The organism is Kitasatospora sp. NPDC051705 (genome assembly GCF_044453265.1).
In the GTDB taxonomy this organism is placed as follows: domain Bacteria; phylum Actinomycetota; class Actinomycetes; order Streptomycetales; family Streptomycetaceae; genus Kitasatospora.
On the sequence record NZ_JBITCO010000004.1, the window covers coordinates 170410 to 226873 of the forward strand.

Sequence of the window (56464 nt, forward strand, 5' to 3'; positions counted from 1 at the left end):
GGTGGGCTGAGGCGCCCCGTAGACGACCGCGCCCACCGGGGTCTGGCCGGTGGGCGCGGTCCTTTTCCACTTCCCTGCGGCCGTCTCCGGCCGCCGTGCGCTGCGATCGACGGGCGGACTCCACACCGGGGCCCACGCCGGGGCCCACGCCGGGATTCCACGCCGAGGTCGACGCCGGGGTCCACGTGGCGGTCCGCCCGGGACACGCCGGAGCCCACGTCGCAGTCCACGTAGCGGTCCGCCCGGGATCACGCCGGGCCCCGCCCGGGAGTCAGCCGTGGGCCGGCGCCGTGGAGGAGCGCAGCACCAGCGAGGTGGCCAGCGGCGCGACCGGCGCCACCCGCTCCCCGCGCAGCAGGCCGGCCAGCGCCGCCACCCCCACCCGGCCCAGCTCTTCGCCGGGCAGGTCCACGGTGGTCAGCGGCGGGGCGAGCAGCGCCGCCACCGGAACGTTGTCCATGCCCACCACCGACAGGTCCCCGGGCACCCGCAGCCCACGCTCGGCGGCGGCCTGGTAGACCCCGGAGGCGACCACGTCGTCGTCGCAGACCACCGCGCGCGGGTGGTCCGCGCGCTCCAGCAGGCGGTGCGCCACGCTCCGCGCGGCCGGCTGCCCCTCGTTCAGACTGACCCCCAACTCGACCACGTCCAGGTCGAGTTCGCGGACGGCCTGCTCGAAGGCGGCCTGCCGCACCCGGAAGGTGTACGCGGAGTGGGTCGAGCGCAGCCGCCCGATCCGGCGGTGGCCGAGCGCGGCCAGGTGCTCGACGGCGGCGCGCATGCCGCCCGCGACGTCGAGCTCGACGGTCGGCCGGGCGCGGTCGGTGCCCGGGTCGGCGTCCAGGAATACGGCGGGAGTGTCGGCGGGGAGCTCACCGAGCTGGCTGTCGTCCGGGGAGCAGATCAGCAGGCCGTCGAAGCGGCTGGTGGTGGCGGCCTCTGCGAGGGTGGCGCTCCCCCAGCCGGAGCTGACCACCACCGCCAGGCCGTGCCGGCCGGCCTCCTCGTGGACGCCCTCTAGCACCCGGCCGAAGAACGGGCCGAGGATGTTCGGCACCGCCAGCAGGATCATCCCGCTGCGGCCCAGGCGCAGCTGACGGCCGGCCGCCTGCGGGCGGTAGCCGAGGCTGCGGGCGGCCTCCCGGACCCGCTCCCGGGTGGCGTCGGAGACCCGGCGACCGGCCTCGGCACCGGAGAACACCAGCGAGACGGTGGCCTGCGAGACACCCGCGAGCCTGGCCACGTCGCGGCCGGTGGGCCGCCGGACCGGGGCCGGCCAGGTCCCGGTGGCGCCGCTGCCCGGCGGCTCGGCCGACGACCCGGCGGCCGGAACGGCACGGGAGTCGGCGGACGGCCCGGCGGACGGCACGGCGGACGGCACGGCCGGAACGGCGGAGGTGTCGGTGGACGGCCCGGCAGGGGTGTCGCCGGACGCGGCGGAGGACGGCTCGGGCGGAACGGCCCCGGAACCGGAACCGGAGCCGGAGCCGGAACCCGAACCGGAGGTGGAACCCGAACCGGAGGTGGCGGAGGCGGGCACGAGGGCTGCGGTCGCTGGTCCGGCCGGGGTCAGCTCTGCCCGGCGGCGGCCGCGCGGGCGGCGTCGTCGGCGGCGTCCTCCTCGGCGTTCTGCGCGGCGATCCGCTCGGCGGTACGGCTGCGCAGGCCCTCGACCTTGCCGCTGATCTGGCTGGACATCTCGTCGCGCTGGCGGCTCAGCAGCACGTAGCTCAGCGGCGCGGAGGCGACCGCGGCCAGCAGGAACAGGAAGACCACGCCGGCCTGGCCGCTGACCGGGATGATCCCGAAGTGTCCGAGCAGCAGCGAGACCAGCAGGCAGCCGAGGAAGATGCTGACCCGCAGGGAGGTGTAGCGGAGCGTGGCGTGCGACTTCTCCTGGCCGGTGCTGCTCACGGGAACACGTCCTTTTCACTGGTCTGGGCGGGGGCCGGTCTCCCAGTGAAGCATGCCTGACGGGCGGCGCGGGGCCGGGGGCGTCCGCGCCCCGCCCGCCGCCGCCCGCCGTCGGCCCGGATCACCGCAGGTCGAGCCAGAGGGTGATGTCGTCGCGGTCGTCCCCGGGGGCGACCCTGATCGCGGCCGGCACCCGGCCGACCTCCCGGTAGCCGCTGCGGGCGTAGAAGCCCTCCAGGCCCTGGCCGCCGCGCGCGGTGAGCCGCAGCGACTGCAGGCCCCACCGGCGGGCCACCCGCTCGGCCTCGGCCAGCAGCTCGGCGCCGTAACCGCGGCCCTGGAAGTCGGGGTGCACCATGACCCGCTTGAGCATCCGCCAGTGCTCCATGAGCTCGAAGCGCATCGACTCGAAGAACAGCACGCCCACCAGTCGGCCGGTACCGCTCTCGTGGGCGACCAGCATCCGGTCCGGGCCGTCCGGCCGCACCCCGGCGAACTGCTGCTCGGCGGTGTCCCAGACCTCCTCCTCGGTGACCGGCGCCACGAAGCCGACCGCTCCGCCGGCATTGGTGACGTCCGTCCACAGCCGGACGACGGCGGTGCGCAGGTCGGGGTCGAGCTTCGGGTCCACGGTGAAGATGAGCGCCATGGTTGCGGAGCCTAGCGGTCCGCTCCGGAGTGGCGGTGGACGGCCTCGGGACAGCGCCGGGGCGGCGGTGGACGGCCTCAGGACAGCGCCGGAGCCGGCCGCGCGGCCGTCCGCCCTCCCCGCAGGGCCAGGCAGAGCCCGACCGCGATCGCGCACAGCGCACCGGCGCCGTACCAGGTCAGGTCGTAGTTCCCGAGCGCGTCGCGGGCCAGGCCCGCCAGGCCGGCCACCACGGCGGCGCCGATCTGGTGGCTGGCCAGCACCCAGCCGAAGACGATCGGGGCGTCCTCGCCGAAGTGCCGGCGGCACAGCGCGACGGTCGGCGGGACGGTGGCGACCCAGTCCAGGCCGTAGAAGACGACGAAGGCGAGGATCGGCGGCTCCAGCGAGCCCGCGAACAGCTGCGGCAGCAGGAGCAGCGAGAGCCCGCGCAGCCCGTAGTAGACGACCAGCAGCAGCCGGGAGTCGACCCGGTCGGTGAGCCAGCCGCTGAACACGGTGCCGGCCACGTCGAAGACGCCGATCAGGGCGAGCAGGCTCGCCGCGGTGGTGACCGGCATGCCGTGGTCGTGGGCGGCCGGGATGAAGTGGGTGCCGACCAGGCCGGCGGTGGTGGCACCGCAGATCGCGAAGGAGCCGGCCAGCAGCCAGAACGCCCGGCCGCGCGCGGCCTCCCGCAGCACCCGCAGCGTGCGGGCGAGGGCGCGGCCGTCGGCAGCGGTCGCCGTCGCGGTCCCCTCCGAGCCGCCGGCGGCCGGGGAGGGGAGTTCCCCGGTCTCGCCGTACGGCAGCAGGCCGAGGTCGGCCGGGCGTTCGCGCATCAGCAGCAGCACCGGGACGGCGACCGCGCTGGCCGAGAGCGAGACCACGATCACCGCCGAGCGCCAGCCGTGCTGCTCGACCAGCCAGGCGCCGACCGGCAGAAAGACCAGGTTGCCGGCCGCCCCGGCGGCGGTCAGCACGCCGGTGACCAGGCCCTGCCGGGCGCGGAACCAGCGGCCGGTGATCGTGGTGGCGAAGGCGCCGGCCATCGAGCCGCTGCCCAGGCCCACCAGGACGCCCCAGCAGAGCACGAGTTGCCAGGGCTCGCGCATCAGCATGGTGAGCCCGGACCCGACCGAGATGGTCAGCAGTGCGCAGACCACCACCAGGCGGACGCCGAAACGGTCCATCAGGGCGGCGGCGAACGGGGCGGTGAGGCCGTAGAGGGTCAGGTTGACGGAGGTGGCGCTGGATATCGTCGCGACCGACCAGCCGAACTCGTTGTGCAGGGCGTCCATCATCAGGCTGGGCGTGGACCGGAAGCCGGCCGAGCCGAGCAGGACCAGCAGCGAGACGCCGGCCACCACCCAGGCGTAGTGCACCCGGAAGCGGGTGGGGCGGGCGGGGTCGGACGGGCCCCCGGAGGCGGGGGCGGGGGCGGAGGCGGGGGCGGGCGTGGGGGCGAGGACGTTGCGTTCGGTCACGCGGACGAGTGTCCCGAAGCCGCGGGGCCCCGACGAGTGGCCTGAATGACAGGTTTCGCAAGAATCGGGCCACGGCCCGGCGTACGCTGGCCCGACCACCACGGCACCGGAGGGAACGGCATGGCGCACCTGGTCGCGGTACTCGCCCTGGACGGCGTGATCGCCTTCGAACTCGGCATCCCCGCCCGCATCTTCGGCGGCGCCAGGGACCCGCTCGGGCAGTCGCTCTACCAGGTCGCCACCTGCACCCTGGACGGCGGTCCGATCGCCACCAGCGCGGACTTCCGGATCGCCGTCGACCACGGCCCGGAGCTGCTGGAACGGGCCGACACCGTGGTGGTCCCGGCCTCCGCCGACTCCAGCCCGGCCACCGTCGACGCCGCCTTCACCCCCGCACTCGCCGCCGCGCTGGCCCGGATCCGGCCCGGCACCCGGCTGATGTCGATCTGCACCGGCTCCTTCCTGCTGGCCGCCGCCGGGCTGCTGGACGGCCGGCCGGCCACCACCCACTGGCGCTACACCCGGCGCTTCGCCGAGCTGTTCCCGCAGGTGCTGCTCGACCCCGACGTCCTCTACACGGACGACGGCGACGTCCTCACCTCCGGCGGGGTGGCCGCCGGGGTCGACCTGTGCCTGCACGTGGTCCGCCGCGACCACGGCAGCGCGGTGGCCAACGCGGTGGCCCGCAACTGCCTGGTGCCGCCGTGGCGCGAGGGCGGCCAGAAGCAGTACGTGGAGGCGCCGAGTCCGCTGGAGTCGACCGGCCAGGGCACCGCCGCGGTGCGCGCCTGGGCGCTGGAGCGGCTGGACCAGCCGCTGGCCCTGAGCCGGCTCGCCGACCGGGCCGGCATGAGCGTGCGGACCTTCACCCGGCGCTTCCGCGAGGAGACCGGTTCCAGCCCCGGCCAGTGGCTCACCGTGCAGCGCACCGAGCGGGCCCGGCAGTTGCTGGAGCGCACCGACCTGACCGTCGACCAGATCGCCAGGGAGTCCGGATTCGGCACCGCCGCCTCCCTCCGGCTCCAGTTGCGCGGGCGCCTGGACGTCGCGCCGAGCGCGTACCGGCGGACCTTCCGCGCCGTTCCGGAGTGACGCGCCGTTCCGGAGCGCCGCGCCGTTCCGGGGTGACGCACGGTACCCCTGCGGTCGGTGGGCCGGGTGTGGTCCGGGTGGCCGGAAAGCGCCCTAGTACCACGGCGGATCGGATGGCGGCCGACCGTGCTCACCCCGAGCGCGGCACGGCAGACCGCCATCCGATCGCGACGCACGGGCCCTGAACCCGCGTCGTGCTCCCCGCACTCGCCAAGGACAGCCCGCGGCCGACGTTCCACGGCCCCCCTGCTGGCGCGGTCCCCCTGGACAACAGCACCGTGGCGGCGTTCGGGCTTCCCTCGACGTCCCCTCGCAACGAAGAGCTGCACCCAAGCGTGATCAGTCGGATACGTCACGTCAATGGGTAGTCCGAAATTCGGAATGGTTGCGTCAACTTTCAGCCGGTGATCTCCGGCGGCGCATCAACGGCGCACACCGGCGCCCCGGTTCACCACCACCACCACCGCCGCCACCGCCACCGCCACCGCCACCGCCACCGCCACCGCCACCGCCCACGGCTACTGCGCCAGCGCCGCCCAGTCCACGCCGGCCATCGGGTCCACCGGCCGGGCGTCCGCGCCGATCTCGCACCACACCCGCTTGCCCGAGCCGTCCGGGTACCAGCCCCAGCGCTCGCAGAGCAGCTCCACCAGCTCCAGGCCGCGCCCGTTGGTAGCGTCCTCGTCCGCGCCCGCGTGCCGCGGCGCCGGGGCCGTCCGACTCGCGTCGGCCACCTCCACCCGGAGCGGACAGAGCGGGGCCTCGGGGGTGCCGGCCGGGCCGTCCTCCACCGGCAGGCAGAGCCGCAGCACGGCCGGACTCCCGGTGTGCACCACGGCGTTGGTCACCAGCTCGGAGACCACCAGCACCACCGTCTCGGCGATCGGCGCGTCCGGGTCGACGCCGTGGTTCAGCAGCCGCGAGCGCACCCACCGGCGCGCCCGGCCGACCTCTGCGGGGTCCGCCTGCACGGCCAGCTGTACCTGAAGAACCTGCACCGCTCCACCACCTGCACTCGCAGTTCGGCCATCGTCCCGATCGGGCCGGATCATCCAGCCGGCGGGCCTCGCACGTCGCCCGGAGCCGGCCGGGCCCACCCGGGCTCCCGCCCGGCGCTCACCCGATCCGTCCGCCCGCGCCACCTCGTCCGTCGCGCACTGGCCGCGACTCGAATACGCCTCAGGATGGGTGGGCGGACGGGCCGCAGCAAGCGCTTCGGGCATATTCCAGCGATCGGGGGACAGCGCGGTGCATACTGTCCCGTTCACTCTCGCGAGCCTCGTACCGGCACTCGGCCGACCCGGGCCGACCCGCCGGTCCCGCAGTGGCGAACCTACCGCCGCACGCCCCGCGCGCCCGGCCCGCCACTCGCGAACCACCCGTGCGACATATGTCCACCGGTGCTCGAACAGCGGCTCCGGCGGAACGTCCGACGGACCGTCCCACCAGCCGACCGTCCCACCATGTGACGATCCGCGAGCCCCGGTTCCGTTCTTCGGGGAATCCTCCCACCGCCGAGCGGCCGCAAGATACCGTTGGGTAAGCCAGCGGACCCGGCAGGAGGGTGGTTCCCGATGGCCGCCCCCGACCGCGCACCGCGCTGGGACGAACAGCTCCAGCACCGCCTCGCCCGCGGCGAGGAGACCGCGCTCGGCGAACTCTACGACCAGCTCGCGCCGATGGTGCACGGCCTGGCCGGGCGGATACTCGCCGACGAGACCGCCGCCGCCCAGCTCACCCGGGAGATATTCGCCCACGTCTGGGAGCACCCGGAGGACTTCGACCCGGCCCGGGGCTCACTGCGCTCCTGGCTCGGCACGCTCACCCACCGCCGGGCGGTCGACCGGCTTCGGCTGCGCCGGGCGGCCGAGTACGGCCACGCCGGCGAACCCGACCGCGGCGCGGCCGAGGCCGAGATCCGCGCCGTGTCCACCGCCGCGCGGGTGCGCTACGTGGTGGACGCCCTGCCCCAACCCCTGCGTGAGACCATCACGGTGACGTACTACGACGGCCGCACCTACCAGGAGACGGCCCGCCTGCTCGGCATCACCGAGCAGGCCGCCAAGCAGCGGATGCGGCTCGGACTGTCGCTGCTGGCCACCGAGCTGGCCGACGAACGCGCCCGCCAGGACGAGGACCACGGCCACCGGGACGGGCGGCCCGCCGGGCCGGACGAGGCGGACGAGGCGGACGAGGCGGACGGCCACCGGGACGGCCCCGGCGACGAGCACGGGAACGGGGGCGCATGAGCACCGGGGACCGGCACGACGACCTGCGCTCGCTGCTCGGGGCCTGGGCCCTCGGTGCCTGCCAGGGCCACGAGTCCGCCGAGCTGGAGCAGCACCTGCCCGGCTGCGCGGACTGCGCCGACGAGGCCGCCCGGCTGAGCGAGGCGGCCGGCTGGCTCGCCCTCGACGAGCCGCTGGACCAGCCCGGACCGCTGCGCCAGCAGGTGCTCGACTGGTGCCTGGCCCGCCGCCCGGCCGAACTGCCCGTTCCCGTCTGGGGCATGCCCTACGGCGCGGAGACCGCCAAGCTCGACGCGCTGCTGCGCGACCTCGGCCCGGAGGAGTGGCAGGAGGTGGCCGAACTGCCCTGGCACGGCGGCGTCGAGCGGCTGCGCCCGGCCGAGGTCCTCGGCCACCTCGCCGCCGTGGACGGCTGGCTGGCGCTGGCCCTCGGCCTGCCCGACCCGGTGCCCGCCGCCCCGGGCACCGCGACGCCCCCGGCCGAACGGCGGGTGCCGCCGCAGGAGGCGGTCGCACCGCCGCCCAGGGTCCCGCCGCAGGGCGGCCGGTTCGCCGGGGTGACCGGGCGCACCGCCCGGCTGATCGCCGAGCAGGCCGACCTCCCGCCGCAGTCGGTGCGCGCCCGGTGGCGGCGGCAGACCCACGAGCTGGTGCGCACCGCCGCGCTCGCCCCGCAGGGCAACACCCCCGTCGACTACGGCTTCGCCGTCCTCCCGCTGCGCGACGCCTTCCTCGACCGTGCCTTCGAGTGCTACGTGCACGGCGAGGACGTGGCCCGCGCGGTCGCCTACCCGTACGAGCCGCCCGCACCCCAGCACCTGCGGCAGCTGGTGGACCTGGCGGTGCGGATGCTCCCGCAGGCCCTGGCCGGTCTGCGCGCCGCCCGACCCGCCGCGGCGACCGCCGGGGCACCGGCCGGCACGAGCGGCCCGGAGCGGGGCGGCCGCCGGCTGCGCCTGGTGGTCGACGGCCCGGCGGCCGGCGAGTGGCTGATACCCCTGGACGGTCCGGAGGCGGGGCCGCCCGGCGGCGAGCCGGTGGCCTCGATGGTGCTGGACGGCCTGGAGCTCTGCCAGCTCGCCGCCGCGCACCGCGACCCGGACCGGCTTCCGGTCGGCGAGCACGGCGACCGGGCCGCGATCCGCGAGGTGCTGCACGCCCTCCCGCTGCTCTCCCGGCCGTAGCGCCGGGCCGCGGCCGGCTCGAGCGGCCGCGGCGGCAGGCCCGTGGGCCGGCCGCCGGCCTGGACCCTGGGCCCCTGGCCCCTCGCCGCAGTGCCTAGGCGAAGACCACCGTGCGGGTGCCGTTGAGCAGCACCCGGTGCTCGCTGTGCCACTTCACCGCGCGGGCCAGCGCCTGGCACTCGACGTCCCGGCCGAGCGCGACCAGCTGGTCCGGGGTGGTGTCGTGGGTCACCCGGGCCACCTCCTGCTCGATGATCGGGCCCTCGTCGAGGTCGGCGGTGACGTAGTGGGCGGTGGCGCCGATCAGCTTCACGCCGCGAGCGTGCGCCTGGTGGTAGGGCTTGGCGCCCTTGAAGCTCGGCAGGAAGGAGTGGTGGATGTTGATCACCCGGCCGGACAGCGCGGTGCACAGCTGGTCCGAGAGCACCTGCATGTAGCGGGCGAGCACGACCAGCTCGACGTCCTCCTTGGCGACCAGGTCCAGCAGCTGCTGCTCGGCCTCGGCCTTGGTGTCCCGGGTGACCGGGATGTGGTGGAACGGGACGCCGTAGCTCTCGGTCAGGTCGCGCAGGTCGGTGTGGTTGGAGACGACCGCCGCGATCTCCACCGGCAGGGCGCCGATCCGGGTGCGGTACAGCAGGTCGTTCAGGCAGTGGCCGAACTTGCTGACCATGAGGACGATCCGCATCCGCTGCTCGGTCGGGTGGATCTGCCAGTCCATCCCGAACGAGGCGCCGATCGCGGCGAAGCTGGCCCGCAGCTTGTCCGCGGTGACCGGCTCGACGGCGGAGAAGTGCACCCGCATGAAGAACAGCCCGCTGTCGCCGTCCCCGAACTGCTGGCTGTCGATGATGTTGCAGCCGGTCATGAAGAGGTAGCTGGAGACGGCGTGGACGATGCCCTGCTTGTCGGGGCAGGACAGCGTGAGGACGTACTGGGCGCTGGCCGGCTGCTGGTCCACTGGGGGTATCCCGTCCTGAGGTCGTGGCGTGCGTGGGTGGTCCAGCGTGTCACATCCTGGACACTCGCCGCCCCGCTGCCCGTACTGCGGGACGGCCCTGCTCAGGAGCCCGGTCGCGGCGCCGCGACGGCGCGGCCCGCCCACGGCGCCGCCACGGCCCGACCCCGCCCCGGGCTGCGCCCCGGGGCTCAGACCTGGGTGAGGATGCGCAGCACGTCCAGCGACTTGGGCGCCGCGTCCGGGTCGTCCCCGTCGTTGGACGCCAGCACGACGTGCGCCTCGCGGGCAGCCCGGACCGCCTCCGGCCAGCCGGGGTGCCCGAGGTAGGCGGAGGCCGGGGCGTCCGCGCCGACCTCGTGCAGCAGGTGGACCACCCTCAGCACCGCGACGTCGACCAGGGCCGCCTCGGTGGCGTCGCGGAAGATCGTCCCCACGTACTTCCCGGCCGACCAGCGGTCCAGCCAGGTGTCCTCGACCAGCCGGTAGACGGCGTCGGTCACGTCCCCGTAGCCGGCCCGGCCGGTCAGCCAGGTCTCGTGCTGGAACCCGGGGTCGGACAGCATGTGCAGCGCCGAGCGGAGTCGGGCTCGCCAGCGCCACCAGGGCAGGTCGTTGAGCGGCATGCCGCCCATGGTGCTGGAGCGGTGGCCCGGACGAGAAGGGTTTCGGGCGGACCGGTGCGAAGAATCTGTGCTGGCGGACATGGAGAACGATCGTACGTTCCCGGTCCGTTCGTGCTCCACTCGCGATCTACACGCGTACCCGTCCGGATTTCAGCCCCCGTTTGCCGACTGTTCGCACTTCGGCCCTCTCGACGTGTGGCACCGGCGTTTGGCTGGATCCGGTGCGCCGGATGGCGCCCAGAGAGGGAAGACCGATGACCAGCCGAAGGGACGCGTTCCAGGCCCGGCACCACGCCTCGAGACGACGCCGCCCGATCGCCGCGGCAGCCGCCGCGGCCGCCCTGATCCCCACCCTCTTCTCGGCCTCCGCGTGCGGCGGACCGGCCGACGCCTCCACCAACGGCGGCGACCTCACCGTGATGACCTGGGCCCCGTCCGGCACCGGGTCCGCCGACCGCCCGGGCATGACCGCGCTCGCCGAGGCGGTCGGCCAGGACGTCAACCTCAAGGGCGGGTTAAACGGCCGCCGCCTGAAGGTGATCACCTGCAACGAGCACAACACCGCGGACGGTGCCCGGGCCTGCGCCCAGCAGGCGGTGGACGCCAAGGCCGTCGCCGTGCTCGGCTCCTACAGCCAGTGGGGCGACGCCTTCATGCCGACGCTGGAGCGCGCCGGCATCCCGCTGATCGGCGGCTACGGCCTCTCCCAGCCGGAGTTCAGCAGCCCGCTGTCGTACCCGGTGGACGGCGGCATGCCCGCCCTGATCGGCGGCAGCGGCCGCCAGCTGGTCGAGGCCGGCTGCAAGGCCGTCTCGCTGGTGCGCCCCGACACCCCGGCCGGCGACAACCTGCTCGGCTACCTGGCCAACGCGCTCAAGCCGGCCGGGATCAAGCTGCTCGACGTCAAGGCGCCCGAGCAGTCCACCGACTACACCGCGGTGGCCCGCAAGGCGATCGGCCGCGACGAGTCCGGGAACTGCATCACCAGTGCCCTCGCCGCCGAGCCCACCGGCAACCTGCTGGACTCCTACCGCCGGCTGAACCCGAAGAACACCAGGATCGCCTCGGTGATCGGCAGCGTGCAGCAGTCGGTGGTCGACTCCACCGGCGGCGACTCCGGCCCGCTGGCCGGCGCGTACGTCACCAGCTGGTACCCGCCGGAGTCGGCCAAGACCTGGGACGGGCTGCGCGCGGTGGTGCGCGCCGACACCACCGGCGGCCGCACCATCGACGTCTCCGACCCCGGGGTGGAGACCACCTGGGTCGCGTACGAGGTGTTCCGCATGGTCGTCGAGAAGCTCACGGCCGCCGGCAAGCAGGTCACCGAGAAGACCATCACCGCGCTGCTGGACAGCGGCGAGGGGATCGACGTCGGTCTGACCCCGCCGCTGAACTGGGGCACCACCAACATGCTGCCCAGCACCGAGTCCCCGCGGCTGGTGAACACCTGGGTCACCTATCAGGTGGTCAAGGGCGGCCGGATGACCCTGCAGCAACCGGGCTTCGTGGACGTCCGCTGGGTGCTCACCGGGGGCAGGCCCCCGGCCTGACCGGCACACGGGGGCGGGCTCCGGCCCGCCCCTGCGCCGTCCGACCCCGTGCTGTCCGACCCTGCGCCGTCCGACCCCGCGCAGTCCCGCCCGGCCCGCCCGGCCCGTCCGTCCGGGTCCTCAGAGGTCGCCGTCGCCGCGGCTGGGCAGCCCGGTCTGGACGGCGATCGCGTTCCACAGCGCCGAGGCCTGCTTCTTCGCGGTGGTCGCCGTGCCGCTGGCCTGCACGGCGTTCTTGTAGTGCTGGTTGTCCTGCTTCTTCGGGTCGCAGGCGCCCGGAGCCTGGGAGTCGCCCGCCCAGGCCGCGTACTCGTCGTCGGCCTGCGCCGAGGCCGTCCAGGCCGCGTTGAGCTGGTCGACCAGCTGCTGGCCGCCGGGCAGCTTGTCCGTCTTCAGCTGGCCGAGCTTCGTCTGCAGCTCGCGCCGCTTGCCGGCCGCGCCGCTGAGCGCCTGCTGCGACTCGGGCAGCTTGTCGCACTTCTGCACCGAGGAGACCGCGCCGACCACCGCCGAGCGGCTGTCGCTCGCCGTGCCCAGCAGGTCCGACAGCGGCTGCGCCTGGGCCTTGACGTCCGGGTCGACGGCCGCGCCCGAGCCGCTGGCGCTCGCCGTGCCGGGTGCGGTGCTGCCGGTGGCGGCAACCGTGCCGGTCTTCTTGTCGCCGCCGGAGGCGGTGTCGTCCCCGTTCATCAGGACCGCGACCAGCACGCCGGCCGCCGCGAGGCCCGCCAGCACACCGCCGATGACCAGCTTGTTGGAGGGGCGGCCGCCGCGGGCCCGCGCCGCCGGGGCCGCCGACGGCACCGCCTGGGTGGCCTCGAAGCCCTGCCCGTAGCCCTGGTCCTGGTAGCCCGGTGCGGCCTGCTGCGGCACGACCTGCTGGCCCGCCGGCGGGTAGCCGTACCCGCCCGGGGCGGGCTGGTGCTGCTGCGGGTAGCCGGGCTGGGCCTGCTGAGCCGGGTAGCCGCCGCCCCGCGGGTCCGCGACCGGGTACGGCGGGAGGTGCTGCGTCTCCGGCGCGTGGTCCTGCTGCGGGACGCCGTAGCCGGGCTGCGGCGCACCGGCCCACGGGGGCTGCTGGGCCGGCATGGCCTGGGTCGGCAGCGCGTGCGCGCCGTCGCCGAGGTACTCCGGCTGCCCGGAGGGCTGGCCCACCGGCGGCACCGGCGCCTGGTTCTGCGGGTGGCCCGGCTGGCCCGGCTGCCCCTGGGGCTGCTGGCCGGGCTCGGGGCGGAACAGGTCGTCCAGGTTGAAGTCACCCGAGTTGGGGTACGAGCGGCGCTGGCTCAACGCGATTCCTCACCTGTGCACGACCGCGCGCTGACGGCGGACCACATCTCGTCGGTTCTTGGGAGCATCACAGTTCCTTGGACGTCACGCCCACGCTACCGGTTCGCCGAACCGGGTGGCCACGCGGGCGGGACATCCCTCACACACTCCCCTCACAGCCCCCGGACCGGGGCTCAGAGCCTCGCCGGACGGCCCCTGGGCCCCGCCTCCGCGTCCACCGGCTGCTCCGCCCCTAGGGCGTGTCTTTCGGATCACGTCGGATCAGCGGGCGTCGTTGGGGTGCGTGCATCGGCGGCGCCGAGGAGGGAGTCCATGCGGAGCATCGGCGACTGACGAGAAGCCGGCGTGGGGGTACCCCCGGCCGAAGGCTGGGGGAGTGCGTGCCCCGGCGGCGCCCGCCTGGCGTGATCCGAAAGACACGCCCCTAGGCGGCCTCCGCGTCCGCCCGGGCGTGGAACTCGCGGACCACCCGCTGCTCCCGGTACGGCTCCAGGCGGCGCCGGAACTCGTCCAGGTACTCCACGCCGCGGTTGGACCGCAGCCCGCTCAGCAGCCGGACCGCCTGCGCCCCCGTCTCGCAGGCCCGCTCGAGGTCCCGCTGCTGCAGCTGCGCGGTGGCGAGCAGCACGAGGTCGACCGCGCGGCGGCGGACCCGGGTGGGCGGGTGCAGGTCGAGCGCCCGGCGGGCGTAGTGCTCGGCCTGCCCCGCCTGTTCCAGGTCGCGGTGGCAGTGGGCCAGTTCGTCCGCCAGGTAGGCGTCGTCGAAGTGGACGATCCAGTCCGGGTCGTCCTCCGGGCGGCGCTTCTCCATCATCTCCAGCGCCTTGGCCGCGACCGCCTCGCAGGAGCGGGCGTCCCCGAGCAGGGCGTGGCCGCGGGCCTCGGCGGCGTAGAACATGGCCATCGCCGTCGGGGTGGCCACCGTGCGGGCGCCCTCCTGGGCGGCGCGGGCGAGCTGGGCGATCTCCCGCGGGTTGCCGAGGGTGGCCGCCAGGTGGCTCATCGAGGCCGCCAGCACGTAGCCGCCGTAGCCGCGGTCGTCGGCCGCCTGGGCGAGGCGCAGCGCCTGGATGTAGTACCGCTGGGCCAGCCCGGGCTGCCCGGTGTCCACCGCCATGTAGCCGGCCAGTTCCGTCAACCTGGCCACGGCGGCGAAGAGTTGGCGCCCGGTCTCCTCCCGGTAGGCGCCGCCGAGCAGGCTGGAGACCACCGAGTTGAGGTAGTGCACCACGACCGGGCGGACGTGACCGCTGCCGAAGCGGTGGTCCAGGTCGACCAGCATGGTGGTGGTGGCCTTGATCGCGGCCACGTCGGTCGGGCCCACCCGGGGGCCGCCGGTGCGGGCCACCACCGGGTCGGGCGGGGTGATCAGCCAGTCGCGGCTGGGCTCCACCAGGGCGGAGGCCGCGACCGTCGCCCCGGTCAGGAAGTCCCGCCGGCCGACGTCGCTGCGCCACAGCTCGCAGACCTGTTCCAGCGCGGCGTTCAGGGTCGGCGCGAACTGCAGCCCGATGCCGGAGCTGAGGTTCTTGCCGTCCGCCATGCCGATCTCCTCGACCGACACGCTGCGGCCGAGCTTGCGGCCGAGCGCCTCGGCGATCACGGCCGGCGCCTGCCCGCGCGGCTGCTGCCCGCGCAGCCAGCGGGCGACGGAGGTCTTGTCGTAGCGCAGGTCCAGGCCGTGTTCGGCGCCGCAGAGGTTGACCCTGCGGGCGAGGCCCGCGTTGGAGCAGCTGGCCTCCTGGATCAGTTGCTGCAGACGCTCGTTGGGCTGTCGTGCGACGAGTGGTCTCGCGGCCATTGGGCTTCGCCTCCCCACACCCTCCGGTCCCGGCCGGCGGGCGACGCTTCTGCTGATCTGTTGCCGACTGTCCGACCGTCCAAGGAATCTGACACAAGGTTAGCGATCAGCAACGCCAGCGGGATACCCACGGTGACGAACCGCACCCCCCACGCGCCCTGGGAAATGCTCCCGTGCGCCCCCACTGCGCCCACCCCCGCCCGCCCCAACTCGGTCGGGTAACCGGATCGGGTGACATTGCCGGGATGCGCCCAACCGGCTGGCACCGGGCCGTAACCAGCCTCACACACGGTAGTTGAGCAGCGCGTGGAAGACATCCCCGACTCCCCCGACCAGGGCAAGAACGCCGGACTGCCCCCGCTGCTCATCGAAGCCGTCGGCTACGCCGAGACCCGCCACTGGGAGGTGGCCCCGGGTGCCTGGCTGATCGACGGCGACGGGCCCGCCCGCTGCTCCTGCGGCGACCCGCGCTGCCCGCTGCCGGGGGCCCACCCGCTGGACGCGGACTGGGCCCGCAAGGCGAGCGCGGGGCCCGGCGCGGTGCGGCGCTGGTGGACCGAGCGGCCGCAGGCCTCGATCCTGCTGCCCACCGGCCGGTCCTTCGACGTCCTGGACGTCCCGGAGACGGCCGGGTGCCTGGCACTGGCGCGGATGGAGCGGATGGACCTGCAGCTGGGCCCGGTGGCGGTGCTGCCCGCCGCGCCCGGCCGGATCGGTCGGCGGCTGCACTTCCTGGTACTGCCCGGGGTCGCGGCCAAGCTGCCGGAGATGCTCCGCAAGCTCGGCTGGCCGCCCGGGCGGCTGGACCTGGTCGCCCGCGGCGAGGGGGACTGGACGGTCGCCCCGCCGTCCCGGATCGGGGGCACCGGCTACGCGCAGTGGGCCCGCTCGCCCTCGGCGCTCAACCGCTGGCTGCCGGACGCCGCCGAGCTGATCAGCCCGCTCGCCTACGCCTGCGGGCGCGAGGCGCCGGCCGCCGCCAGGCCCCAGCCCGCCCAGCCGGCGGCGGTGCGCTGAGCCGGTTCGGAGCCCCGGTGCACCGGGCCGCCGCGCCGGTCGGGCGCGGCGGCGGTACGCCGGACGGACGCGGCGGTCCACCGCCCGCGGAACGGCGGCCCTACGCCTATCGGGTGAGGGCGCGCGACGCGCGACACCCTGCGCGCGACTGACGGGCCCCGTCTCCCACCGGAGACGGGGCCCGTCACACGCAGGGGCGGATAAGGCCTCGGTCTACCCGCTGGTCAACGGCGAAAGCCCCTCGGACGAGTGACAACGCTCAAGGATTGCCATGATCGGCCGAGGGGAGGATTTGCGGTGCGAGGGGACGCCGGAGGGAGCGCTCGGACGGGGAAGCCGGGCGGGGCGGTGGAGGGGACGGGAGGGAGCGGAGGGGACGGGAGGGACGGGGAGGGCGAGAGGGCCCGCTGCACGGGGAGCAGCGGGCCCTCTCGTTGTGCCCGGCGCCGTTCGGCGCGCTCCGGCCGGCGCTCCGGCCGGGAGACCGGCGGGCGTCCTGGGGGGCGCCTCAGGCCTGGGCGACGAACACGTGCTGGGCGATGTCCTTGCCGATCTCGGCCGCGTGCTCGCCGGTGCCGACGAGCACCCCGCCGACGCCGGCGCTGACCTGCACGGTGGAGCCCGGCCGGACCCCGGCCCGGCGCAGCGTGCGCATCAGCTCGCCGTCCGTCTGGATCGGCTCGCCGATCCGGCGGACCACGACGCTGGCACCCTCGTCGCCCGGGCGGACGGTGTCCAGCGGGACGAGCGCCGCGTCGAAGCCCTCGCCCTCGGCCTTGGCGTCGCCCAGCTCGTCCAGGCCCGGGATCGGGTTGCCGTACGGGGACTGGGTCGGGTGGCCGAGCATGGCGAGCACCTTGCGCTCGACCGTCTCGCTCATCACGTGCTCCCAGCGGCAGGCCTCCTCGTGCACCTGCTCCCACTCCAGGCCGATCACGTCGACGAGCAGGCACTCGGCGATCCGGTGCTTGCGCATCACGCGCACGGCGAGCCGGCGGCCGTCCTCGGTGAGTTCGAGGTGGCGGTCCCCGGCGACCTGGAGCAGCCCGTCCCGCTCCATCCGGCCGACCGTCTGGCTGACCGTCGGGCCGCTCTGCTCCAGTCGCTCGGCGATCCGGGCACGCATCGGGACGATGCCCTCTTCCTCCAGTTCCAGGATGGTGCGAAGGTACATCTCAGTGGTGTCGATCAGCCCAGACATCGCCGCTGGCTCCGTTCTTCGGTGTCCTCACCGCCAATTCTGACCTACCGGACCGACAACCGGGCCCGCACGGGGGCTCCGGTGAGCGGTTTCGTTCCTGTTGACAGCGGTGCCGCCGGGGCGCCACGGTGCTCGCCGTAGCTTTCTCCACTGGCGGTGCGGACCACTCCGGCCGTCCCACCCGGCCGGCTCCCCCACCGGCAGAGAGCGGAGGCAACAGATGAACGACCTGGTCGGCCGGTACTTCGACGCCGCGATCGCCCACCTCCAGCGGGTCCGCGAGGAGGAGGCCGAGGCCATCGAGGCCGCCGCGGAGCTGCTCGCGGAGGCGATCGCCGAGGGCCGCCGGGTGTTCACCTTCGGTGCCGGGCACTCCGCGCTGGCCGCCCAGGACGTGGTGTACCGGGCCGGCGGGCTGGTCCCGGTGAACCTGCTGAACGTCCCGGGGATGGCCGGGGTGACGGTGATGCCCGCGCCGCTGTCCAGCGCGCTGGAGCGGGTCTCCGGCCTGGCCACCACCACGCTGGACCTGACCCCGGCCACCGGCGGCGACCTGCTGTTCGTGATCTCGTTGTCCGGCCGCCAGGTGATGCCGGTCGAGCTGGCCCGGTACGCCCGGGAGCGCGGCCTCAAGGTGGTCGGGGTGACCTCGCTCGCCTACCCGGGCGAGGTGCCCTCGGCGCACCCGTCCGGCAGCTACCTCAAGGACCACTGCGACGTGGTGCTGGACAACAAGATCGCGGTCGGCGACGGCGAGCTGACCCACCCGGCCGCCGAGACCACCTTCGGCCCGGTCTCCACCATCGTGACCAGCGCGCTGATGCAGGCCGTGGTCGCCTCCGCGGTCGGCCGGCTGGCCGACGCGGCGGCCGCCGGCACCGCCGCCGCCCCGCCGCTGTTCCGGTCCGGGAACGTCCCGGGCGGCACCGAGTGGAACGCCAAGCAGATGGCCGACAACGCCGACCGGATCCTCTACACCTACTGACCGCCGGCCGTACACCTGCCGACGCCACCGGCACCCCCCGCGACACGGAGTGTCCGTCCGGCCACCGGACGCACCCGGCCCGGACAACCACCGGGGCTTCCCGGCCATTGCGGGCCGCCCCGGACCGGGCCAGGCGTACCGGGAAGCCGCCCGGGGCAGGACAGCGGTGCGACCGGAGCGACGGGTGGGGGCCGAGCATGGCGTCTGGGGCGGAACGGGCGGGGCGGGTGCGCGAGCGGGAGCTGCTGCCGGAGTTCTTCTGGACCGCCGACGCGGCCTCGCTGCGCGGCCAGCGCCGCTCGGTGCTGCTCTCCGCCTGGGAGCTGCTCCTGCTGGTCGCCGCCGCCGCGACCGGGTCGGCCGACGGCGCCCCGTGGGCTTGGCCGGCGGCCGTCGCCTACCTGGGGGCGATCGTCCTCGCGGTGGTGATCAGCCGGCAGAACCCGCAGGGCCTCTGGTACGAGGGCCGGGCCGCCGCCGAGTCGGTCAAGACGCTGGCCTGGAAGTTCGCCGTCCGGGCGGACGCCTTCCAGCCGCCGCCGCGCAGCCTGCCGGACGCCGAGGGCCTCTACCGCTTCCAGCTCGACCGGGTGCTGGGCGCCTTCCGGGGCGGCCCGGTCGCCGTCGCGACGGCGGAGCGGCCCCCGGACCCCGTCGACCCCCCGGACCCCGCCGACCCCGCCGACCCCGGCGGACCGGCCGGCATCACGGCGGCGATGCGCGGGCTGCGCGAGCAGCCGCTGGCGGTGCGCCGCGAGGTGTACCTGCGGGAGCGGATCCAGGTCCAGCACGACTGGTACCGCGCCAAGGCCCGGTACTGCGCGCGGGCGGGCGACGTGGCCGGGGTGCTGGGCGTGGTGCTCCCGGCGCTCGGGCTGGTGCTCGCGGTGCTGCGGGCGCTCGGCGCGTTCGGCTACGACGCGCTGGGCACGGTCTCGGCGGTGGCCGCCTCGGTGACCGCGTGGGCCCAGCTGCGCCAGTACCGCCCGCTCGCCGCCGCCTACGGGCTGGCCGCCGACGAGCTGGACCTGATCCGGCGCCAACTGGCCGCGCTGGACGTGGCCTCGGACGACGCCGAGGAGCTCTGGGCCAGGCTGGCCCGGGACGCCGAGGACGCGGTGTCCCGCGAGCACACCACCTGGCAAGCCCGCCGGGAGATCCGCACCACCACCGACCGGGACCACTGAGGAGGCCGCAGGTGTCGTTACGGATGGTCAAGGCGGCGGACGGCCGCGCGCTCGCCGTGGAGTCGCTGGGCGACCCCCGCGGGCGTCCGGTCTTCCTGCTGCACGGCATGCCCGGCAGCCGGGTCGGGCCGCACCCGCGCAGCACCGTGCTGTACCGGCTGGGCGTCCGGCTGATCTCCTACGACCGGCCCGGCTACGGCGACTCCACCCGGCTGTTCGGCCGCCGGGTGAGCGCCGCGGCGGCCGACGTGCGGACCATCGCGGACGACCTGGGCCTGGACGGCTTCGCGGTGCTCGGCCGCTCCGGTGGCGGACCCCACGCGCTGGCCTGCGCGGCGCTGCTGCCGGAGCGGGTCAGCCGGGTGGCGGTGCTGGTCGGGCTGGCCCCGCACAACGCGGCCGGCCTGGACTGGTACGCGGGGATGACCCCGTCCAACGTGCACGCCTACCAGGAGGCCGAGCGCGGGCACGGCCGGATCGCCGACGCGATGGAGTTCCGCTCCCGCCAGATCAAGGACGACCCGGTGCGGCTGCTGAACGGCCTGCGGCCCGAACTGTCGCCCGCCGACCGGGAGGTGGTGGCCGACAGCGGGCTGCGGCGGATGCTGGAGAGCAACTACCGGGAGGCGTTCCGGCACGGCGCCGACGGCTGGATCGACGACGTGCTGGCCTTCACCGCCGACTGGGGGTTCAAGGTCGAGGACGTCGCGGTGCCGGCCTGGCTGTGGCACGGCGCCGACGACCAGTTCTCGCCGGTCGAGCACTCCCGCTGGCTGGCCGACCACATCCCGGGCGCCGAGCTCTTCCTGGAGCCCGGCGCCGCGCACTTCGGGGCGTTCCGGGTGCTCACCACCGCCCTGGCCTGGGCGGCCGGCTGATCCCCGACCCGGTCGGGGCCGCGCCCGCCGGGGGCCCGTGCCCGCCAGGGACCGTGCCCGCCGGGCCGGGCACCCGTCAGGCCGGCACCGGGGTGACCGGCGCTCCCCCGCCGAGGACGGCGAGCACGTTGTCCACCGCCAGGCCGCCCATCGCCTGCCGGGTGCGGACCGTGGCGCTGCCCAGGTGGGGTGCGAGCACCGCGCGCTCCTGGGCGAGCAGCGCGGACGGGACGGCCGGCTCGTGCTCGAAGTTGTCCACGGCCGCGGCGAACAGCGCCCCGGACTCCAGCGCGGCGGCGAGCGCCTCCTCGTCCACCACCCCGGCGGTCATGCTGACCACCACGGCGCCGCGCGGCAGCAGGGCGAGCCGGCGGGCGTCCAGGAGGTGTCGGGTGGCGGCGCTGAGCGGGGCGGTGACGACCAGCACGGTGGAGGCGGCGAGCAGCTCCTCGAGCGGCAGCCAGGCGGCGCCGTCGGCCTGCTCGGGCGGGAGTTCGCGGCGGTTGTGGTAGCTGACGGGCATGTCGAAGGCGCGGGCCCGGCGGGCCACCGCCTGCCCGATCCGGCCCATGCCGAGCACGCCGAGCGGGGTGCCGGCCAGTTCCATGCCGAGCAGGAAGTTCGGCGCCCAGGTCCAGGGGCTGCCGGAGCGCAGCAGGCGCTCGCCCTCGCCGAGCCTGCGGGTGGCGGCCAGCAGCAGCGCCCAGGCCATGTCGGCGGTGGCGGTGGTGAGCACCCCGGGGGTGTGGGAGACCAGGACGCCGCGTTCGGCGCAGGCGGCCAGGTCGATGTTGTGGTACCCCACCGCGTGGTTGGCCACGATGGCGAGGGACGGCCCGGCGGCGTCCAGGAACTCGCCGTCCACCCGGTCGTCGAGAGTGGTGAGCACGGCCCGCCGGCCGCGGACGGCGGCCAGCAGCCCGGCCCGGTCCATCGCCTCGTCGGAGTCGTGGCAGGTGACGGCGTGGTGCGCGGTGAGCCGTTCGATCACCCCGGGCGCGAGGCGGCGGGTGACCAGGACCGGGGGCGGGAGCTGCTCCATGGGTCGGCAGCGTACCCGGCCCCCGGTGCCGGGCCGGTCACACCGGCTGCGGTTCCAGGTCGCGGTTGATCCGCTTCCAGCCCCGGGCGGACACCGTGTTGGGGTGTTCCTCGCCGAACTGCCGGATCAGTTCGGCGATCGCGCGGGCCCGCAGTTCGGCCGCCTGGGTGTGCCGGTTGGCCGCGCGCAGGGTGATCGCCAGGTTGGCCTCGCAGGCGACGGCGTCCGGGTGCCGGGGCGTGTAGCGGTCGCAGAGGCCCTGGTAGGCGGCCCGGCCGAGCTCCTCGGCGAGGCCGATCTGGCCGTCGTCGCCGTAGGCGTTCGCCAGGTTGATCATCGCGTTGAGGGTGTACGGGTGCTCCGGCCCGACCGAGTCGGTCAGGCCCCGGACGGTGGCCAGGCCGCGCTCGATGGCGCCCTGGATGTCGCCGCTGCCGCGCAGGTAGATGCCGAGGTTGTTGGCGCAGGCCAGGGTGAACGGGTGCTCGTCGCCGAACAGCCGCCGGTGGCCCTCGAACACGGTGGCGCAGAGGTCCCGGGCGGCCTCCTTGTCGCCGGAGGCGCTGTGGTCGGCGGCCAGGTTGAGCGCGCAGGCGAGCGCGTCCGGCGCGTCGGCCCCGTAGCGCTCCAGGTAGCGCTCGTAGGTCTCCTTGGTGATCCGGCGGGCCTCGGCGAGCTGGCCCATCCGGCGCAGCGAGACGGCCAGCGACTTGGCGTTGCGCAGGCTCTCGGGCAGGCCCGGGTCCAGCCCGTCGCCGAAGTCCGCGGTGACCTCCTGGAGCAGGTCCGCGGAGCCGCGGTAGTCGCCGAGTTCGCGCAGGTCCCGGGCCAGGGCGGACTTGGTGATCAGCGTGTAGGGGTGCTTGGGGCCCAGGACGGCGGTGCGCCGGTCGAGGGTCTCCTGGTCGAGTTCGCGGGCGGCCTCGCTCTCGCCGACCAGCCGGTAGTCGATGGCCAGGTTGTTCGCCATCGACAGGGTGCGCGGGTTGTCGTCGCCGAACAGCTCGCGGAACTGGTCGAGGATCTCCCGGTCGAGGTCGAGCGCGGCCTGGAACCGGCCGAGCGCGCGGCGGTCGGCGCCGAGCGAGCCCGCGGTCATCAGTGTGTAGGGGTGGTGCTCTCCGAGCAGCACCCGCTGGCGTTCCAGGGTGGCCTCGTCCAGGGCCAGCGCCTCCGCGTAACTGCCCTGGGAACGCAGCACGTTGGCGAGCTGGAAGCGCAGCAGCAGGGTCTGCCGGTCGTCCTCGCCGAGCTTGCGGGTCCACTCGTCGTCGAGCGCGTGGCCGAGGTCGCGGGCACGGTCGAGCTCGCCGCGCTTCCAGAGGTAGCGGACGCGGTCGATGAGCAGCTGGCGGGTGTCGGCCTCGTCGCAGTTGTGCGCCTTGGACGGCGACAGGTGCGGCCAGATCTCGTCGAAGGCGGGCCAGTTGGCGGGGTCGTCGGTGTCGCCGAGGACGGGCCGGGCGCCGGTGAGGATGCGGTGCACCTCGTGGACGGCGACCTCCTGCTCCTCGTCGGTCATCTCGGCGCGGATCACCGCCTGGACGAGCCGGTGCACCTGGAAGCTGTTGCTGCCGGCGTCGACCTTGGCCAGCGCGTACCGGCCGATCGCCTGGATCACCTTGCCCAGCATGAACTTGTCGCTGAGGTCGGCGTCGTACTTCACCAGCGCCCGGATCATCTGGTCGCTGTAGAAGAGGTTCATCGAGATCGGCTCGGGCGCGAAGAACGCGCAGAGCTGGAGCAGCCGCACGGCGGCCGGGGACTGCTGGCGCAGCCGTCCGATCGACACGTTCCAGGTGGCGCCGACCGGCGTCGGGTAGTCGGCGGGCCGGGCGACGGCCAGCGCGCGGGCGGCCTCGGCGTGCAGCTGGGCGACGTAGGTCTCCACCGGGGTGCCGGTGGTGTCCAGCCAGGCGGCCGCGACCTCGACGGCGAGCGGCAGGTCGCCGACGGCCTCGGCGACCCGGTCGGCGTCCGGGCGGGACAGTCCGCGGGCCCGCCGGCACAGGTGCTCGACGCTCTCGCCGCGGGTGAAGACGTCCACCTCCAGGGCCTCGGCGTGCCCGCTCCAGGCCTGGTTGCGGGAGGTGACCAGGATGTGGCCGGAGCCGCCGGGGAAGAAGCGGCGGATCTCGGACGGCTCGTCGGCGTTGTCGAAGATCAGCAGCCAGCGCTGGGTCGGGACGCCGCGCCGCAGCGCCTCCCGGGCGGCCTCGGCGGCCTCGGTCACCGAGTCGCCGACCCGCAGGCCCAGCCGGCGGGCCAGGTCGGCCAGCGCGGGGGCGACGAGTTCGGTCTGCTCGGCATCGATCCACCACACCAGGTCGTAGTCGGACATGAAGCGGTGCGCGTACTCCAGCGCGACCTGGGTCTTGCCGACGCCGCCCAGCCCGTACAGGGTCTGCGGGGTGGGCAGCACGGCCGCCATGCCGCCGCGCAGCTGGTTGCGCAGCTGTTCCAGGACGGCGGCGCGGCCGGTGAAGGAGGGGTTGCGCGGCGGCACGTCCCACACCGCGGGCTTGCTCCCGGGGAAGCGCGGACCGCCGCCGTTGGACTCGGTCAGCGCGACGTCGCCGCGGCCGAGCGCGCGCAGCAGGGTCTGCACGGACTGAGCCTCGTCGCGGCCCACCAGGTCGACCGGGTTGCGGTTGCTGAACGGCGCGGTCAGCCGGACGTCGCCGACCCGGACCGGGACGAGCTGGCGGCGGGTGCCGGACGGGTCGGAGCTGACCACGGACTCCCAGAGCGCCCGGGCCTGCGGGGAGCGCTGGTAGGCGGGCGAGAGCACGGCGACCGTGCGGTAGGCGGCGTCGATGCCGCGCTCCGTCTCCTCCCGCGGGTCGGTGCCGGCGCTCAGGTCGCGCGGCAGCACCCGGAAGCCGGCCCGGGTGAGCACGGACTCGATCCAGTCCGCCCACATCCGGTCCTCGGGCACGTAGGAGAGGTAGAGGTCGGCGGGCACGGACGGGCGGCGGCGGGTGAACGCGTCCACGTAGCGCAGCCGCAGCTCCTCATCGAGCGAGGGCAGCGAGTTGACCCGGCCCTCGGTGATCATCGAGGTGAGCCGCTCGCAGGCGGCCAGCATCGAGGTGGGGGTGCCGGTCTGGTCGCCGAAGGTGGCGAGGATCTCCTCGTAGGCGTAGAACGGCCGGTACGGGATCTCCACCGAGCCCCAGTACTGCGCGAGTTCCTCGCCGTTCAGGCCGACCGGCAGGCCGTCGAAGCGGACCCTGGCGAGCGCCCGGCCGGCGTCGGCCTTCTCCTTCTCGCCCTCGTCGATGCGCATCGGGACGGGCAGGATGCGGATGCCGCGCTCGCGGTAGCGGTCGTGGATGTGCTGGGCGATCCGCGAGGCGCCGTCGATGGACTGGTCGCTCAGGGTGAAGCAGACCACCAGGTCGTCGGGCATCTGCACGGTGCAGATCTCGGCGATGTCGGACAGGCCGGTGCGGGAGTCGATCAGCACGTAGTCGTAGCGCTTGCTCATGTCGGCCTTGAGCGCGTCGAAGAACTGCCCGCCGTCGAAGCGGTCGTAGAAGATGTCCCAGTCCAGGTGGGTGACGGCCTCGGAGTAGTCCCGGTTGAACTGGCCCGCGGAGAGGAAGTCCAGGCTGCCGCCGGCCGGGAACAGCGGCCAGGACAGCGACAGCGCGTGCGGGTGCACCCGGGCGAAGTCCAGGTGCCAGCCCTCGGCGTGCTCGACCGGGCGCAGCGCCTCCTCCCGGTACTCGGCGATCAGGTCCATCATCCCGGTGGTGCCCGCGAGCGAGGCCGGGTCGAGGAAGGGGTGGAAGAACTTGGCCAGGCCCGGCGCCTCCAGGTCCCAGTCGACGGTGAGCACCCGGAAGCCGTTCGCCGCCAGGATCCAGGCGGTGTTGGCGAGCGCCATGGTGCGGCCGGTGCCGCCCTTGTACGAGTAGAAGGTGATGATCCGGCCGTTGCGGTCCTGCTCCCCGCCGTGGCGCAGGGCCTCGCGTTGCGCGGACTCGCGCTGCGCGGCCAGTTCGGCGGCGGTGAGGCCGCCGACGCGGAGGTTCCTGGTGCGGTTCTCGCTCATCTGAATCCTCCCACGGGCGCCATCCCGTCATCGGGGTCATCGCCGTCGTCACGGTCAGGGTGGTCGTCGTGGCCGTAGCGGTCCGGGTGGCCGGCGGGCCCCGCGCCCGGACCGCGCCGGAACGCGTCCCGCAGGCTGGGCCGGGGCGGCGCCGGGTCCTCCGGTTCGGCGCGGGTGCGCCCCTCGAAGGCGTACTTGGCCTTCATGGCGGCCCGGGGCAGTGCGTCGTCGAAGTCCTCCAGGGTGTTGAGCCCGGTCGGGCCGGTGACGCCGAGGAAGCTGGGGCGGCTCGCCCGCCGGGTGATGCGCAGCGTCTGGTCGCTCAGGTCGCCGAGTTCGCCGCCGCGTTCCTCGCACTCGGGGTCCTCGGTGTTCCACGGCTCCAGGACGCTCACCCAGGTGGCGTCGGAGCGGTCGAAGCGGCGGACGAGCTCGCGGCGGTCCGGGTCGCACAGCGCCCAGCGGTCCAGCAGCAGGAGGCCGGGTGCGGCGGCGTCGCCGCCGATGATCGACTCGACCTCCTCGTCGAACTCGTGCACGGTCGGCTGGAACCCCAACTGCCGCGCCAGCCGCACCGCGTGCTGCGCGATCGGCGACCCGGCCGGCCGGTACGGGTGCCAGTCGGTGCGCCGGGCGCCGTAGAAGTCGGGGTTGCGGTCGGCCGGCAGCTCGCCCTGGTGGTAGGCGAGCACCGAGATACGCAACTGCTTCGTCGGCGCGGTGACGTTGAACGCGCTGGGCAGCCCGTTGAAGTCGAGGCGCCGCCCGACCGGGATCACCGTCTCCTCGGCCACCTGCACGATCCGCGCGGCCAGCCGGTGCACGGCCAGCTCGTAGGCGGAGCGGAAGTAGCTGAGCTTCATCAGCGCGTACAGGCCCTCGGTGGCGTAGTCCGGCCCGAAACTCGCGTGGTTGAACTGCAGTTCACCGGCCACCCCGGGCAGCCGGTAGCGGCTCATCGGCGCCCAGAGCACCGGCACGATGCCACTGGTGCGCTCCGAGTCCATCGTCGCCGGGTACACCGGGCGGCGGGTGAAGGCGTGCCACTCCTGGCCGCACGGGACGCTGTTGAAGTACCGCGGCGAGTACAGCGGCACGAAGACCCGGCAGGTCGCCAGCTCGTCGGCCAGCCGCTCGGCCCACAACTCGCCCTGGTGCATGGACTCGTCCATGAAGCCGACGGGCACCCCGGCCGGCACCGTGGTCAGCTGCAGGACCGCCTCGCAGAGGTCCCGGTACAGCTGGCGCACCCAGTGGTTCGGGTCGCCGGCCCCGCGGGCGCCGGCCTTCGGGGTGTGCGCGTAGGAGAGGAAGAAGTACGGCCGGGCGTCGTCCTCGTCCCAGCCTCGGTCGTTCACACGCGCCTCCCCCGGGCCCGTCGGCAACCTGGTTCCCGCAGCCCCCGTGCGCGGGGCTTCAGTGTAGGAACGACTGACGCCCCAGGGGAATAGCACAACGACTCGCACGAATTGACATGACCGAAACGATGGCGGTCCGACGTGCGGTCGGCCGCGGTCGCGCTAGGACTTCTTGATCGTCGACAAGTCGATGATCTGGTCGGCGGGCGGCATCGTGACGGTGACGGGCGCGTCGTAGTCGGAGAAGTCCATCGTCACGCCGTCCGTGGCCCCCTCCAGGCGCATCGACTCGACCCGGACCGGTCGCGCCGGGCCCTCCACGGCGACGTACCCCCGGTAGCTTCCGCCGTCCTGCGAGCCCGAGAAGATCGCCACCGTCTTCTGCCCGTTCACCGTCTGGGCGCCGTCCGAGTTGACCAGCTTGTACCAGTCGCCGTCGCCGAACACCGGAGTGCCCTTCAGGTCGCAGAAGGACCCGACGACGGACAGGTCGTCGCCCGCTTTGGCCCGGATCCACCGGCCCTTGCCCAGCTCCGCCGCGGCGGCGCCGGCCAGCTTGGCGAGCAGTGCGGCGTCCTCCTTGACCAGGGTCTGTCCCGCGGTCCGCAGGATCTCGGCCTTGCCGTCCGCCCCGAAGTCGAACGTCCCCGCGCAGTCGCCGTTGGCCGCGGCCGACGCCGTGAAGGTGACCTTCTGGCCCCCTTCCACCGAACTCCCGGTGATCTTCACCGACTTCGCCCGGGCGAACTCCTTGTGCGCCTTCTCCAGGATCGTCCCGCCGGTCGCCGACTCCAGCCGCTCCGCGCTCGCGCTCGCGCTCGGACTGGCGCTCGCCGCACTCCCCGCCGTGTCGCCTCCCCCGCACGCGGCGACCGCACCCAGCGCGACCACGACGACACCCGCAACAGCAACCCGCTTGACGCTCACGCCGAACCCTTCGTGGAGTGACCAACCCCGCGGATCCTACGTCCCGGGCCCGCCGGGCCCGCGGGCGGGGCCCGGTCCGACGACATGGACATGCCCGACGACCGCGGGCGCGCAGGAAGTCGGCCGGACCGACTTCCTGCACACGGGCGGACGGGCGGACGGGGGCAGGCCCGGACGGGCGTGCCGCCTAGCGGTGCCGGCGGAGGAGGTGTTCGGCGAGGTCGACGGCCTCGCGGACCGGGACGAGGCGGCAGTCGGCGCCGCCGATGCGGCCGGTGGTGACCTGCCGGGCCTCCGCGAGGAAACGTTCACCCAGGGAGCCGAAGTGGAGGTCGTCCAGGTCGGGGGCCTTGAAGGTGATCCAGCCGTCCGGGCCCGCGCAGTGGTACTCGCGCAGCGGGACGTCCGGCATCCGCTGGTCGGCGAGGTGGAAGGCGGTGAAGCGGGACATCGGGACGCCGAGCATCAGCACCCGCGCGTCCAGGTCGTAGAGGCGCCCGAGGGGGGACGCGGGGCCCAGGTGGGAGGTGAGGGGGTGGTCGTGGGTGATCTCGCGGGCGTGCCGCCCGAGGGCGGCCCAGGAGGTCTGCGGGTGGCTGCTGCGCAGCGCGCCCGGGCGGGTGCGGACGGTCTCGGAGAGGGCCCCCATGGTCGTCGAGCAGGGCGTGGCGTCGGGGTCGAAGGGCGGCATCCGGGCCTGGTAGGCGGTCACCTCGGCCGGGGAGAGACCGGCGGTGGCGGCCTTGTGGATCCGCGAGGTGGCGGAGTTCTCGGGCGTGGCGGTGTAGGCGACCAGGGTGCCCCGGTCGCCGAGCACGTCGAGCAGGGCGTCCACCACGGTGTCGGCGCCGCCGTCCACCGGGCCGAGGGCCCGCAGGGAGGCCTGGACGTGCAGCACCGTGCCCGGGCGGACGCCGAGCCGGACGAGGTCGTGGACGAGTTTCCGGCGGGAGAGCGCGGCGGCGACGCTGCCGGCGCGGGATTCGGTCAGGATGACGGTTCCCCGGGGTTGGGCCCCGGGTGAGGGTGTCCCGAGGCGGGCTGGTGTGGTCAGGTGGCGGCGCGTTCCCGCCGGGCGCGGTCGGCGGCCCGTTCGGCGGCGGCGGGCAGCGGCACGGCGAGCCACGGGGTGACGGTCTCGCGCATGCCGTCGGCGAACCGCGAGCCGGCCGCGGTCAGCGATCCGGAGCCGGCCAGCCGCTCGACGGCTTCGGCGGTGTACCGCCGCCAGAGCGCGAACTCGCGCCGCGCCCGGTCGGCGGCCTCGCCCGGCAGACCGTCGTACGCGAGTGCGCGGGTTCCCCAGTACTCGGTGACGGCCAGGTGGGCGTAGGTGCCTTGGAAGAGCCCTTCGAGCGGCCGGGGGTCGGGCCGCCAGGGGGCGAGGTAGAGCGTAGCGTCGCCGCGGTCGAACAGGTCCAGCACGTCGAGGACGGCGCCGAGTTTCACGTGCTGGAACTCGTGGGCGAGCAGCAGGGCGAGGGTGGGTGCGGTGGCGGGCCGGGCGATGGCGACGGCACCGAAGGCCTGGCGGGCGGCCGAGCTGACGTCCCGTCCGGCCGGGCCGGGGCGCAGCGGGGTGACGGTGCCGAGGCCGGCCCGGACGCCGTCCGCGTAGCCGGGCAGGTCCCGGCCGAGCAGCTCCCAGGCCTCGCGCAGGGCGCCCGTCCAGTCGAGCAGTTCGGCGTCGGTGAGGCGGCCGGACACGGGGTGGTCGTGGCTGTCCCGCAGCGGGTCGACGTCCTCCAGCCGGACGGTCCACCCCCCGGCGAGCCGGACGGTCCGCAGCGGTTCGTCCAGCACCGTGCGCACCGTGCCGTCGGCCGCCCGCACGGTGAGGCCCTCGGCCGTGCCGGTGACGACCGCCTCCCCGGCGGGCAGCGCGATCCGTCCGAGGGTCGGCAGGTGCAGCCACCCGTCGCGCACCGGTACGGCGACGGAGTCCCCGCGGCCGGCCCGCACGGCGGCGGCCGCGGCGAGGGCGGCGAGCGGTCCGAGGTCGGTGCCGAGGTCCCCGGCGAGCCGGCGGGCGGCCCAGGCGCGGGCGTACGGGTGGGCGAGGACGGCGTCGACGGCGGCCGGGGCGGCCGTGTCGAGGGCGGCGAGCAGGGACCACGCCTCGCCCCGGGACTGCCCGGAGGCGTCCCAGGCGGCGGCCAGCATGGCCCGGGTGAGGGCGAGTTGGGAGCGGGTGAGGGCGCGCACGGTGTCCGCGCCGCCGTACCCCCGGGCGAGTTCGTCGAGTTGCGGCGGGGTGAGCGCGGTCGGCAGCACAGGTTCGCCGCTCTGCGCCGGCACCGCCGCCGGAGCGCCGTGGGCCGAGATGCCGTTGATCAGGGTCATGAGGTCCCCGCAGTAGACGGAGGGATGGTCGAAGCCGCCCCCCTCATCGTCGCTCCGGTAGCGGTGGGCGTACAGACCGCCTCCGCAGGAGCGCACGACGGGGCAGGCGCGGCACTGTGCGGCGAGCCCGGCGAGGCCGGACTGGCGGGCGGCGATGCCGGGGTGCCGGGCGAGGTCGTCGAGGCTGTGCTCGAAGACGTTGAGGCCGGTGGCGGGCGCGCCGTCGTAGGCGGTCTTCAGGCTGTCGGCCTGCTCGAAGGTCCCGTCCGTCTCCAGGACGGCCAGGTCGGAGGGTTCCAGCCCGAGGGACTCGGTGAGGCTGGAGAGGCCGCGCCGGGTGCGGTGGACGGATTCGAAGGTGCGCACGGCGAAGGGCCGGCCGCCGGTTTCCCACAGCCTGTGGACGGCGAGCAGCCAGTCGGCGTACGGGGTCCCCCCGAGGGCGGCGGGACGTTTCGGCGGCTCGTCCCAGGTCGCGTGCGGGAGCAGGAAGTCGACCGCGGGGGGTTCCAGTGCGGCCAGCGCGCCGTACACGGCGACCGGGTCGTTCTCCACGTCGACGGTGCACAGCAGCCCGGCGTAGAGGTGCCGGTAGGCGGGTTCGCGCAGCAGCGCGACGGCCCGCAGGACCTGCGGGTGGCTGCTGCGCCCGTCGGCGAAGCGCCGGTGGCGGTCGTTGGCGGCCTTGTCGCCGTCCAGGGAGATGCCGACCTTGACGCCCGTCTCGGCGAACAGGTCGCAGAAGGCGCGGCTGAGCAGCACGCCGTTGGTGTGGATGCGGGCGTCGAGGACGCATCCGGGCGGGAGCGCCGAGCGGAGCGTCGTGACGGCACGGCGGAGCCGTTCCGGGCCGGCGAGCAGGGGCTCTCCCCCGTGCAGGACGACCCGGACGACGGGCAGCCGGTGGGTGGCCGCGTGCTCGCCGATGCGTTCGGCGGCCTTGGCCAGGATCTCGTCACCGACGACCTTGGGTCGGCTGCGCCAGCTGCTGTCGGCGTGCTCGTAGACGTAGCAGTGGTCGCATGCGAGGTCGCACCGGCTGTGCATCTTGATCACGAATTGCGTGAGGGGCAGCGGAATTCGCGTCGTCATGGATCTGGTTCGGTCGAAGCTCGGTCTGGGATCCCGTTCGGGTCTACGGAGCAGGTCAGATCGACGAGTTGAAGGCCGCGACCGGTACGAGACCGGAGTCCGCGCCGGGGAGCGCGCGGCGCAGCTGGTCGGCAATCTCCTCCGCGCCCAGTGCGGCCAGATCAGCGAGGGAGAGGCGCTCCGGGGCTTCCTGAGGGTCAGTCAGGTTGCCGGCCGGCAGGGTGCTGGTTACCGCTGTCATATTCGTTTCCTTATGCACGGTTAGGCACGGCCGAGGGTGGGAAGAGAAACCACCCAAGATTGAGTGGCACCACGATAAGGCTCCGGCGCACCCGAAGACGGCGCATCGAGGTCTCAACTTCGCTTCCCCTGCCGCTCCGCGCCCTGCGGGAGCCTCCACAACCCCAAAAATTCACCCGTTCAGCGGTCGCGCGCTTCGCCCTGGCGCGCGCCGAAGCGCGTCCGCCAGGCCGGCCCGCCACCCCGCACCGCCGCCGCGGAGCGACCGGCGCACGCCCCGGGCGGGCGACCACCACCCACGGCCACCACCGCGGCCGCGACACCCGCCGCCGGCACCGCGGCCGCCCCGCCCGGGCCCGCCGCCCGCCCGGGCTCAGCCGGCGACCCCCAGGGCACCCGCCGCCCGCGCCAGCTCGGCCGTGAACTCCGTTCCGTCGGGCGTCAGTTCACCACTCCCCAGGAGCGTACCCGCGGCCGCGACGGTGTGCGCCCGCCAGCAGTCGAACTCCCGCCGCGCCCGGGCCCGGTCGCCCTCCCCCGAGCCCGCCTCGGCGCACCAGAAGTCCGCGACCCCCAGGTGGGCGTACGTCCCCTGCAGCAGCGCGCCGACCGGGCGCAGGTCGGGCCGCCAGGGGGCGTGGTAGACGGCCGCGCCGTTGGGCCGGTGCAGCGGCACCAGGTCGAGCAGGGCACCGAGTTGGACGTGCAGGAACTCGTGCACCAGGGCCAGCGCCAGCAGCACCGGATCGCCCGGCAGCGAGGCCGCCACCCCGCCGTAGGCCCGCCGGGCGGCGGCACTGACCGCCGCCCCGCCCGGGGCCGGGCGCAACGGCACGATCACCCCCACGCAGGCCGCGACGGCCCGCGCGTACCCGGGGTGCCGGCGCACCAGGATCCGCCAGGCCCGTTCCAACTGATCCTCCCAGAGAGCGAGTTCCGCCGCTCCGAGCGGACCGGCCGGCGGCCGCCCGTAGTCCACCCGGCGCGGCCCGGCGTGGTCGATCACCGGGCTCCAGCCCAGCCCGTCGCACTCCAGCGCGAGCGCGGGGCCCGACCCGGCCCGGAGGAACGCGGCCAGCCCGTCCAGCGGAACGCGTTCCCCGGCGGCGAGGCCGCGCAGGCAGTCCGCCGCCCAGGCGTCCAACTCGGGCCGCAGCAGCACCTCCTCCCACCGCGCCCGGTCGGCCCGCTGCAGCTCCCGCACCTCGCCGTACGCCGCGCGGTAGCCCTCGTCGTCCGGAGCGGCCCGCCGCAGCGCCAGCAGCAGCAGTGCCCGCTTGCTCAACTGCCCGGCACGCAGCGGTCGGACGGCCTCCGCTCCGCCGCGGGCGGCCGCGATCGCCCGGAACGTCGCCCGGTCCAGCCCGTGGCGGGGCAGCCCGTCCGCCCCGCGCGCGCCCGGCACTCCGGCCGCCACCGCCTCGTCCGTACCCGCCACCGGTCGTCCTTCCGCTAGGTCTGCTGGGTCCGCTGGGCCCGCTGGGCCCGTCGGGCCCTCGCCCCGGCCGCTCCGGCCAGGTCCGCCCGCAGTCTCCCCGCGATGTGGCGGATCAGCCGGTCCAGGTCCGCGCAGTACACGGACGGGTGAGTGAAGCCCCCGCCGGCGCCCCCTGCCGCACCCCCTCCGACGCCCACTGCCGCACCGCCCGCGCCGCCGCCCCCGCCCGCACCGCCGCCGCCCCCGGCCGCGTACCGGTGCGCGTAGAGCCCCCCGCCGCAGACCCGGGCCAGCGGGCAGCCGGCGCAGACCGGGCCGAGCCCGGCGAGCCCCCGCTGACGGGCCCGGAACGCCGGGTGCGCCGCCGCCTCGGTGAAGCCGTGCCGCCGGACGTCCAGGCCCGTCCCGGCGGCCCCGTCGAAGGCCACCTTGAGGCTGTCCGCCTGCTCGATCGTGCCGTCCGCCTCGACCACGACGAGGTCGACCGGCGCCAGGCCGACCGCCTCGCTGGCCGCCCGGCCGCCGAGCAGCAGCACGGCCAGTTCCTCGAACAGCCGCACGCCGGTCTCCCGCCGGGGGGCGCCGTACCAGCGGTCGAAGGCCGCGATCAGCCACTCCCCGTAGGGCGCGGGCTCCGTACCGGAGGGCGGCGCGGAGGGCGGCTCCCGCCGCACCCCGGCCGGCTGGGCGGCCCAGGTCGCGTGCGGCAGCAGCAGGTCGAGCCGGGGCGGCGCGAACTCCAGCAGCGCCTCGTAGGTGGCCACCGGGTCGGCCCGCAGGTCGACGACGCAGAGCAGTCCGGCGAACAGCTCCCGGTGCTCGGCCGAGCCGAGCAGCCGCACCGCCTCGGCCGTGCGGTCCCAGCTGCCCCGGCCGGAGGGCAGCAGCCGGTGCCGGTCGTGGTCGGCCCGGGTGCCGTCGAGCGACACCCCGACCGCGACCCGGTACCGGTGCAGCACGTCGAGCAGCGCGGGCTCGTCCAGCAGCCGCAGCCCGTTGGTCTGCAGGCTGAACCGGATCCGCGGCCCGGCCGCGGCCAACTCCCCCAGCAGGGCGTCCAGGTGGCCCGCGCCGACGAGCAGCGGCTCGCCGCCGTGCAGCACCACGGCGACCTCGTCGAGCCCGTGCTCGGCCGCGTGCTCGGCGATCCGCCGGGCGGTCCGGCGGACCGTCGGCAGCGCCATCCGCCGCGGCCGGTCGCGCCAACCCTGGTCCGCGGCCTCGTACATGTAGCAGTAGTCGCAGGCCAGGTTGCACCGGCTGTGGATCTTCAGCAGGAACTGCCGGAACGGCACCATGCGGGTGAGCCTAGGTCCTCTCCCCCGGATTCGCCGGATCCGGCGGGGATCCGCACGAGGGGGCCCGGCGCCGGGCCCCCGGCACCGGACCGGCCGTCACACGTGCGGGGGTTCGACGTCGGAGTCGAGCCGGTGCCCGGCCTTCACCGCCACCGTCGTCGGGTGCTCCTCCCCGAGGGTCACCCGGGCCCGGCGGATGCAGTCCGCGCGCAGCTCGGCGGCCCGTTCGGTCAGCCCGACCGCGGCCAGGGACAACGAGAGGTTGGAGTTGATCCCGATGGAGTCGTAGTGGTCGGGGCCGAGGGTCGCCGTCATCAGCGGTGCCGCCTCCTGCTCCACGGCGAGGGCCGCCTCGGTCTCCCCGGCCAGGGCGAGGTCGTTGGCGTGGTTCATCATCGCGATCGGGATGTAGAGGTGGTGGTCGCCGAGGACGGTGCGGAACTGCGCCAGGGTCCGCCCGGACAGCTCGCGGGCCTCGGTGGCCCGGCCGGCCAGCCGCAGGTAGACCGAGAGGTTGTTGGCGCCGGCGAGCGTCACCGGGTGGTTCTCGCCCAGGTAGTCGCGGTAGCGGGCGAGGGCCCGTTCGGCGAGCGGGATGGCCCGGTCGGTGTCGCCGAGGGCGTTGAGGTCGCTGGCCAGGTTGGTGGCGGCGGCGAGGGTGTCGGGGTGTTCGGCGCCGTTGATGTCCAGGTAGCGCTGGTAGATGTCCTCGTCGATCTCCAGGGCCTCGTTGTAGCGGCCGGCCCGGCGCAGTGCCACCGCGAGGTTCTTGCGGGCGCGCAGGGTGTCGGTGTGGGCGTCGCCGATGGTCTGCTGGTAGATCCGGACGGTCTCCTCCAGCAGGTCCAGCGCCTCCCGGAGCCGGCCGGTCTCGCGCAGGTCGCGGGCGTAGTTGCTGGCCGAGGAGAGGGCGTAGAGGCTGTGCGCGCCGAGGGCGTCGCGCTGCTGGAGGTAGTTGCTGCGGTGGCGTTCGAGGGCGGCCCGGCGGTCGCCGGCCAGGTAGTCGGAGACGGCCAGGTTGTTGGTGATCATCAGGGTGCGCGGGTGGTCCGGGCCGAGGGTGCGCCGGGCGGCGTCCAGGGTGCGCCGGTCCAGCGCCCGGGCCTCGTCGTAGCGGCCGAGGAAGCGCAGGTCGGCGCCGAGGCTGTTGGCGACGGCGAGGGTGTGCGAGTGCTCGGGGCCGAGGGTGGCGGTGAACCGCTCCAGGATGTCGCGGTCCATCTCGTACGCCTCCTGGAGGGCACCCTGGGAGCGGCGGATGTTGCTCAGCTGGGTCCGCAGCATGAGGGTCTGGGCGTCGTTGTCGGCGTCGAAGCCGGGGCCGCCGTAGCCGTCCCGGCGCCAGTGCTCGAGGGTGCGTTCGGCGAGCTCCCGGCCGGACTCGTGCAGGCTGCGCTTCCACTGGTAGCGGACCGAGTCGATGATCCACTGCCGGACGTCCTCGTCGGCGCTGTCGACGGCGCCGGACGGCCAGAGGTGGGGCAGGAGTTCGGCGTACTCGGACCAGTTGGCGGGGACGTCCGGGTCGCCGGGGTTGGCGGTGGCCAGCGCGGCGTGCACGACGGCGCGCAGTTCGGCCCGGCGCTCCTCCTCGACCTGGTCCCGGAGCACCGCCTGGACCAGCCGGTGCACGGTGATGGTCTCGCTGCCCTGGTCGGTGCGGGCGAGCCCGAACCGGTTGATGGCGCGCAGGAACTCGCCGATCGCGAGCTTGTCGCGGGGCGCGCGCGGGGGCAGCCGCAGGGCCCGGGTGACGGCCCGGCTGTAGAGCAGCCGCATCGGGATGGCGTCGGGCCCGAAGAAGGCGCAGATCTCCAGGATCTGGGCGGCCGGGGCGTTCATCCGGCGCAGTTCCTCGACCGAGATGCGCCAGGTCGCGGCGGCGGAGTGCGGGTAGTCGGCGGTGCGCAGCCGGGTGCGTTCGAGCATCTCGGTGAGCTCTTCGTCGAGCAGTTCCAGGTAGGTGGCGATCGGCATCGACGTCTCCTGGAGCCAGACCGCGGCCTGGCCGACGGCGAGCGGCAGGTCGCCGAGCCGCTGCGCGACCTGGTCGGCGTCCTCCGGGGAGAGGCCGCCGTTGAAGCGGCGCAGCAGCCGGACGCTCTCCTCCCGGAGGAAGACGTCGACCTCGACGAGACCGGCGTGCCGGGCCCAGCCCTGGTTGCGGGAGGTGATCAGCACGTGCCCGCCGGAGGAACCGGCCGGCTGCCAGGGCGCGAGCTCCTCCGGGGTGCCGGCGTTGTCGAAGACGAGCAGCCAGCGCCGGTAGGGGTGGCCGCGGCGCAGCGCGTCGAGCACCGCCGCCGCGGTGTGGGCGACGTCGTCGCTGCTCGGCACGCCGAGCCGGGGGGCGAGTTCGGCGAGCTTCTGCGGGATGTTGGCGGGCTCCTCGGCGGGCACCCACCAGACCACGTCGTAGGCGGCCTTGAAGCGGTGCGCGTACTCCGCGGCGATCTGCGACTTGCCGGCGCCGCCGAAGCCGTAGAGGACCTGGCTGAGCACCGCGGCGGGGCCGCCGGTGAAGCGGTTGCGGAGGAGTTCGAGCAGCTTGCCGCGGCCGATGAAGGAGGCGTTGCGCGAAGGCGCCTCCTGGACCTGCGGGGCGGTCCCGGGGAAGCGGGCGGGGGCGGCGAACTCACCGCTGTCGGAGTCGCCCTGGCGGGTGCCGCCGGGGGGCGGGCCGAGCTCGCCGTAGAGCTGGGACTCGGCGGCCACGGCCGAGGAGCGGACCAGGTCGGGCGCGGCCTGGCCGACGAACGGGCGGGGCACCGGCTCGTCCGAGTCCTGCAGTCGCAGGGCGACCAGCGCCGGTGAGCCGGAGGCGAGTTCGCGTCCGTTCAGCAGCTGCCAGACCTCGGTGGCGCGGGCGAGCGCGGTGTACTCGGGCGAGAGCAGGGCGAGCAGCCGGCCCTGGCCGTCGAGCGGCCCGGTGACCTCCGGCGGCCGGTTGCCGGTGTACGGATCGGCCGCGTTGTGCAGCGAGGCCTGGTAGCCGAAGCGGGTGAGGGTGCCGGCCGCCCACTCGGCCCACATCCGGTCCTCGGGCGCGTAGCTGACGAACACCTGGCGGGGCACCGCGCGGGCGGAGCGCAGGTAGGCGCCGTAGAGCCGGCGGCGGGTCTCGGAGGTGAGCGGTCGCAGGGTGCGGACCCGCCCGTCGGTGATCCACCCGGCCAGCCGTTCGAAGGCGTTGAGCAGGCTGCGGGCCTCCTGCGGGCGGTCGGCGACGGTGGCGGGCACCTCCTCGTAGGCGTAGAAGGGCTTGTACGGCACCTCGACGTCGGCCCAGTAGCCGGCCCGCCGGTCGGCGCTCAGCCAGCGGCCGAGGTAGGGCGCGAAGGACTCCCGGGCGTAGTCGCGGCCGGCCTCCAGGCGCTCCTGCTCGGCGTCCTCGACCCGCATCGGCACCGGCAGGACCCGGATGGCCCGTTCCTCGGCCTCGGCGATGGCGCGGGCGGCGTCGACGCCGCCGCGGATGTTCTGGGCGCTGAAGGTGAAGCAGTCGACGACGGTGTCGGGCATCAGGACGGTGCAGATGCCGGAGGTGTCGCTGACGCCGGTGCGGCTGTCGATGAGCACGTAGTCGTAGCCGCGCGCCCAGCGTTCGCGCAGTTCGCGCAGGAACTCGCCGCCGCGGATGTCCCGGCCGTGGTAGAAGCTGCGCCAGTTGAAGCTGGTGACGGCGGCGGCGTAGGCGGCGTTCTGCCGGCCTGCGGGCAGGAAGTCGAGCCGCCCGCCCGGGGGCAGGTCGAGGGCGAGGCCGCAGATGTAGCCGTCCAGCCGGCCGGGTTCGTCCAGCCAGGCCGCCGGGGGCAGGCCGGTCGGTCCGAGGGCGGAGGGCAGGGCCTGCCGGACGTAGGAGCGCAGCAGGTCGATCAGGCCCTCGGTTGAGTGCAGTTCGGGGTCGACCAGCAGCGGGTGGTAGTAGCGGTGGAGGCCGGGCGCCTCCAGGTCCCAGTCGACGACCAGCACCCGCAGGCCCCGGCTGGCGAGGATCCAGCCGACGTTGGCCAGGGCCATGGTCCGGCCGGTGCCGCCCTTGAAGGAGTAGAACGTGACGACCGATCCCGGTCCGCCGCGCTCCCGCTCTGCACCGGGCTCAGTGATCATCGTCCTGGTCTCCCCTCAGCGGCTCCGCCTCGTCCTGGTTGCGGCGCGGTCTGGGCACGTCGTCCCGGCCCGGGAGCGGGTCGGGTCGGGCGATCGGGTCGTGGCGCGGGCCCCGCGGGGCGGGCGGGGCGGACAGCCCGGGCATCGCCGGGCCGCTCCCGCCGTCGGGGCCGAGGCCGAACGCGGCTCCGCCGCCATCGTCCTCCCAATCGAAGTTGTCGTCCATGAGCTTGTTCTGGGCGACCGTCACCATGATGGTGAGGTCGGTGTCGAAACTCTCCCGGTTCACTTTGACCCGGAACAAGTGCTCCGGGTCGCTCCGGCGCAGCCAGTTGCGGCGGAACACGCCGCGCACGCCGGCCCACAGCGCGTCGTGCTCCGGCCCGTCGCCCGGGTCGCCGCTGCCGTCGGGGACCATCACGCCGGTGACCGGGTGGTTGTGGTCGTCGTACTCGCGCAGCGCGGAGCGGTAGCGGTCGGCGGCGGCCACCCACGGGTCCACCAGCAGGACGCTGACCTGGCTGTCCTCACGGGCCTGGTCGAGCTTCTCGCCGAGGCCGGCGCCGATCTCCTCCAGGGTGGTGGTGTGCCCGGCCGCGGTGATCACCTGCTGGGCGCGAGCGGCCAGGGAGGGCCGGACGGGCGGGTGGTAGGGCGCCCAGTGCCAGGGCTTGGCCCCGTACCAGCCGCCGGCGTACGAGCCGCCCGCGGCGTCGGAGGCCTGGCCGGCGGCGATGAAGAGCCGGACCATCCCGGGGCTGGGCGCCGGCTCGATGGGGGCGGGCCCGGGGAAGTAGCCGCGCACGGCGCCGAGGTCGAAGTCGGCGAGTTCGGTGAGCCGCCGCGCGGCCGCGGCCCGGACGCGTTCGGCGACCACCCGGACTACCTGGAGGTAGGCGTCGCCCTGCGGCCCGGTGCGCAGCAGGGCGCGCAGCCCGTAGCGGGCGTAGGCCTCGCCCATGTCCGGCTGGGCCCACTGGATCTTGGTGACCTCCTCGGCCAGCTCCCCGGGCGCGACGGGCTCCCAGAGCACCGGGACGAGGGCCGGGATCAGCTCGCCGTGCTCCTCCTGGTGGCGCCGGACCCTGCCGCGGAAGGCGGTCCACTCCTTGCCGCAGTAGAGGCTGGCGAAGTAGGCGGGGGAGTAGAGCGCGACCATGGTCCGGCTGCGGCCGAGCATCCGGGCCAGCTGCTGGGCCCACTCGTCGCCGAGGCGCAGCTGTTCGGTGTCGCGGTAGGCGATCTCGTCGGCCCGGGCGGCCGACTCGATCCGGCCGAGTTCGTCCCTCAGGTCGTTGAAGAACTGGTCGACGAAGGCGTCCTCGGCCTCGTAGTCGCGACGCGCGTAGCTGAAGAAGAAGTAGGGCTTCCGCTGGTCCTGCTGATGCTCCGACACCTTTTCCCCCCGGGCCCGACGGTGCCTCGACGGCGCTGGTTTGATACCCAGCATGTCGTGAACTCCACCAACCTCGCGGGAAGTTGTCGAACTCCGCGGGCCACCTGGGGTTTAACCGGCGGTCAGCCGCCGGTCGGGTCAGCGGTCGAGGGCCGACTGAAAGGCGGCGAGCGGCTCGGCGCCGGGGGTCAGGGCGTCCGCGACCACCCGGCGCAGCAGGTCGCCGAGGACGGTCTCGGGCAGGGCGTCGAGTTCGTCGAGCGGCAGGGCGGCGACGTCGACCAGGTCCGAGCCGAGTCCAGCGGCGGTTTCCGTACCGGTGACGCCCATCAGTCCCTCACTCGATCGTGCCGGCACAGCGGGCTGCCGGCCGGAAGAGCCTCGACCCGGGCACCGCGCGACGGGCAGCACATTGTTACACATCGGGCATGACGGGTCATCAGTTCCGTGGTGACGCCGCGCGCCGGGAGCGCCGGACGGGCCGGGCGCCGGGATGCGGGATGCAAGATGCGGGATGCGGGATGGGCCGGACGGGCCGGACGAGCCGGGGCGCCGACGGACCGGGAGGTCGCCCTACGGGCAGAGCCGCTCGACCCGCCACCCGGTGGGGGCCGTCGGCTCGGCGAGGTAGCGCAGCCTGTCGTGCAGCCGGTTCTCCCGGCCCTGCCAGAACTCGACGCTCTCCGGCACCACCCGGTAGCCGCCCCAGAACGGCGGCACCGGCACGCCCTCGCCCTCCGGGTAGCGGCGCTCCAGTTCGGCGTAGCGCTGTTCGAGGACCTCGCGGCTGCCGACCGGGCTGGACTGCTCGCTGGCCCAGGCGCCGAGCTGGGAGCCGTGCGGCCGGGTGCGGAAGTAGGCGGCGGTCTCGTCCCGCCCGACCTTCTCCACCCGGCCCTGGACGATCACCTGGCGGGCCAGCGCGACCCACGGGAAGAGCAGTGCGGCGTGCGGGTTGGCGGCGAGCTCGGCGCCCTTGCGGGAGCCGTAGTTGGTGAAGAACACGAAGCCGCGCAGGTCGTACCCCTTGAGCAGGACGGTGCGCGAGCTGGGCCGCCCCGCGGCGTCGGCGGTGGAGAGCACCATGGCGTTGGGCTCGACCAGTCCGGCGTCGTCGGCCTCGTGGAACCAGCGGGTGAACTGGCCGATCGGCTCTGGCGCGAGCTGCTCCTCGACCAGGCCCTCGTGGGTGTAGTGCTTGCGCATCACGGTGAGGTCCGGGCCGGGGCGGGCCTCGTCGGCCAGGATCCGGGTGGCGGGGCTCTGGGGCGTCGACTGGGCGCGTTCCGGGGTCTGCACGTCAACATCATCCCGTACGACAAGCAACCGGCACCGCTACCTCCGGACAAACCGCGGTGGGAGATAAGGTGTCTCGCCACCGCTTGACCGCCCGTCGTACGGTGAATTGTCCGGAACCAGACGTTTGGCTCCGGAGATTTCCCGGGCACGACCGACCCTCGGCGGAAAAGTCAAGCGGGCCCATGGGCAACATCACCGCGGTGGTGTATGGCGCAATGCACCCCGTGCCTGTCACTCTGGCACCGAGTGCCAACCACCATTCGGTCACTGGCGTGCCCGCCCCACCACGGCGGAGCGCCGATCGCAGAACTGAAGGAGCCGTCGCATGTCCGACTTCGTACCCGGACTTGAGGGAGTCGTCGCGTTCGAGAGCGAGATCGCCGAACCCGACCGTGAAGGCGGCGCCCTGCGGTACCGCGGTGTCGACATCGACGACCTGGTGGGTCACGTCTCCTTCGGCCACGTCTGGGGCCTGCTGGTGGACGGCAAGTTCAACCCCGGCCTGCCGGCCGCCGAGCCCTTCCCGATCCCCGTCCACTCCGGTGACATCCGGGTCGACGTGCAGTCCGCGCTCGCCATGCTCGCCCCGGTCTGGGGCCTCAAGCCGCTGCTGGACATCTCCGCCGAGCAGGCCCGCGACGACCTCGCCCGGGCCGCCGTGATGGCACTGTCCTACGTGGCCCAGTCGGCCCGCGGCCAGGGCCTGCCGATGGTCCCGCAGAGCGAGATCGACAAGGCCGAGACGGTCGTCGAGCGCTTCATGATCCGCTGGCGGGGCGAGCCGGACCCGAAGCACGTCAAGGCCATCGACGCCTACTGGACGTCCGCCGCCGAGCACGGCATGAACGCCTCCACCTTCACCGCCCGCGTCATCGCCTCCACCGGCGCCGACGTCGCGGCCGCCCTGTCCGGTGCGGTCGGCGCGATGTCCGGCCCGCTGCACGGCGGTGCGCCGTCCCGCGTGCTCGGCATGATCGAGGAGATCGAGCGCACCGGCGACGCCACCGCCTGGGTCAAGAACGCGCTGGACCGCGGCGAGCGCCTGATGGGCTTCGGCCACCGCGTCTACCGCGCCGAGGACCCGCGCGCCCGCGTGCTGCGCCGCACCGCCAAGGAGCTCGGCGCGCCGCGCTTCGAGGTCGCCGAGGCGCTGGAGAAGGCCGCGCTGGAGGAGCTGCACAACCGCCGCCCGGACCGCGTGCTGGCCACCAACGTCGAGTTCTGGGCCGCCATCATGCTGGACTTCGCCGAGGTCCCGGCGCACATGTTCACCTCGATGTTCACCTGCGCGCGCACCGCCGGCTGGTCGGCGCACATCCTGGAGCAGAAGCGCACGGGCCGGCTCGTGCGCCCCGCCGCGCGCTACATCGGCCCCGGCCCGCGCCGCCCCGAGGAGATCGAGGGCTGGGGCGCCATCGCCCACTGAGTCGACCGGCCGCACACCGGTCGACCGCCTGCGCACCGCCTCTGAACAGCGGGTCCGGCCTCCGCCGGGCCCGCTGTCCGCACGTCGGGGGGCAGCGAAGATCACAATCTCAGGAGGCGGACGACCGTACCCCGGGCCGGTTCCCGGCCGGTAGGCTGCGCGCGTGGCTCAGATCCAGATCCCCGCTGACATCAAGCCCGCAGACGGCCGTTTCGGCTGCGGACCGTCCAAGGTGCGCCCCGAGGCCCTGAGTGCCCTCGCCGCCACCCAGACCTCGCTGCTCGGCACCTCCCACCGCCAGGCCCCGGTCAAGAACCTGGTCAAGCGCGTGCGCGAGGGCGTGAGCAGCCTCTTCTCGCTCCCCGAGGACTACCAGGTCGTCCTCGGCAACGGCGGCTCCACCGCCTTCTGGGACATCGCCGCCTTCGGCCTGGTGCGGGAGAAGTCCCAGCACCTGGACTTCGGCGAGTTCTCCTCCAAGTTCGCCTCCTCGGTGAAGGCCGCGCCCTGGCTCGCCGAGCCGACCGTGATCAAGACCGCCCCGGGCACCCACCCGCTGCCGGTCGCCGAGGCCGGCGTGGACGTCTACGGCCTCACCCACAACGAGACCTCGACCGGCGTCGCGATGCCGATCAAGCGCCCGGTGGGCACCGACGAGGGCTCGCTCGTCCTGGTGGACGCCACCTCGGGCGCCGGCGGCCTGCCGGTGGACATCACCGAGACCGACGTCTACTACTTCGCGCCGCAGAAGTCCTTCGCCTCCGAGGGCGGCCTCTGGCTGGCCGCGTTCTCCCCGGCCGCCCTGGAGCGCGCCGCCGAGATCGCCGGCTCCGGCCGCTACATCCCGCCGTTCTTCGACCTGCCGACGGCCATCGACAACTCGTCGAAGGACCAGACGTACAACACCCCGGCGATCGCCACCCTGTTCCTGCTGGCCGACCAGCTGGAGTGGCTGAACGGCAACGGCGGGCTGGACTGGGCCGTCGCCCGGACGGCCGACTCCTCGTCCCGGCTGTACTCGTGGGCCGAGAAGTCCTCCTACGCCACCCCGTTCGTGGCCAACCCGGCCGAGCGCTCCCAGGTGGTCGGCACCATCGACTTCGACGAGTCGGTGGACGCCGCCGCGGTCGCCAAGGCACTGCGTGCCAACGGCATCGTGGACACCGAGCCGTACCGCAAGCTCGGCCGCAACCAGCTGCGCATCGCGATGTTCCCGGCCATCGACCCGGCCGACGTCGAGGCGCTCACCGCCTGCATCGACCACGTGGTCGAGCAGCTCTGACGGGCTCCACGCACGGCTGAGGGCCACCGCCCGGCGGGCGGTGGCCCTCAGCCGTCCCCGGGCGGCCCCGGGGGCGTCCGGGGGCGCCCTAGCGGCCGGACAGCGAGCTGATCAGCACGACGACCAGCAGCAGCACCAGGGTGCCGGTCACGATACGCATACGAGTCTTGGGATCCACGGTCAACGAGGGTACCTCCGGCCCACACCCGTCCGGACGCCGAGGCCGGTCCGCTCCCCCGCCGCCGGGCCCGCGGAGCGCCGCCGGGCCCGCCCGCGGGGCGGTTCAGCACCAGTCCGCCAGCGGCCAGGAGCGCAGCGTGGTGTAGCGCGCCCCGCCGCCGTCCGGGTCGCTGCGCACCAGGTGCAGTTCGGCGGCCTCCCACTCCGGCCCCCGGTAGTCGGCCAGCACGGCCGCCAGGGCGTCCAGCTCGGCCGCCGTGACCCGCTGGACGGCCCGCCGGTGGCCGCGCGAGGAGCCCGCCCGGGCCAGGGTCAGGTGCGGGTGGAAGGCCTCGGCACCGGCCGCCCCGGCCACCTCGGCGACAGCCCCGGAGACGGCCTCCGCGAGCCGGCCCAGCGCCCTGGCCTGCCCCTCCACCCCGACCCAGAGCACCCGGTCGCCGAACCGACCCGCCCCGGACAGCCGCAGCCGGTGCACCGGGTGGACCTCGGCGACCCCGGCCAGGCCGGCCTCCAGCTCCGGCACCCGCTCGGGCGCCACCTCGCCGAGGAACGCCAGGGTCAGGTGCCACCCGTCGACGGCGGTCCAGCGCAGCCGGTCCGCCCCCGGCAGCCCTCGCAGCGGCTCGACCGCGGCGGCGAGCCCCCGCAGCGCCCGGTCCGGCGGGTGCACCGCCACGAACAGCCTCATGCCGCCATCCTCCCCCGCGCCGCCGCGCCCCCGCTTTCCCGCGGGAGGCCGTCCGGGTTAGAACGTCCCATGACCGATTCCCTTGGCGTGACGATCCGCACCGGCGGCCCCGACGACATCCCGGACGTGCTCGCCCTGCTCGACGGCGCCGTCGCCTGGCTGGCCGGCCAGGGCCGCACCGGCCAGTGGGGCGACCAGCCCTTCAGCACCGTCCCGGCCCGGGCCGGGCACGTCGCCCGGTACGGCGCGGAGCCGTTCCTGATCCGGCTCGCCGTGGACGGCGAGGGCCGCACGGTCGGCTCCTGCGTGCTCTCCGAGGAGCGCGGGCCGCACGTCCCGCCGGCGGACGAGCCCGAGCTGTTCATCCGCAACCTGGTCACCGACCGCAGCCGCAAGGGCTCGGGGATCGGCGCCGCGCTGATCGCCGACGCCGTGGCGCAGGCCCGCCGGCGCGGCCTCGGCCTGCTGCGGGTGGACTGCTACGCGGGCGCGGACCGCAAGCTGGTCGGCCGCTACCGCGCGCTCGGCTTCACCGAGACCGAGGGCTTCGAGGTCGCGCAGGGGGACGGCGTCTGGCCCGGCCAGGTCCTCGCCATCCGGCTGTGACCGCGGGGCCCCGGGGGCACTCCCCCGGGGCCCGGCGGCCCGTCAGCAGGCGGCGGCCAGCTGGGACTTGCTGGTGGTGCCGGTGCGCGGCACGAAGGCCACCACCCGCCCGCCGCGGCCCGGGTGCAGGTCGAGGCGCAGCCGCAGGTCGGCGCTGCGGGCGAGCACCAGTCCGACCACGCCGGCGGCCAGCGCGGACACCAGTCCGCAGGCCAGCAGGCCCAGCCGGGGCCCGTACGAGGCGGTCACCCAGCCGACGACCGGGGCGCCGATCGGCGTGCCACCGGTGAAGACCAGCACCAGCAGCCCCATCACCCGGCCGCGCATCGCCGGGTCGGTGCCCAGCTGCAGCGCGGAGTTGACGGAGGTGTTGAAGCTGAGCCCGAACACCCCGATCAGGGTGAGCAGCACCGCGAAGGTCCAGTAGTCGGGCGCGAACGCGGCGACCACCTCCAGCGTGCCGAAGGCCAGCGCGGCCCCCACCAGCCGGCGCAGCCGGGGTGCGCCGCGGCGGGCCGCGAGCAGCGCGCCGGCCAGCGAACCGACCGCCATCGCGGTGTTCAGCAGGCCGTACTGCCCGGCGCCCACCTTGAAGGTGTCGTGGGCGAAACCGGAGAGCAGCGTCGGGAAGTTGAAGCCGAAGGTGCCGATGAAGCCGGCCAGGACCATCGGCCAGAGCAGCTCTGGCCGCTCCTTCACGTACCGCAGCCCCTCCTTCAACTGCCCCTTCTCACGCGCGATCGGCGCGGTCGGGCGCAGTTCGGACTCGCGCATGGCGAGCAGCCCGCCGATCACGGCGGCGAAGGACAGCGCGTTGACGGCGAACGCCCAGCCGCTGCCGACCGCGGCGATCAGCAGGCCCGCCACGGCGGGGCCGACCAGGCGCGCGGTCTGGAAGTTGGCGGCGTTCAGGCTGACCGCGTTGGAGAGGTCCTTGGGGCCGACCATCTCGGAGACGAAGGCCTGCCGGGTGGGGTTGTCGACCACCGTGACCAGGCCGAGCAGCAGCGCGAAGGCGTACACGTAGTACGGCGTCACGACGCCGCCGATGGTCAGGACGGCCAGGCCGGCGGCGAGCAGGCCCATCGCGCCCTGGGTGTAGACCAGCAGCCGGCGCTTGGGCATCCGGTCGGCGAGCACGCCGCCGAACAGGCCGAGCAGCAGCATCGGCAGGAACTGCATGGCGGTGGTGATGCCGACGGCGAGCGGGCTGCCGGTGAGGCTGAGCACCAGCCAGTCCTGGGCGATCCGCTGCATCCAGGTGCCGGTGTTGGACACCACCTGGCCGGCGAAGTAGTAGCGGTAGTTGCGGACGCGCAGGGAGGAGAACATCCCCCCGGGCCGGGTGAAGCGGGCTCCGGTGGGGGACGTGGCCGCGTGGCTGCGGCCGGGAGCGGCGGGGTCGTCCGCCGCGGTGCGTTCGTCGGGGTCGTCGTCGCCGCTGCCGGGCAGCCCCGTGGGGGCGGGTGCCTGGAGGTCGGCGGCCGCGGCACCGGCCGCGGTGGGGTCGGTGGTCACGTCGTCGGTGCGGACGGCGGCGGCGCTGGCTGCGGCCGGCGGTGTCAAGGTGGTCTCCCCTCGCGGCGCGGCGGCCCTGGCGAAGGCCGTCGCGCTCCTGGTTTCGGTGGTCGGTCCTGCGGTGATGCGGTGCTCCTTCTTCTTCCGGCCGGCTCGCCGGAGTGGGTGTGCCTAGAGGTGTGCGAGCTTGTAGAGCACGGGCGCGGCCTCGCGGAGGACGGCCCATTCCTCCTCGTCGAGCCCTTCGGCGAGCTCGGCGAGCCAGACGTTGCGCCGGCGGCGGCTCTCCGCGAGGATCGCCTCCGCCTGCTCGGTGCTGCTGACGACCACCTGGCGGCGGTCCTCGGGGTGCGGCTCGCGCCGCACCAGCCCCTTCTCCTCCAGCATCGCGACGATCCTGGTCATCGACGGGGGCTGCACGTGCTCCTTCCGGGCGAGCTCACCCGGTGTGGCCTTCCCGCACCGGGCGAGGGTGCCCAGCACCCCCATCTCGGTGGGGCTCAGCGACTCCTCCACCCTCTGGTGTTTGAGTCGACGGGAGAGGCGCATCGTGGACGACCGCAGCTGGTTGACCGCTGCGAGGTCCTGCTCGGACATCTCGGGCATGTCCTTAGCCTATCTCATTACTCTCGCTAAGGAAAATTGGTTCCCGCCCGCCCCGCCCGCCCCGCCCGCCCCGGCGGCCCCGGTTCCCGACACCGCCGCACGCACCGCGGCACCCCCCACCCGGCGGCCCCGCGCCGCCCTCTCCCGCACGCACCGCCGCGCCGGAAGATCGCCCCGGTGCGATGCTGGTCGTAGGCCACGATCCGACGCGCCGCCGGGTGCCCGCTCCCCCTTCCGCAAGGGCCGACACCACTCCCAGAAGGGCCGACCACACATGTCCGACCTCGTCACCGAGCAGAACGACACCGGCTTCGCCCGGCTCGCCATGGTCACCATCGACTGCGCCGACCCGGTCGCGCTGGCCGCGTTCTACGGCGAGCTGCTCGGCTGGGAGACCCGGCACTCGGACGAGCACTTCGCGATCCTGGACAACCCCGAGGGCGGCAGCCCGCTCGGCTTCGGCCGGGTCACCGACTACCGCCCGGAGCCGTGGACGGAGCCGGACGGCAGCAAGCACTTCCACCTCGACTTCTACGTGGACGACCTCGACGAGGCCACCGCGAAGGCGCTGGAGCTCGGCGCGACCGAGCCGACGTACCAGCACGGCCGGACGCTCAAGGTGCTGATCGACCCGGCCGGCCACCCGTTCGGGCTAGCCCCCCTGGAGTAACGCACCAACCGGCCCGGGGGCCGTGCGCAGGCGGTGTCAGGGCTTGGTGCCAAGATCATGCAGACCGCGTAAAGGCCCATCCTGACCTGCGATTTCACGAAAACCCCGAACATTGTGCCGCCGCCGGGCAGTGGCTACTGTCCCCGTTGTCAGGGGCACCACACGCCCAGGTCTCCCCACGGCGGAGCCCTCGTCCTCCCGCGCCCACCCGCGCGTTCCACCGGCCGACCCGTTCCGGCCCACCGCCTCCGCCCGAGCCCTGGCGCCCGCATCCCCTCATCCCTCCAGGGAGCTCTCTTGGGTGAGATCCACCATGCCGACCACGGCTGGGTGACACCGGCGGTCTCGTACTTCATCGCCTGCGTGGGCGCCTTCGTCGCGCTGCGCAGCGCCCGTTGGGCCCTCGTCTCGCAGGGCCGCACCCGCGCGGTCTGGCTGCTCTTCGCCTCCAGCTCGCTCGGGGCCGGCATCTGGTCCATGCACTTCATCGCGATGCTCGGTTTCTCCGTCAGCGGGGTCGAGATCCGCTACCGGCCCGGGCTCACCGTGCTCAGCCTCGTGGTCGCCGTCGCCGTCGTCGGCGTCGGGCTGTTCACCGTCGGGTACAGCCGCAGGCCCGTCCTGTCGCTGCTGGCCGGCGGCCTGACCACCGGGCTCGGCGTCGCCGCCATGCACTACCTGGGCATGGCGGCGATGGTCCTGCCCGGCCACCTCGGCTACGACCACGTCACCGTCGGACTCTCCGTCGGGATCGCGGTGTTCGCCGCGACGGCGGCGCTCTGGGCCGCCCTGAACATCCGCGGCACGCTCGCCGTCCTGGCGGCCGCGCCGGTGATGGGCGTGGCGGTCTGCGCGATGCACTACACCGGCATGGCGGCGCTCTCGGTGCGACTGGACCCGGCGCAGTCCGTCCAGAGCGGGGTGATGGCGCTCCAGTTCATCTTCCCGCTGGGCGTCGGGCTCGGCTGCTACGTCTTCTTCGGCTCGCTGGCCTTCGCGGTCTCCCCCAGCCGCGCCTCCTCGCAGCCCCTGCTGGCCGGACCGGCGGCCCCGCTGGTGCCGCGGCAGCGGCGGCCGCTGAACCGGGTCGGCGCCCAGCGCTGAACCCCCGGCGCGGCGGCGCCCGGCCGGGTCCCCCACCCCGGCCGGGCGCCGCCGCGCGATGACCCCGGCTACTCCGGACGGCCGAGCAGTCCGGTCAGGTGCGCCGGCGTGGCCACCGGGCAGACCTTGTGCACGAAGTCCCGCCGCAGCGCGTGGTACGGCTCGCCGGCCCGGTAGAAGTTGGCGTGCATCCGCCGCAGTTCCTCCGCCCGGTACTCGGCCAGCGGCTTCGCCTCCTCGTCGGCGGCCCGGCGGCGCTTCTTCTCCACCAGTCGCCCGGCGAGCTCGGGCGAGCCGCCGAGCCGGGCGGCCTCGCGGGCCACCCAGCGACGGAAGGCCGCGGCGTCCCCGCCGCGGGTGCGGTCCACCAGCCCGATCCGGCGGGCCTGTTCGGCGCCGACCGGCAGCGCCTCCGTGGTGAGCCGCTCGGCCCGCTCGGCGCCGACCCGGGCGGGCAGGGTGTACGTCCAGTACTCGGAGCCGTACAGGCCCATCAGCCGGTAGTGCGGGTTGAGCACCGCCGACTCCCGGCACCACACCTCGTCCGCGGCGAGCGCCAGCATCAGGCCGCCGGCCGCCGCGTTCCCGGCCAGTGCGGCGACGGTGAGCTTGTCGGTGGTGGTGAGGACCGCGTGGACGAGGTCGTCCATCGCGTTGATGTTCTCCCAGGACTCCAGCGCCGGGAAGGACGCGCCCTCGATGACGTTGAGGTGGATCCCGTTGGAGTAGAAGTCCCGGGGCGCGCCGAGCACCAGCACCGAGGTGGGCCGGTCGGCCGCCTCCACGTAGGCGGCGAGCAGCCGGCGGCACTGCCCGGTGTCCATCGCACCGCCGGCGTGGGCGAACTCCAGGAAGCCGACGTCGCCCTCCTCGCGGTAGCGCAGCTCCGACCAGGTGTCCCGGCGGGCCGCCGACGACGGGCTCACCGGCACCTCGCGGACCCGGTGCAGCCGGTCGGCGAGCACCGTCGCGGCCGGCAGCTTGAAGGTGGCCGGGCCGCCGGGGGTGCGGCGCGGGCGCAGCTGCGGGATCCACACCGCGCCGTCCGTGGTGGCCCGGCAGATCGCGCCGTCGCGGGTGGCGAGCACGGCGCCGGGCACCGGGCCGCGCAGCTCGTCCTCGGGGTGGCCGCCGTGCAGGAAGTACTCGCGGCCGTACAGCTCGTCGAGCACACCGGGCTGGGAGTCGGCGGCCCGCAGCTTGCGCAGCACCGTCGCGGTGTCGTCCGCGGCCCAGTCGATCCGCCGGTCCCCCTGCCGGAGCGGCGGCCGCAGCCTCCCGTGGACGTCCGGCCGGCCGTAGTCGAGCGGTTCGGGGGTGAACAGCCCGCCCTGGAAGCGCTGGACGGCGAGCAGGACGGCCTCGACGGCGGCGTCGGCGACCTCGCCGCGGTACAGCTCGCTCTTGCCGCAGGCGGTGACGGGGAACTCGACGGACGCCCAGACGTCACCGGCGTCCATCTCCTCGACGGCCTGCAGGACGGTCACGCCCCAGCGCTCCGCCCCCTCGGTGATCGCCCAGTCGAGCGAGGAGGGGCCGCGGTCGCCCTGCGGGCCGGGGTGCACGATCAGGACGGTCCGGGTGGACCAGATGTCCTCCGGCACGGCCTTGGTGAGCATCGGGCAGACGATGAGCTCGGGGTCGGTGTCGGCCACCGCCGCCCGCATCCGCTCCTCGTCGAGGGCGAGTCGGACGGCCACCCGGTGGCCGCGCTCGCGCAGCTCGGTGTGGACGCGCTGGGTCAGGCTGTTGAACGCGCTGGTGATCAGGAGAATGCGCAAGAAGGGCCTCCGGGCAGGACTGGGGGTCGCGCGGAGGCGATGAAACCAGGGCATGGACACGTAATGATTACGTTCCGCGGCTCCCCGCCCGACCCTCACGCACCCCGCACACCTGTGCCCCCGGGATGGTCCCTGCTTCGCCGGATCTCCCCAGCCCCTCCCCCGAGTTGAAGCCTCCCGGCTACCTCGGGAACGCCCGGCGGGCCCGCCAGGTGGTGTGCTCGCGGGACACCGCGTCCTCCGCCTCGGCGGCCAGCCGGGCCCAGCGCGCCTCGGCGTCCGGCGCCCGCAGGTCGAGGTCGGAGAGCTGGTTGCCGACGTTCTCCAGCTCGCGCGCGGCCAGCTGGTAGGCGGCGGCCAGCGGGCGCAGCTGCTTGAGCTGCGTCCAGGCGATGACGGCGGCCGCCGCGGCCGAACTGGCCCCGAACACGTGCACCTGGAGGGCTCCGGTCGCCTGGGCGATGGCCGCCGCCGCACCGATGATGATCAGCGCGGCGATGCCCAGCCCCCAGGACACCGCCTGCGTCTCGCACGCCTCGGCCCGGGCGCGGTACCAGGTGCGCTGCCCCTCCACCCGGGTGCGCAGGTAGAGCGTGCGGCGGGCGGTCAGGCTCCCGGCCCGCACCCGCCGCATCTCCTCGGTGATCTCCGGGACGGTGCCGGGCGGCACGATCTCCGGGTCCTCGAAGGCCCGCAGCACGTCCTCGAGCTGGAGCAGGTAGCCGCGGTCGACGTCCGCGGAGTCCGCCCCGCCGTCGAACGGCCGGGCCCGGACGGTGTACTTCCAGGCCAGCGTCTTGACCGACTCGGCCGCCGCCCTGGCCTCGTACCACCGCCCCTGCGGGTTGCCGCGGCGCAGCCGCGACCAGAAGTAGCCGGCGATCAGGAAGGCGGCCACCGAGAACAGTGGCGTGATGTCGCTGTCGCCCTTGTGGTCCGGGCCGGGGAACGAGCCGATCACGGCCGCGATCACCAGCATCGCGATCAGTCCGCGGTACCAGCGCAGCGTCTCGCGCTGGCCGTCCAGCGAAGCCTTGTCCGCCGTCCAGAACAGGTCCGGCAGCAGCTTCGCCTCGTCCCCCCCGGGCGGATCCTGTTGCACCATCGGTCGCGTCCCCTCCCCGTGTCCGTCCAGGCAGTATTCCCACCGCCAACTGCCCTCAACAGTCGCCTTTTTGACATTGTGCGAGCCGGTCGTTGCCCGCACCCCGCGACACCGGTAGAACCGGTTACATGCCGCTGCACTGGAAGCTCGTCATCGACTGCGCCGACCCGAACCGGCTCGCCGCCTTCTGGGCCGCCGCCCTCGACTACGCCCTCGAGGAGCACACCGCCCTGATCACCCGGCTGCTCGACGCCGGGGCCGTCGCCCCGGACGCCGTCACCGAGGTCGACGGCCACCCCGCCTGGCGCTCCCTCGCCGCCGTCCGCCACCCCGACGACCCGTACGACCCCGCGACCGGCACCGGTCTCGGCCGCCGCGTGCTCTTCCAGGCCGTCCCCGAGCCCAAGCAGGGCAAGAACCGCCTCCACCTCGACGTCCACCCGGGCCAGGGCGAGCGCGCGTCCACCGTCGCCCGTCTGAGCGCGCTCGGCGCCACCGTCCTGCGCGACGTCGAGGAACCGGGCGGCGCCTGGACGGTCATGGCCGACATCGAGGGCAACGAGTTCTGCGTGCACTGACCCGGCCACCCGCCCCGGCGGGAAGTCAGTCGGCGGATCCGGCCGGCACGACCCAGCGAGCGGGCTGCCCGGTGATCGACGCGATCATGTCGTAGTCGCCGTCGTAGTGCAGCACCGTGACCCCGTGCCGCTCGGCCGTGGCGGCGATCAGCATGTCGGCCATCGACAGGGCGCGGTGGTGGCCCCGGAACAGCGCACGACGCTGGACGTCCTTCGCCCGGTCCCAGACCTCGTCGGTGCACGGCAGGTAGTCGAAACCCCTGAGCAGGTGGCTCAGCCGGTCCGCCTCCGCCGCGCTCCGGGCGCTGTGCAGCACCTCCATCTCGACCGCCGCGCTGACCGCCAGGAGCGCGCGCTGCGAGAGGTCGTCGAGAACCGGCCGCACCGTCGGCTTCCCCCAGCGTGCCAGGGCCGACTTGTCGATCAGGTAGCGCTCCCGGGTCACGCCGCAGCCGACTCGCCCGGCTCGGCGAGGAGGTCGAACTCCCCACTGGCGATGGCGTCGGCGAGCTCTATCCGGCGGGCCAGCTTCACGGCCTCCAGCAGCGCCGCATTGACCGTGGCGACCTTGGTGGTCGTGCCGAACAGGCGCTGCGCCTCGGCCAGGAGGTCGTCGTCGAGGTCGATCACCGTACGCGTCATGGCCGTTCCTCCCTGGGGCGACAACAGAAAAACGATATCAGCCGCGGCGCCTTCGCGATATCGAACGGCCCCGCGCTCCACGGGGAGCACGGGGCCGCGGGCGTACCGGAGCCGTCAGAGCAGGCCGAGCGCCGGCATCAGGTAGTAGAAGGCGAACACCGCCGCGACCGCGTACATCGGGACGGGCACGCTGCGGCCCCGGCCGGCCGCCAGCCGCAGGATGCAGAAGGCGATGAACCCGAAGCCGATGCCGTTGGTGATCGAGTAGGTGAAGGGCATCATCACGATGGTCAGGAAGGCCGGGATCGCGATGGTGTAGTCCGCCCAGTCGATCTCCTGGACGGAGTTCGCCAGGATCAGGAAGCCGACGGTGACCAGGGCCGGGGTGGCGGCCTGGGCCGGGACCATGGTGGCGAGCGGGGTGAGGAAGAGCGCCACCGCGAACAGCAGGCCGGTGACGATCGAGGCGAAGCCGGTGCGGGCGCCCTCGCCGACTCCGGCGGTGGACTCGACGAAGCAGGTGTTGGCGGAGGAGGAGGTGGCGCCGCCGGCCGCGGTGGCGATGCCGTCGACCATCAGGATCCGGTTGATGCCCGGCAGGTCGCCCTTCTCGTCGAGCAGGTGCGCCTCGTCGGCGACGCCGAGGATGGTGCCCATCGCGTCGAAGAAGCAGGACATCAGCACGGTGAAGACGAACAGCACGCCGGTCAGCACGCCGACCTTGCCGAAGCCTCCGAACAGGCTGACCTGGCCGACCAGGCCGAAGTCCGGGGCGGCGACCGGGTTGCCGGGCCAGGCCGGGACGGTCAGGCCCCAGCTGAGCGCCGGGACGTCCGCGAACTTGTCGATCACCACGGCGAGCACGGTGCTCGCGACGATGCTGATCAGGATCGCGCCGGGCACCTTGCGGACGACCAGCACCAGGGTGAGCACCAGGCCGAACACGAAGACCAGCACCGGCCAGCCGAGCAGGTGGCCGGTGGCGCCGAGCTGCAGCGGGACGGTGGTGTGCGCGGCGTCCGGGATGCGGCTGACGAAGCCGGAGTCGACCAGCCCGACGAGGGTGATGAACAGGCCGATGCCGATCGCGATGGCCTTGCGCAGGCCGAGCGGCACCGCGTTCATGACCCGCTCGCGCAGACCGGTGGCGACCAGCAGCATGATCGCGAAGCCGGCCAGCACGACCATGCCCATGGCGTCCGGCCAGGTCATCCTGGGGGCGAGCTGGAGCGCCACGATGGTGTTGACGCCGAGGCCGGCGGCCAGTCCGATCGGGACGTTGCCGATCACGCCCATCAGCAGGGTGGTGAGGGCGGCGGTGAGGGCGGTGGCGGTGACCAGCTGGGCGCTGTCCAGGTGGGCCCCGGTCATGTCCGTGGCGCTGGCCAGGATGATCGGGTTGAGCACCAGGATGTAGGCCATGGTGAAGAAGGTGGCCACGCCGCCGCGGATCTCCCGCGGCAGGGTGGAGCCGCGCTCGCTGATCCGGAAGAAGCGGTCCAGGACGCCGGTGGGGGGATTCGGCTTGCTGGAGGAGGGGTCGGGCGACTCGGTGGCCGGCTGGACCACAGGCATGCGTGCGTCCTCTGTGGGGGAGCTGAGGAGGGGGAGAACGCCCGTGGCGACGGTGGCCGGGCGCGGAACTTCAAGTATGGTTTCCCGATCGCACACGCGCTATCTTCGCGCGTAGAACGACACTTGGGGCAGGAATCCGCGGAGATCCGGCGCGCCGGCCGCCGGGAATCCGGTGCGCGCGGCACGGATCCGGCGAGCGCCCGGCACGGATCCGGCGGGTGCCGGGCACGGATCCGCCGACCGCCCGGCGAGCGGCTCCCCGTCCCGGGGCGGCCGACCACCCGCCGCACCGTACGCTAGGCCCCATGCCCAAGACGCCGCTGCACCCCTCGCCCCCTCCGCTGGAGGCCAACGACGTCGCCATCGTCGGCGGTGGCACGGTGCTGTGGTTCGTCGCCTTCCTGGCCCTCGTCCCCTTCCAGGGCACCCTCTCCGACCACGGCCACGGCACCTGGCCGTGGATCTGCCTGTCCGGGGGCCTGCTCGGCCTGATCGGCCTCTGGTACTGCCGCGCCCGCCGGGACGCGATCGCCCGCGACCGCGCCGCCGCGGCCGCCGCGGGGGCGGGCGGGGACGGCGGCCAGGACCCGGCCACCCAGTCGGACTGAATAGTCCTTTAGTAGCACGCATCGGACATAAGGCACCCGTAGAGTCGGTGCCATGACGCAGCCTGCCCACTCCTCGGAAGAGCAGCCCGCGGACGGCGCCCGCCCCGACGGTGCGCACCCGCTCGGCCTGCTGCCCGGCCGACGCGGCGGCCTGACCGCCGCCGAGGTCGCCGAGCGCGTCGCGCGGGGCCAGGTCAACGACGTTCCCGTCCGGTCCAGCCGCTCCACCAAGGAGATCGTCCGGGCGAACGTCTTCACCCGCTTCAACGCGATCATCGGCGTGATGTTCGGGATCATCCTGGTCGTCGGTCCGATCCAGGACGGTCTGTTCGGCCTGGTCATCGTCGCCAACACGGCGATCGGCATCGTCCAGGAGCTGCGCGCGAAGAAGACCCTGGACAGCCTGGCCCTGATCGGCGAGGCCCGCCCCCAGGTGCGCCGCGACGGCGCCGTCGAGCAGATCGCCGTCGGCGGGATCGTGCTCGACGACACCGTGCTGCTGGGCATCGGCGACAAGGTCATCGTCGACGGCGAGGTCACCGAGGCGGACGGCCTGGAGATCGACGAGTCGCTGCTCACCGGCGAGCCCGACCCGGTCCTCAAGCAGCCCGGCGACCAGGTGATGTCCGGCAGCTTCGTGGTGGCCGGGGCGGGCGCGTTCACCGCCACCAAGGTCGGCCGCGAGGCGTACGCCGCACAGCTCGCCGAGGAGGCCAGCCGGTTCACCCTGGTCAAGTCGGAGCTGCGCAGCGGCATCGACAGCATCCTGCGGTTCATCACCTACCTGCTGATCCCCACCGCCATCGGTCTGATCATCAGCCAGCTGGCCGTCGAGGGCCGCGACTGGCGCGAGGCGGTGCGCCGGATGGTGGCCGGCATCGTCCCGATGGTCCCCGAGGGCCTCGTCCTGCTGACCTCGGTCGCCTTCGCGATCGGCGTGGTCCGGCTCGGCCGCAAGCAGTGCCTGGTCCAGGAGCTCCCCGCGATCGAGGGCCTGGCCCGGGTGGACACCGTCTGCCTCGACAAGACCGGCACCCTCACCGAGGGCGGCATGGACGTCGTCGACCTGCGGATCCTCTCCGACGGCGCTCCCGGAACGCCCGCCCCGGCCGCCGTCGAGCACGCGCTCGGCGTGATGGCCGGCGCCGACGCCCGCCCCAACCCCTCCATGCAGGCCGTCATCGACGCCTACGGGCGCGGCGACGACGGCCGGGGGGACGGCTGGCGGGTGATCGAGGCGATGCCGTTCTCCTCCGCCCGCAAGTGGAGCGGCGTGCAGCTGCTGGAACCGCACGGCGGCGAGGCCAGCTGGCTGCTCGGCGCCCCGGACGTCCTGCTGCCCGCCGGGCACCCCGCGCTCGCCGAGGTCGACGAGCTCGGGGCCAGGGGCCTGCGGGTGCTGCTGCTCGGCCGCTCACCGGCCCCGCTCGACTCCCCGGACC

General features: G+C 74.4%; 48 protein-coding genes (2 of these 48 running past the window's edge). 17 read left to right on the top strand and 31 right to left on the bottom strand.

Annotation, left to right across the window (positions count from 1 at the left end; translation table 11 throughout):
• A protein-coding gene (locus ACIA8Q_RS07345) for an MFS transporter (protein WP_396316878.1) crosses the window boundary here: on the top strand, positions 1–10 show its 3' portion. Its footprint begins 1199 nt before the window's first position; 10 of the gene's 1209 nt are visible here — the last part of the coding sequence; its start codon lies off the left edge, out of view; it ends in the stop codon at positions 8–10.
• Between the two features lie 261 nt (positions 11–271).
• On the opposite strand, the gene ACIA8Q_RS07350 is transcribed toward ACIA8Q_RS07345, so the two are convergent.
• The 4 genes from ACIA8Q_RS07350 to ACIA8Q_RS07365 all read right to left on the bottom strand — a co-directional run bounded on the left by ACIA8Q_RS07350 (position 272) and on the right by ACIA8Q_RS07365 (position 4029).
• Positions 272–1540, bottom strand: a complete 1269-nt coding sequence (locus ACIA8Q_RS07350) for a substrate-binding domain-containing protein (RefSeq protein WP_396316879.1) — start codon at positions 1538–1540, stop codon at positions 272–274.
• A gap of 29 nt (positions 1541–1569) precedes the next feature.
• Positions 1570–1914, bottom strand: a complete 345-nt coding sequence (locus tag ACIA8Q_RS07355) for a DUF4229 domain-containing protein (protein WP_360212508.1) — start codon at positions 1912–1914, stop codon at positions 1570–1572.
• Between the two features lie 121 nt (positions 1915–2035).
• The gene (locus ACIA8Q_RS07360) at positions 2036–2563 is read right to left on the bottom strand and encodes a GNAT family N-acetyltransferase (protein WP_360212510.1); all 528 of its coding nucleotides are present in this window, start codon (positions 2561–2563) and stop codon (positions 2036–2038) included.
• Between the two features lie 77 nt (positions 2564–2640).
• Positions 2641–4029 (bottom strand): MFS transporter, encoded by a 1389-nt coding sequence (locus ACIA8Q_RS07365; RefSeq protein ID WP_360212512.1) that lies wholly within the window; start codon positions 4027–4029, stop codon positions 2641–2643.
• Between the two features lie 120 nt (positions 4030–4149).
• On the opposite strand from ACIA8Q_RS07365, the gene ACIA8Q_RS07370 reads away from it, so the two are divergent.
• Positions 4150–5121, top strand: coding sequence for a helix-turn-helix domain-containing protein (locus ACIA8Q_RS07370; RefSeq protein ID WP_360212514.1), 972 nt, complete (start codon positions 4150–4152; stop codon positions 5119–5121).
• Positions 5122–5639: 518 nt separating this feature from the next.
• Here the strand turns inward: ACIA8Q_RS07370 and ACIA8Q_RS07375 are convergent.
• A complete protein-coding gene (locus tag ACIA8Q_RS07375) occupies positions 5640–6119 on the bottom strand; it encodes an ATP-binding protein (RefSeq protein ID WP_360212516.1) in 480 nt (159 codons plus the stop codon).
• 576 nt (positions 6120–6695) lie between these two features.
• Here ACIA8Q_RS07375 and ACIA8Q_RS07380 point away from each other — a divergent pair.
• Positions 6696–7370 (top strand): sigma-70 family RNA polymerase sigma factor, encoded by a 675-nt coding sequence (locus ACIA8Q_RS07380; protein ID WP_396316880.1) that lies wholly within the window; start codon positions 6696–6698, stop codon positions 7368–7370.
• Complete coding sequence (locus ACIA8Q_RS07385) at positions 7367–8554, top strand: MDMPI N domain containing protein (protein WP_360212520.1); 1188 nt, start codon at positions 7367–7369, stop codon at positions 8552–8554. Before ACIA8Q_RS07380 ends, ACIA8Q_RS07385 begins: the two co-directional genes overlap by 4 nt.
• Before the next feature lie 94 nt (positions 8555–8648).
• Here the strand turns inward: ACIA8Q_RS07385 and purU are convergent, their stop codons facing one another.
• Together purU and ACIA8Q_RS07395 are read right to left on the bottom strand one after the other, a co-directional pair.
• Positions 8649–9515, bottom strand: coding sequence for a formyltetrahydrofolate deformylase (purU, locus tag ACIA8Q_RS07390; RefSeq protein ID WP_387900844.1), 867 nt, complete (start codon positions 9513–9515; stop codon positions 8649–8651).
• Between the two features lie 188 nt (positions 9516–9703).
• Positions 9704–10219 (bottom strand): hypothetical protein, encoded by a 516-nt coding sequence (locus ACIA8Q_RS07395; RefSeq protein ID WP_360212522.1) that lies wholly within the window; start codon positions 10217–10219, stop codon positions 9704–9706.
• Between the two features lie 173 nt (positions 10220–10392).
• On the opposite strand from ACIA8Q_RS07395, the gene ACIA8Q_RS07400 reads away from it, so the two are divergent.
• Complete coding sequence (locus ACIA8Q_RS07400; protein WP_360212524.1) at positions 10393–11688, top strand: ABC transporter substrate-binding protein; 1296 nt, start codon at positions 10393–10395, stop codon at positions 11686–11688.
• Between the two features lie 120 nt (positions 11689–11808).
• On the opposite strand, the gene ACIA8Q_RS07405 is transcribed toward ACIA8Q_RS07400, so the two are convergent.
• On the bottom strand, positions 11809–12978 hold the full coding sequence (locus ACIA8Q_RS07405) for a hypothetical protein (RefSeq protein ID WP_360212526.1): 1170 nt from the start codon (positions 12976–12978) through the stop codon (positions 11809–11811).
• A 424-nt stretch (positions 12979–13402) separates the two neighbouring features.
• A complete protein-coding gene (locus ACIA8Q_RS07410) occupies positions 13403–14779 on the bottom strand; it encodes a transcriptional regulator (protein ID WP_360212528.1) in 1377 nt (458 codons plus the stop codon).
• A gap of 306 nt (positions 14780–15085) precedes the next feature.
• Here ACIA8Q_RS07410 and ACIA8Q_RS07415 point away from each other — a divergent pair, with 306 nt between their 5' ends.
• Positions 15086–15796, top strand: coding sequence for a bifunctional DNA primase/polymerase (locus ACIA8Q_RS07415; RefSeq protein WP_387900838.1), 711 nt, complete (start codon positions 15086–15088; stop codon positions 15794–15796).
• A 508-nt stretch (positions 15797–16304) separates the two neighbouring features.
• Here the strand turns inward: ACIA8Q_RS07415 and ACIA8Q_RS07420 are convergent.
• Complete coding sequence (locus ACIA8Q_RS07420; RefSeq protein WP_360212530.1) at positions 16305–16997, bottom strand: metal-dependent transcriptional regulator; 693 nt, start codon at positions 16995–16997, stop codon at positions 16305–16307.
• Positions 16998–17217: 220 nt separating this feature from the next.
• Between ACIA8Q_RS07420 and ACIA8Q_RS07425 the strand changes: the two genes are divergently transcribed.
• The 3 genes from ACIA8Q_RS07425 (at position 17218) to ACIA8Q_RS07435 (ending at position 20047) form a co-directional block, all read left to right on the top strand.
• Complete coding sequence (locus ACIA8Q_RS07425; protein ID WP_360212532.1) at positions 17218–17982, top strand: sugar isomerase domain-containing protein; 765 nt, start codon at positions 17218–17220, stop codon at positions 17980–17982.
• Positions 17983–18179: 197 nt separating this feature from the next.
• Complete coding sequence (locus tag ACIA8Q_RS07430; protein ID WP_360212534.1) at positions 18180–19169, top strand: DUF4231 domain-containing protein; 990 nt, start codon at positions 18180–18182, stop codon at positions 19167–19169.
• Between the two features lie 23 nt (positions 19170–19192).
• Positions 19193–20047 (top strand): alpha/beta hydrolase, encoded by an 855-nt coding sequence (locus ACIA8Q_RS07435; RefSeq protein ID WP_360212656.1) that lies wholly within the window; start codon positions 19193–19195, stop codon positions 20045–20047.
• A 76-nt stretch (positions 20048–20123) separates the two neighbouring features.
• Here ACIA8Q_RS07435 and ACIA8Q_RS07440 read toward each other — a convergent pair whose 3' ends face one another.
• The 13 genes from ACIA8Q_RS07440 to pdxH form a co-directional block, all read right to left on the bottom strand.
• Positions 20124–21089, bottom strand: coding sequence for a D-glycerate dehydrogenase (locus tag ACIA8Q_RS07440; protein WP_360212536.1), 966 nt, complete (start codon positions 21087–21089; stop codon positions 20124–20126).
• Between the two features lie 37 nt (positions 21090–21126).
• Positions 21127–25149: an FxSxx-COOH system tetratricopeptide repeat protein gene (gene fxsT / locus ACIA8Q_RS07445; RefSeq protein WP_387900834.1), complete on the bottom strand. Its 4023-nt coding sequence runs from the start codon at positions 25147–25149 to the stop codon at positions 21127–21129.
• On the bottom strand, positions 25146–26507 hold the full coding sequence (locus tag ACIA8Q_RS07450) for a TIR-like protein FxsC (protein ID WP_360212538.1): 1362 nt from the start codon (positions 26505–26507) through the stop codon (positions 25146–25148). Before ACIA8Q_RS07450 ends, fxsT (ACIA8Q_RS07445) begins: the two co-directional genes overlap by 4 nt.
• 162 nt (positions 26508–26669) lie before the next feature.
• The gene (locus ACIA8Q_RS07455; RefSeq protein ID WP_387900833.1) at positions 26670–27434 is read right to left on the bottom strand and encodes a hypothetical protein; all 765 of its coding nucleotides are present in this window, start codon (positions 27432–27434) and stop codon (positions 26670–26672) included.
• A 187-nt stretch (positions 27435–27621) separates the two neighbouring features.
• Positions 27622–28332 (bottom strand): AAC(3) family N-acetyltransferase, encoded by a 711-nt coding sequence (locus tag ACIA8Q_RS07460; RefSeq protein ID WP_360212542.1) that lies wholly within the window; start codon positions 28330–28332, stop codon positions 27622–27624.
• Positions 28333–28484: 152 nt separating this feature from the next.
• The gene (locus tag ACIA8Q_RS07465) at positions 28485–30833 is read right to left on the bottom strand and encodes an FxsB family cyclophane-forming radical SAM/SPASM peptide maturase (protein WP_396316881.1); all 2349 of its coding nucleotides are present in this window, start codon (positions 30831–30833) and stop codon (positions 28485–28487) included.
• Positions 30834–30924: 91 nt separating this feature from the next.
• A complete protein-coding gene (fxsA, locus tag ACIA8Q_RS07470; RefSeq protein ID WP_360212546.1) occupies positions 30925–31110 on the bottom strand; it encodes an FxSxx-COOH cyclophane-containing RiPP peptide in 186 nt (61 codons plus the stop codon).
• A 372-nt stretch (positions 31111–31482) separates the two neighbouring features.
• Entirely contained in the window at positions 31483–32547 is a 1065-nt protein-coding gene (locus tag ACIA8Q_RS07475) for an aKG-HExxH-type peptide beta-hydroxylase (RefSeq protein ID WP_360212548.1), read from the bottom strand.
• 14 nt (positions 32548–32561) lie between these two features.
• The gene (locus ACIA8Q_RS07480) at positions 32562–33845 is read right to left on the bottom strand and encodes an FxsB family cyclophane-forming radical SAM/SPASM peptide maturase (RefSeq protein ID WP_360212550.1); all 1284 of its coding nucleotides are present in this window, start codon (positions 33843–33845) and stop codon (positions 32562–32564) included.
• 96 nt (positions 33846–33941) lie between these two features.
• Positions 33942–37955 carry an FxSxx-COOH system tetratricopeptide repeat protein gene (fxsT, locus tag ACIA8Q_RS07485; RefSeq protein WP_387900826.1) on the bottom strand — a complete coding sequence of 1338 codons (4014 nt, stop codon included), beginning with the start codon at positions 37953–37955 and terminating at the stop codon, positions 33942–33944.
• Positions 37945–39351 (bottom strand): TIR-like protein FxsC, encoded by a 1407-nt coding sequence (locus tag ACIA8Q_RS07490; RefSeq protein WP_396316882.1) that lies wholly within the window; start codon positions 39349–39351, stop codon positions 37945–37947. Before ACIA8Q_RS07490 ends, fxsT (ACIA8Q_RS07485) begins: the two co-directional genes overlap by 11 nt.
• A 138-nt stretch (positions 39352–39489) precedes the next feature.
• Positions 39490–39681 (bottom strand): FxSxx-COOH cyclophane-containing RiPP peptide, encoded by a 192-nt coding sequence (fxsA, locus tag ACIA8Q_RS07495; protein ID WP_360212556.1) that lies wholly within the window; start codon positions 39679–39681, stop codon positions 39490–39492.
• A 243-nt stretch (positions 39682–39924) separates the two neighbouring features.
• A complete protein-coding gene (pdxH, locus tag ACIA8Q_RS07500) occupies positions 39925–40557 on the bottom strand; it encodes a pyridoxamine 5'-phosphate oxidase (protein ID WP_360212660.1) in 633 nt (210 codons plus the stop codon).
• 418 nt (positions 40558–40975) lie between these two features.
• On the opposite strand from pdxH, the gene ACIA8Q_RS07505 reads away from it, so the two are divergent.
• Together ACIA8Q_RS07505 and serC are read left to right on the top strand one after the other, a co-directional pair.
• Positions 40976–42076 carry a citrate synthase 2 gene (locus ACIA8Q_RS07505; RefSeq protein ID WP_360212558.1) on the top strand — a complete coding sequence of 367 codons (1101 nt, stop codon included), beginning with the start codon at positions 40976–40978 and terminating at the stop codon, positions 42074–42076.
• A 163-nt stretch (positions 42077–42239) separates the two neighbouring features.
• Positions 42240–43358 (top strand): phosphoserine transaminase, encoded by a 1119-nt coding sequence (serC, locus tag ACIA8Q_RS07510; protein ID WP_360212560.1) that lies wholly within the window; start codon positions 42240–42242, stop codon positions 43356–43358.
• A 283-nt stretch (positions 43359–43641) separates the two neighbouring features.
• Here serC and thpR read toward each other — a convergent pair whose 3' ends face one another.
• Positions 43642–44229 carry an RNA 2',3'-cyclic phosphodiesterase gene (gene thpR / locus ACIA8Q_RS07515; protein WP_360212562.1) on the bottom strand — a complete coding sequence of 196 codons (588 nt, stop codon included), beginning with the start codon at positions 44227–44229 and terminating at the stop codon, positions 43642–43644.
• A gap of 69 nt (positions 44230–44298) precedes the next feature.
• Here thpR and ACIA8Q_RS07520 point away from each other — a divergent pair, with 69 nt between their 5' ends.
• Positions 44299–44835, top strand: coding sequence for a GNAT family N-acetyltransferase (locus ACIA8Q_RS07520; RefSeq protein WP_360212564.1), 537 nt, complete (start codon positions 44299–44301; stop codon positions 44833–44835).
• A 42-nt stretch (positions 44836–44877) separates the two neighbouring features.
• Here ACIA8Q_RS07520 and ACIA8Q_RS07525 read toward each other — a convergent pair whose 3' ends face one another.
• Positions 44878–46167 carry an MFS transporter gene (locus ACIA8Q_RS07525; RefSeq protein ID WP_360212662.1) on the bottom strand — a complete coding sequence of 430 codons (1290 nt, stop codon included), beginning with the start codon at positions 46165–46167 and terminating at the stop codon, positions 44878–44880.
• A 357-nt stretch (positions 46168–46524) separates the two neighbouring features.
• Complete coding sequence (locus ACIA8Q_RS07530; protein ID WP_360212566.1) at positions 46525–46959, bottom strand: MarR family transcriptional regulator; 435 nt, start codon at positions 46957–46959, stop codon at positions 46525–46527.
• A 274-nt stretch (positions 46960–47233) separates the two neighbouring features.
• On the opposite strand from ACIA8Q_RS07530, the gene ACIA8Q_RS07535 reads away from it, so the two are divergent.
• Together ACIA8Q_RS07535 and ACIA8Q_RS07540 are read left to right on the top strand one after the other, a co-directional pair.
• A complete protein-coding gene (locus tag ACIA8Q_RS07535) occupies positions 47234–47629 on the top strand; it encodes a VOC family protein (RefSeq protein WP_360212568.1) in 396 nt (131 codons plus the stop codon).
• Between the two features lie 297 nt (positions 47630–47926).
• Complete coding sequence (locus ACIA8Q_RS07540; RefSeq protein WP_360212570.1) at positions 47927–48733, top strand: MHYT domain-containing protein; 807 nt, start codon at positions 47927–47929, stop codon at positions 48731–48733.
• A 68-nt stretch (positions 48734–48801) separates the two neighbouring features.
• On the opposite strand, the gene ACIA8Q_RS07545 is transcribed toward ACIA8Q_RS07540, so the two are convergent.
• Positions 48802–50514, bottom strand: a complete 1713-nt coding sequence (locus tag ACIA8Q_RS07545) for a hydrogenase maturation protein (RefSeq protein WP_387900820.1) — start codon at positions 50512–50514, stop codon at positions 48802–48804.
• 181 nt (positions 50515–50695) lie between these two features.
• Positions 50696–51619: a DUF4231 domain-containing protein gene (locus ACIA8Q_RS07550; RefSeq protein ID WP_396316883.1), complete on the bottom strand. Its 924-nt coding sequence runs from the start codon at positions 51617–51619 to the stop codon at positions 50696–50698.
• A 128-nt stretch (positions 51620–51747) separates the two neighbouring features.
• Here ACIA8Q_RS07550 and ACIA8Q_RS07555 point away from each other — a divergent pair, with 128 nt between their 5' ends.
• The gene (locus ACIA8Q_RS07555; RefSeq protein WP_360212576.1) at positions 51748–52197 is read left to right on the top strand and encodes a VOC family protein; all 450 of its coding nucleotides are present in this window, start codon (positions 51748–51750) and stop codon (positions 52195–52197) included.
• 25 nt (positions 52198–52222) lie between these two features.
• Here ACIA8Q_RS07555 and ACIA8Q_RS07560 read toward each other — a convergent pair whose 3' ends face one another.
• From ACIA8Q_RS07560 to ACIA8Q_RS07570, 3 genes are all read right to left on the bottom strand, one after another.
• Entirely contained in the window at positions 52223–52642 is a 420-nt protein-coding gene (locus ACIA8Q_RS07560) for a PIN domain nuclease (RefSeq protein WP_360212578.1), read from the bottom strand.
• Positions 52639–52839 carry a type II toxin-antitoxin system VapB family antitoxin gene (locus ACIA8Q_RS07565; protein WP_360212580.1) on the bottom strand — a complete coding sequence of 67 codons (201 nt, stop codon included), beginning with the start codon at positions 52837–52839 and terminating at the stop codon, positions 52639–52641. The genes ACIA8Q_RS07560 and ACIA8Q_RS07565 overlap by 4 nt, the downstream gene beginning before the upstream one ends.
• Before the next feature lie 114 nt (positions 52840–52953).
• Entirely contained in the window at positions 52954–54414 is a 1461-nt protein-coding gene (locus tag ACIA8Q_RS07570; RefSeq protein WP_360212582.1) for an NCS2 family permease, read from the bottom strand.
• Positions 54415–54719: 305 nt separating this feature from the next.
• Here ACIA8Q_RS07570 and ACIA8Q_RS07575 point away from each other — a divergent pair, with 305 nt between their 5' ends.
• A complete protein-coding gene (locus ACIA8Q_RS07575; protein ID WP_360212584.1) occupies positions 54720–55022 on the top strand; it encodes a DUF2530 domain-containing protein in 303 nt (100 codons plus the stop codon).
• A 52-nt stretch (positions 55023–55074) separates the two neighbouring features.
• Positions 55075–56464: the 5' portion of an HAD-IC family P-type ATPase gene (locus ACIA8Q_RS07580; RefSeq protein ID WP_360212586.1), read on the top strand. 1061 nt of this gene lie beyond the right edge of the window; the window shows 1390 of its 2451 coding nt (coding positions 1–1390); its start codon is at positions 55075–55077; the stop codon falls past the right edge of the window.

Coding starts and splice junctions, on each gene's coding strand:
- ACIA8Q_RS07535 (WP_360212568.1), top strand. CDS start 47,234: ATGTCCGACCTCGTCACCGAGCAGAACGACACCGGCTTCGCCCGGCTC.
- fxsA (WP_360212546.1), bottom strand. CDS start 31,110: ATGACAGCGGTAACCAGCACCCTGCCGGCCGGCAACCTGACTGACCCT.
- ACIA8Q_RS07520 (WP_360212564.1), top strand. CDS start 44,299: ATGACCGATTCCCTTGGCGTGACGATCCGCACCGGCGGCCCCGACGAC.
- fxsT (WP_387900834.1), bottom strand. CDS start 25,149: ATGAGCGAGAACCGCACCAGGAACCTCCGCGTCGGCGGCCTCACCGCC.
- ACIA8Q_RS07380 (WP_396316880.1), top strand. CDS start 6,696: ATGGCCGCCCCCGACCGCGCACCGCGCTGGGACGAACAGCTCCAGCAC.
- ACIA8Q_RS07555 (WP_360212576.1), top strand. CDS start 51,748: ATGCCGCTGCACTGGAAGCTCGTCATCGACTGCGCCGACCCGAACCGG.
- ACIA8Q_RS07400 (WP_360212524.1), top strand. CDS start 10,393: ATGACCAGCCGAAGGGACGCGTTCCAGGCCCGGCACCACGCCTCGAGA.
- ACIA8Q_RS07360 (WP_360212510.1), bottom strand. CDS start 2,563: ATGGCGCTCATCTTCACCGTGGACCCGAAGCTCGACCCCGACCTGCGC.
- ACIA8Q_RS07570 (WP_360212582.1), bottom strand. CDS start 54,414: ATGCCTGTGGTCCAGCCGGCCACCGAGTCGCCCGACCCCTCCTCCAGC.
- thpR (WP_360212562.1), bottom strand. CDS start 44,229: ATGAGGCTGTTCGTGGCGGTGCACCCGCCGGACCGGGCGCTGCGGGGG.
- ACIA8Q_RS07550 (WP_396316883.1), bottom strand. CDS start 51,619: ATGGTGCAACAGGATCCGCCCGGGGGGGACGAGGCGAAGCTGCTGCCG.
- ACIA8Q_RS07575 (WP_360212584.1), top strand. CDS start 54,720: ATGCCCAAGACGCCGCTGCACCCCTCGCCCCCTCCGCTGGAGGCCAAC.
- ACIA8Q_RS07385 (WP_360212520.1), top strand. CDS start 7,367: ATGAGCACCGGGGACCGGCACGACGACCTGCGCTCGCTGCTCGGGGCC.
- ACIA8Q_RS07480 (WP_360212550.1), bottom strand. CDS start 33,845: ATGGTGCCGTTCCGGCAGTTCCTGCTGAAGATCCACAGCCGGTGCAAC.
- ACIA8Q_RS07565 (WP_360212580.1), bottom strand. CDS start 52,839: ATGACGCGTACGGTGATCGACCTCGACGACGACCTCCTGGCCGAGGCG.
- ACIA8Q_RS07410 (WP_360212528.1), bottom strand. CDS start 14,779: ATGGCCGCGAGACCACTCGTCGCACGACAGCCCAACGAGCGTCTGCAG.
- fxsT (WP_387900826.1), bottom strand. CDS start 37,955: ATGATCACTGAGCCCGGTGCAGAGCGGGAGCGCGGCGGACCGGGATCG.
- pdxH (WP_360212660.1), bottom strand. CDS start 40,557: ATGCGCAAGCACTACACCCACGAGGGCCTGGTCGAGGAGCAGCTCGCG.
- ACIA8Q_RS07440 (WP_360212536.1), bottom strand. CDS start 21,089: ATGGAGCAGCTCCCGCCCCCGGTCCTGGTCACCCGCCGCCTCGCGCCC.
- ACIA8Q_RS07370 (WP_360212514.1), top strand. CDS start 4,150: ATGGCGCACCTGGTCGCGGTACTCGCCCTGGACGGCGTGATCGCCTTC.
- ACIA8Q_RS07395 (WP_360212522.1), bottom strand. CDS start 10,219: ATGTCCGCCAGCACAGATTCTTCGCACCGGTCCGCCCGAAACCCTTCT.
- fxsA (WP_360212556.1), bottom strand. CDS start 39,681: ATGGGCGTCACCGGTACGGAAACCGCCGCTGGACTCGGCTCGGACCTG.
- ACIA8Q_RS07425 (WP_360212532.1), top strand. CDS start 17,218: ATGAACGACCTGGTCGGCCGGTACTTCGACGCCGCGATCGCCCACCTC.
- ACIA8Q_RS07525 (WP_360212662.1), bottom strand. CDS start 46,167: ATGTTCTCCTCCCTGCGCGTCCGCAACTACCGCTACTACTTCGCCGGC.
- ACIA8Q_RS07420 (WP_360212530.1), bottom strand. CDS start 16,997: ATGTCTGGGCTGATCGACACCACTGAGATGTACCTTCGCACCATCCTG.
- ACIA8Q_RS07435 (WP_360212656.1), top strand. CDS start 19,193: ATGGTCAAGGCGGCGGACGGCCGCGCGCTCGCCGTGGAGTCGCTGGGC.
- ACIA8Q_RS07430 (WP_360212534.1), top strand. CDS start 18,180: ATGGCGTCTGGGGCGGAACGGGCGGGGCGGGTGCGCGAGCGGGAGCTG.
- ACIA8Q_RS07505 (WP_360212558.1), top strand. CDS start 40,976: ATGTCCGACTTCGTACCCGGACTTGAGGGAGTCGTCGCGTTCGAGAGC.
- ACIA8Q_RS07530 (WP_360212566.1), bottom strand. CDS start 46,959: ATGCCCGAGATGTCCGAGCAGGACCTCGCAGCGGTCAACCAGCTGCGG.